The following is a 42,958-nucleotide window of genomic DNA, read 5'->3' on the forward strand; positions in this document are numbered from 1 at the left end:
GAGCCGATGCCAAAGACATAGCTGTCCGAGCCATCGCCACCCATGAGCGAATCGTTACCCGCTCCACCGTCGAGCAGGTCGTTGCCCTGGTCACCATACAGGCTGTCATGGCCTGCGCCGCCGAGCAGTGTATCGGCATTGTCGCCGGCCGAGATCTGGTCGTTGCCCTGACCGCCTTGCATCGAATCGGTCGCGATCGTGCCATTCAGTCCGTCATTGCCCGGCGTGCCATCGACATGGATGACCTGAGCCGAGATCTCGGCAGCACCCCACAGCGTGCCGTCGGCGAACTGCAATTGGACACGGGTGTAGCCGTAATAGGCGTTGTCGTAGTAGTAGTACCCCTGCACGGTCAGACTGTCGCTGCCACCGGACGGGCTCAGTACCAGATCACCCCCGACACGCGACAGCTTGAGGTCAGCCGGCGCTATGCCGGCACCGATGCGGACCGTGTCGACCGGCGCCACGCCCGCCTGGCCATACCAGCTGTCCGAGGCATCGACCGTGTCGCGGCCAGAGCCGATACCGAAGACATAGCTGTCCGCCCCGTCACCGCCCATGAGCGAATCGTTGCCCGCTCCGCCGTCAAGCAGGTCGTTGCCCTGCTCGCCAAACAGGCTGTCATGGCCTTCGCCGCCCAGCAAGGTATCAGCCTTGTCACCGGCCCAGATCCAGTCGTTGCCCTGGCCACCTTGCATCGAGTCGGTAGCCACCGTGCCATACAGGCCGTCATTGCCTGGCGATCCATCGACATGGATGAGCTGAGCCGCGATGTCCGCTGCGCCCCAGAGCGTGCCGTTGGCAAACTGGAGCTGGACCCGGCTCTGGCCATAATAAGCGGAATCGTAGGTGTAATATCCCTGCACGGTCAGGCTGTCGCCGCCGCCGGCCAGGCTCAGCACCAAGTCGCTGCCGACACGGGCCAACTCGAGGTCGGCCGGCGCGATGCCCGCACCGAACTGCACCGTATCGATAGGCGCCGGGTTTTCCTGGCTCGTCAGGTACCAGTAGTCATAAGCACTGACGGTGTCATGGCCCGATCCGATGCCGAAGACATAGGTGTCCGCACCATCGTCACCGGCGGAATAGTCGTTGCCTTCCCCACCGTCGAGCCGATCGTCTCCGGCCCCCCCGTACAGACTGTCGTGGCCTTCGCCGCCCGCGAGCGTGTCGTTGCCCGCGAGACCGTCCAGCAGGTCGTTGCCCTCGCCGCCCTGCACCGAGTCGGTTGCGACCGTGCCATACAGGCCATCATTGCCCGGCGATCCATCGACATGGATGACCTGAGCCGCGATGTCGTTGGCATCCCAGACCGTGCCATCAGCGAACTGCAGCTGCACGCGACTGTAGCCGTACTCGACCGGGTAGGAAGAATAGTAGCGGTACAGCGTCAGGCTGTCGTCGCTGCCGGCCAGGCTGAGCACCAGATCATCACCGACACGGGCCAGCTTGAGATCAGCCGGCAGGATGCCCTGGCCCAGTTGCACCGTATCGACTGCCGGCGCATCGACCTGGCTACCCCATTGCCAGCCGTCGCTCGCATCAACGGTGTCTTGACCAGAGCCGATGCCGAAGAGATAGATGTCCGTGCCATCACTACCCGCAAGCCAATCGTTACCCTCGCCCCCATCGAGTTGATCATTGCCGGCCTCGCCATACAGGGTATCGGCGCCGACGCCTCCGGTGAGGTCATCGTCACCCGCAGTGCCATAGATGTACTGTCCTGCCGGCGGCTCAACACGCTGCAGACCTCCTGCCATGGCCCAGAGCTCACCCTGGTCCCAGAGCGTGCCATTGGCGAACTGCAACTGGACGCGGGTGTAGCCGTAGAAGTCGCCAAGATAGGAGTAATAGCCCTGCACGGTGAAGCTGTCGTCGCCACCAGGGAGACTCAGCACCAGATCGTCGCCAGAGCGGGCCAAGGCGAAGTCAGCGGGGGCAATGCCGGCACCGAGCTGAACCGTGTCGACCGGTGCCACGCCGACTGGGTTCGAGTACCAATCGTCCGAGACATCAATCCTGTCATGGCCCGAACCGATGCCGAAGACATAGGTGTCGGCGCCGTTACCGCCTATGAGGCTGTCGTTGCCTGTACCGCCGTCGAGCAGATCATTGCCGTCGCCACCCAGCAGGCTGTCATGGCCGTCGCCGCCGCGCAAGGTGTCGGCATTGTCGGCGCCGACCATCCAGTCATTGCCCTGGCCACCTTGCATCGAATCGGTCGCGGTCGTGCCATACAAGTCCTCGTTACCCGGCGAGCCCTCGACATGGATGATCTGCGCTGCGATCTGCGCATTGCCCCAGACCGTGCCGCTGGCGAACTGCAACTGGATGCGGCTGTTGCCGTCATAGTTGGCGTTGTAGGAGTAGTAGCCTTGCACCGTCAGGCTGTCGTTGCCTCCCGCCAGGCTCAGCACCAGATCGCTGCCTGCGCGCGTCAGCGTGAGATCGGCGGGCGCTATGCCGGTGCCGAGCCGCACCGTGTCGATCGGTGCTATCGGCGTCTGGCCATACCAGCCGTCCGAGGCGTAGACCGTGTCGTGGCCCGAGCCGATGCCGAAGACATAGGCATCCGCGCCGTCGCCCCCCCAAAGACTGTCGTTGCCCGAGCCGCCGTCGAGCAGGTCGTTGCCCTGCTCGCCGAACAGGCTGTCGTGGCCTTCGCCACCAAGCAAGGTGTCGGCATTGTCACCCGCCCAGATCTGGTCATTGCCCTGGCCGCCCTGGATCGAATCGGTCGCGACCGTGCCATACAGCCCGTCGTTGCCCGGCGTGCCGTCGACATGGATGATCTGCGCCGCGATCTCGGCAGCGCTCCAGAGCGTGCCGTTGGCGAACTGCAATTGGATACGGGCGTAACCGTAGTAGTTATTGCTGTAGGAGTAATAATCCTGCACGGTCAGGCTGTCATTGCCTCCCGCCAGGCGCAGCACAAGATGGTTGCCGACACGAGCCAGGGTGAGATCGGCTGGCGCAATGCCGGCACCGATCCTCAGCGTATCGACCGGCGCTACGCCCTGCTGGTCATACCAGCTGTCCGACGCATCGACCGTGTCGTGGCCCGAACCGATACCGAAGACATAGCTGTCCGCCCCATCACCTCCCGCGAGCCAATCGTTGCCCGCTCCGCCGTCAAGAAGATCGTCGCCCTGCTCGCCGTACAGGCTGTCATGGCCTGCACCACCGAGCAGGGTATCGGCATTGTCGCCCGCATAAATCCAGTCGTTGCCCTGGCCGCCCTGCATCGAGTCGGTCGCGACCGTGCCATACAGGCCATCATTGCCAGGCGATCCATCGACATGGATGAGCTGGGCCGCGATTTCGGCTATCCCCCAGAGCGTGCCGTCGGCGAACTGCAATTGGACACGGGTGTAACCGTAATAGTCGTTGCCGTAGTTGTAGTAGTACCCCTGCACGGTCAGGCTGTCATTGCTGCCAGCCAGGCTCAGCACCAGATCACCGCCGACGCGGGACAGCTTGACGTCGGCGGGCGCGATGCCGGCACCAAGCCGCACCGTGTCGACCGGCGCCACGCCTGGCTGGTCATACCAGCTGTCCGAAGCGTTGATGGTGTCGCGGCCCGAGCCGGTGCCGAAGAGATAGGTATCGGCACCATCACCACCGGCGAGCGAGTCATTGCCAGAGCCACCGTCGAGCAGGTCGTTGCCCTGCTCGCCGAACAGGCTGTCATGGCCTTCGCCGCCGAGCAAGGTATCGGCATTGTCGCCCGCATAAATCCAGTCATTGCCCTGCCCGCCCTGCATCGAGTCGGTCGCGATGGTGCCGTACAGGTAATCATCGCCCAAGGAGCCATCGACATGGACCAGTTGCGCTGCGATCTCGGCTTCGCCCCAGAGCGTGCCGTTGGCGAACTGCAACTGGACGCGACTGTAGCCGTAGTAATTGCCGGAGTCGTAATAACTCTGCAGGGTCAGGCTGTCATTGCCACCCGGCAGACGCAGCACCAAGTCGCTGCCCACGCGCGCCAGCGTGAAGTCGGCTGGCGCTATGCCGGCACCGAGCTGCACCTTGTCGACCGGCGCCACGCCCGGCTGGTCGTACCAGCCATCGCCCGCGTTGATCGTGTCGTGGCCAGAGCCCATGCCAAAGACATAGGTATCTACGCCATCACCGCCAACCAGCAGATCGTTGCCGGCTCCGCCGTCGAGCGTGTCATTGCCATCAAAGCCGTACAGGGTGTCATCGAGCGGCCCGGTCACAAGGTTGTCGTTGCCGCTGCTGCCGTTTGCCGTGGTGCCAGTCGTGTTGATGTCCATGATGCCTGCCGTTTGCGGTAGATGTTGTCGGAAAGCCCTGCTGCGCCAACAGATGGCACTGCAGGGCGAATCACTTGCAAGCCAGATCGGTACCGATCCTCCTAGCAGGGATTTGCATCTGGAGATTTGACTGGACTTGCTTTTCTTTTAATCTATCATCAATATTTATCAAATAAAGTCAAGTTGCAGCTTCCCACTAGAAGTCGTCCGAATAGCTCGCCAGGCTCTCGAAGCGGGTCAGCATGTTCATGAAGGCGAGCTTGACGGTGCCGGTCGGGCCGTTACGCTGCTTGGCGATGATGATCTCGGCCACGCCGGGCTCCTTGCAGGCCTCTTTCGTGTAGTACTCGTCGCGGTAAATGAACATGATGATGTCGGCGTCCTGCTCGATCGCGCCCGATTCGCGCAGATCGGACATCATGGGCCGCTTGTCGGCGCGCTGCTCGACCGAGCGGTTGAGCTGGGACAGCGCGATCACCGGGCATTGCAGCTCCTTGGCCAGCATCTTGAGGCCGCGCGAGATCTCGCCGAGCTCGGTGGCGCGGTTGTCGGTGTCGGAGCTGCTGCCGCTCATGAGCTGCAGGTAGTCGACCACGATCAGACCGAGCTTGCCGCACTGGCGCGCCAGGCGCCGGGCGTTGGCACGCAGCTCGCTGGGCTTCAAGCCCGGCGTCTCGTCGATGTGCAGCGAGACGGTGCGCAGGCGCTCGATCGCCTCGGTCAGGCGCGGCCATTCGTCGTCGGTCAGCTTGCCGGTGCGCAGATGGCCCTGGTTGATGCGGCCGATCGAACCGACGATACGCACCGCAAGCTGGGCGGCGCCCATTTCCATCGAGAAGATCGCGACCGGAAGACCTTCATTGAGTGCAACATGTTCTGCAATATTAACAGCGAATGCCGTTTTCCCCATGCTCGGCCTTGCCGCCAGCACCACCATGTCGCCCGCCTGCAGGCCCGAGGTCATGCGGTCGAGGTCGACGAAGCCGGTCGGCACACCGGTGACGTCGTTCGGGTTGTCGGCCATTTCGGTCACGCGGTCGAGCAGGTCGACCACCAGCGTGTCCATCGACTGGAAGCCCTGCTTCATGCGGGTGCCCTCCTCGCCGATGTTGAACACCTTCTGCTCGGCTTCGTCGAGGATCTCGGCGACCTTGGCGCCCTTGGGGTTGAAGGCGCGGGTGGCGATGTCGTCGCTGACCTTGATCAGCTTGCGCAGGATGGCGCGCTCGCGCACGATCTCGGCATAGCGGCGGATATTGGCCGCGCTCGGCACATACTGGGCCAGCTGGTTCAGGTAGCCCAGGCCACCAACCTTGTCGGCCTGGCCCTCGCTCTCGAGCTGCTCGAACACCGTGATGACGTCGGCCGGCTTGTTGGCGTTGATCAGCTTGGCGATCGCGCCGTGGATCAGCTGGTGCTCGAAGCGGTAGTAGTCAGAGTTCTGCAGCAGGTCGCCGACGCGGTCCCAGGCGCCGTTGTCGAGCAGCAGGCCGCCGAGCACGCTGGACTCGGCTTCGATCGAGTGCGGCGGCACGCGCAGCTGGGCGACCTGCCTGTCTTCGGCAGGCGGAGGCAGGAAGGCATCATCGGGCGGAAAAACTTCTGACACGGGGGGTCCTTTCGAGCCTGAATCTTAAGACCTGCGCCAGGTACAGGCTGGCGGCAGAAACAAAAACAGCCGGCATCGGCCGGCTGCTCTTGTTGCGCGGAGGCAGGTATCAGGCAGTTTCGCCCAGCACCGACACGTTCACTTCGACCACCACATCGGTGTGCAGGCCGACGTTGACGGTGTAGTCACCGACGTTCTTCAGCAGGCCGTTGGGCATGCGGACCTGGGCCTTGGCGACAGCGAAGCCTTCCTTGTTCAGGGCGTCAGCGATGTCGTGGTTGGTCACGGAGCCGAACAGGCGACCGTCGACGCCAGCCTTCTGGGACAGCTTGACGGTGAAGCCAGCCAGCTTCTCGCCGACGGCTTGCGCCTCGGCCAGCTTGGCTGCAGCAGCCTGTTCGAGTTCGGCGCGGCGCGCTTCGAATTCGGCGATCGCGGTCTTGGTGGCGCGACGGGCGCGGCCAGACGGGATCAGGAAGTTACGGGCGTAGCCGTCCTTGACCTTGACGATATCGCCCAGGCCACCGAGGTTGACAACTTTGTCGAGCAGAATGATTTGCATGGTGTTCGGCTCCTATCAGACGCGGTGCTGGTCGCTGTAGGGCAGCATGGCCAGGAAGCGGGCGCGCTTGATGGCGGTGGTGACCTGACGCTGGTAGATCGCACGGGTGCCGGTCAGGCGAGCCGGGATGATCTTGCCGTTCTCGGAGATGAAGTCACGCAGGACATCGACGTCCTTGTAGTCGACTTCCTCGACGCCTGCCACGGTGAAGCGGCAGAACTTCTTGCGCTTGAACAGCAGCGATTGGGTGTTGCGCTTGGGGCGCTTGTCTTTGTTGAAACGCTTGGGTGCAGCCATGATGGTGCTTCCTTAACTGAGAGGTGTGAAATCCTGGATCTGGAACACGACGCCTTTGCCGTTGCGCGAATTGACGAGGAACCCGGAGAACTCGAAGCCCTTGCCCAGCGGTTGCCGAGCCAGCGACTCGGCCTGGTGACCGAAGGCGGTGGCCCTCAGCTCCAGCCTGACTTGGCGGGCTTGCCCCAGCTGCTCGGCTTGCGACTGGTGTTCGAGCACCATGTCCAAGGCGGGCAGTCCGACCGGCGTGTGACGCAGGGGATAGACCTGCGCGATGACGGCGGACAGTACGAGGCGGTTCACTTCATCCTACGCGCGCAGCCAATCAGGCAGCGTTTTCCTGCTGCTGGGACTTGCGAGCTTCTTCGCGCTCGACAGCCTTCATCATCGAAGACGGGCCGGTCTCGGCCTTCTTCTTCTGGATGGTCAGGTGACGCAGGACGGCGTCGTTGAACTTGAAGGCGTGCTCCAGCTCGGACATCACAGCCTGATCGGCTTCGATGTTCACGCACAGGTAATGTGCCTTGGACAGCTTGTTGATCTGGTAAGCCAGCTGACGGCGACCCCAGTCTTCCACGCGATGGATCTGGCCACCGCCGGTGGTGATCATGCCCTTGTAGCGCTCCAGCATGGCCGGAACTTGTTCGCTTTGATCCGGGTGGATCAGCAGAACGATTTCGTAGTGACGCATGGTCTCTCCTTTTGGTTGAAACAGCCGCCCCCAGCGTCAACAGGGGTACGGCAAGGCAAGCCAATGATTATAAGCCGAAACCGGGACGGTGCCAAGGCCCGGGGCTCAGCCCGGGCTGCGCAGGCGCTCGACCAGGGCCTGCGCCTCGGGCGACGGCGGCGGGGTCAGCCAGCTGACCAGCAGGATGACGGCAAAGCCCAGCGGCACGCCGAAGACGCCGGCCGAGATCGGATCGACGCCCCACCAGAGCTGGACCGGCCCGCTCAGGCCGAACAGCGAGCGCAGCCAGGGCTGGGTGGTCGCCACGTAGTAGATGGTCAGGCCCAGGCCGGCGAGCATGCCGGCAGCGGCGGCCGGACCGGTGGCGCGCTTCCAGAAGATGCCCAGCACCAGCGCCGGGAAGAAGGCCGAGGCCGCCAGCGAGAAGGCGGCCGAGACCAGGAACAGGATGTCGGCCGGCTTGAGCGCGGCGATGTAGGCGGCGATCAGCGCCATCATCAGCAGCACGACCTTGGTCAGCGTGACGCGGCGCGCGGTCGAGGCGCTCGGGTCGACCATCTTGAAGTAGAGGTCGTGGCTCAGCGCATTGGCCATGGTCAGCAGCAGCCCGTCGGCGGTCGAGAGCGCCGCGGCCAGCGCGCCGGCCGCCACCAGCCCCGAGATCACGAAGGGCAGGCCCGCGATCTCGGCCGAGGCCAGCATGATCACGTCGCTGCCCAGGCTGAGCTCGTTGAACTGCAGCCGGCCGTCGGCATTGATGTCCTTGAAATGGATCAGGGAGGCATCGACCCGACTCCAGGCCGAGACCCAGGCCGGCAGCTGATCGATCCGGGTGCCGACCAGCTGGTACAGGATCTCGTGCTTGACCAGCACGGCCAGCGCCGGCGCGGTGAAGTAGACCAGCGCGATGAAGAACAGCGTCCAGGCGACCGAGTTGCGCGCAGCCTTGACATCGGGCACGGTGTAGTAGCGCGCCAGCACATGGGGCAGGCTGGCCGTGCCGACCATCAGGCAGAACACCAGTGCCAGGAAGTTCAGCCGCGAGGACTCGAACTCCAGCCGCTGGGCGGCGTTGCCATCCGGGTCGCCCGCGTAGGGGCGCGCGTGCGGCGGCATGCCGCCCAGCGGCAGCATCTTGGACTCGGCCTCCTCGAGCTCGCGGCGCCAGAGTCGGCGTGCGCCAGCCTCGTCGCGCGGCAGCTGGTACAGCGCGCGCTCGGCGGTCGCGATGTCCTCGGGCGCCGCCGGCAGCTGGCGCAGGTCGTCGAGCCAGAGCTGGGCCAGCGCCCGGTCCTGGGCCAGCGCCGCGGACGGGTTCTCGAGCTTGGAGCGCAGCAGGTCGGCCTGGTGGCGATACAGGCTCATGACCTCGAGTTCGCGCGGGTCGCGCGCGAGTTCGCGCTCGCGCGCGCTGACACGCTCGAGCTGCTGGCCGTAGACCAGCTGCGGCAGCGGCGAGCCAGTCTGCTTGACCGAGAGCCAGGCCACCGGCAGCAGGAAGGCGACCAGCATCACCAGGTACTGCGCGACCTGGGTCCAGGTGACCGCGCGCATGCCGCCCAGGAAGGAGCAGATCAGCATGCCGCCCAGTCCGAGGAAGACGCCGAGCTCGAAGGCCAGCCCGGTCAGGCGCGAGGCGATCAGGCCGACGCCGTAGAGCTGTGCCACCACATAGGTGAAGGAGCACAGGACCGAGGCGAACACGCCCATCATGCGCGGCCAGTGACCGCCGTAGCGCTCGCCCAGGAAGTCGGGAATGGTGAAGCCGCCGAAGCGGCGCAGATAGGGCGCGAGCAACAGGCTGACCAGGCAATAGCCGCCGGTCCAGCCGAGCACGAAGGCCAGCCCGTTGTAGCCCTGCAGGTAGAGCGTGCCGGCCAGGCCGATGAAGGAGGCCGCCGACATCCAGTCGGCCGCGGTGGCCATGCCGTTGTAGACCGCCGGGATGCGGCGGCCGGCGACGTAATACTCGACCGGATCGGTGGTGCGGCTGATGATGCCGATGCCGGCATAGAGCGCCACGGTCGAGAGCAGGAAGATCAGGCCGATGGCCTCGCGCGACAGGCCCAGGCTCTCGAGCCAGGACAGGGTCAGGATGAAGACGATGAAGCCGGCCACATAGGCGCGATAGACGCGGTTGAGCTGGCGGCCATAGGACTGGCCGGCGCCAGCCTCGCTCATGCCGGGGGCCGCCCTTGGGAATCGAGCTGGCTGGCGTCGAGCCGGTTCATGATCCAGGCATAGCCGATCACGATCAGCAGATAGATCAGCAGCGCACCCTGGGCGGCAAGCCAGAAGTTGAAGCCCCAGCCAAGGAAGATGAAGTCGAGCTCGCGCGCGTACCAGCCCAGGCCGAAAGTCACGACGAAGCCCAGCAGCAGGCCGGCAGCGATCAGCCGGCGGTTCAGGCGCCAGTAGCGTTCGGGGCTCAGGGGTGATGGCATCGGAGGGCGAATATAGCAGCAAGCCCGATGACAGCGGGCCCGCCTGTCACGCTATTGTCGTCTGCGTTTCCCTACGCGATCCTGACGACCGCTGGTGCTCCCCGGCAGGAGAGCAGGCGCCTGGCTGGCCAGGCCAGCGCTGTCCGAAGCCGGCAGGCACCGGCTGGCATCAGCTGCAGCGGCCGCAGGTGCCGCAGCTCGAGCAGGCCTTGGCGCCACCGCTACCGGCGACAGTCGGCTTGCGCCGGCGCCACTGGCGGCGCAGCAGGAACAGGCCGGCGACGGCAACGAGAGCCAGCGTGAGGATCAGGTCCAGGGTTTCGTTCATGTCAACTCCAGTGCAGGGCCAGCCGGTAGGTCAGCCAGGATGCGGCATAGGCCAGCGAGAACAGCAGCGCGACCATGGTCGCCGGCATGGCCCAGCCGCCGGTCTCGCGGCGCACCACCGCGAGCGTCGCGATGCATTGCGGCGCGTAGACGAACCAGACCAGCAGCGACAGGCCGGTGGCCAGCGACCAGTCGGCCGCGATCAGCGGCGCCAGCGCGCTGCCGACCGCGTCGCCGCTTTGCGACAGCGCATAGACGGTGCCGAGCGCGCCGACCACGACCTCGCGCGCGGCCATGCCGGGCACCAGCGCGACGGCGATCTGCCAGTTGAAGCCGATCGGTTCGAACAGCAGCGCCAGCCACTGGCCCAGGCGGCCGGCCAGGCTATATTCGATCGCGCTGCCAGCGTAGCCGGCCGGAGCCTGCGGGAAGGTGGACAGGAACCAGAGCAGGATGGTCAGCGCCAGGATCACGCCACCGACGTTGCGCAGGAAAATCTGCGCGCGCTGCCAGAGCCCGATCAGCAGGTCCTTCGGGCGCGGCCAGTGGTAGTCGGGCAGTTCCATCATGAGCTGGGCCGGCTCGCCGGAGCGGCCGACCCATTTGAGCGCAAAGGCCAGCGCCACCGCGGAGACCATGCCGAGCAGGTAGAGGCCGAACAGCACCAGGCCCTGCAACTGCAGGCCCCAGACCTCGCGTGCCGGGATGAAGGCGCCGATCAGCAAGGCGTAGACCGGCAAGCGGGCCGAGCAGGTCATCAGCGGTGCGATCAGGATCGTGACCCAGCGCGCGCGCCGGTCGGCGATGGTGCGCGCGGCCATGATGCCGGGAATGGCACAGGCAAAGCTCGACAGCAGCGGGATGAAGGAGCGGCCCGACAGGCCGAGCCCGCCCATCAGCCGGTCAAGCAACAGGGCAGCGCGCGGCAGATAGCCCGACTCCTCGAGCAGCAGGATGAAGAAGAACAGGATCAGGATCTGGGGCAGGAAGACCAGCACCCCGCCCGCGCCAGCGACCACGCCATCGACCAGCAGGCTGCGCAGCAGGCCCTCGGGCACCAGGGCCGAGACGCCTTGGCCGACGGCCTCGGTCGCGGACTCAATCAGGCCCATCGGCCAGGCGGCCCAACTGAACACGGCCTGGAACACGAGAAAGAGCAGCACCAGCAGCACCAGGCTGCCCAGCAGCGGCTGCAGCAGCCAGGCGTCGAGCCGGTGCGACCAGGCGTGCGGCGGCAGGGCCAGGTCCAGCCCGGACTCGGCCAGCCAGGCCTGGGCCTGCGCATCGTCTTGGGCCGCCTGTGCGGCATCGACGGGCGCAACGGGTTCGGGCGCGCCGGCCTGTGGCTGGTCCGCTGCGGCGGCAGTCGCCGGAAAGGTAGCCTTGCCCTGCTCCACGGCAGGCCAGATGCCGGGTCGGTCGAGCAAGGCGCGCAGACCATCGGTGCCCTGGGCCGTGATGCCGGTGGCCTCGACCACCGGGGCGCCGATGGCGCGCTCGAGCGCTGCCAGGTCGAGCTCGCGACCCTGCGCGCGCACCCGGTCCATCATGTTGACGATCACCAGCAGCGGCAGTTGCAGCCGCTTGAGCGCGGCGACCAGCCGCAGGCCGCGGCGCAAGCGGGTGGCGTCTACGACCACGGCGGTCAGGTCGGGCGCGCGCTCCTGCAGGCTGCGCCCGAGCACGACCGAGCAGGCCACGGCCTCGTCCTCGCTGCTGGCGTTCAGGCTGTAGCTGCCCGGCAGGTCGATCACCGAGACGCTGCGGCCGGCAGCGGTCTTCATCAGGCCGCGCTTGAGCTCGACCGTGACGCCGGCGTAGTTGCCGACCTTCTGCTGGCTGCCGGTCAGGCGGTTGAACAGCGCGGTCTTGCCACAGTTGGGGTTGCCGAGCAGAGCCAGGCGTTTTTGCGCCAGTCCGCCGAGGTCGATGGCCTGAGCCTGGCTCATGCGGCCTCCAGCAGGATCTGGCTGGCTTCGGACGGACGCAGGCCGAACACCGCCGGACCGACCTGGACCACGATTGCGCCTTGCCTGAACCAGCTGCGCCGCAGCACCCTGACCTGCTCGTGCGGCAGGAAGCCGAGTTCAAGCAGGCGCGCATTGTTGCTGCCGCCCGCTGCGATGCGCTGCCACTGCCCGACCGGGGCCTGGCTCAAATTGGATGGATGCAAGGGAACCTCACAACATGAATGAGAATCGATCTCATTCTAGCACCAATGACTGGATGTGGCGAGACGGCACGAGGTCTGGCAGTCCGGAACCAGCGGCGGATTGGCCACAATAGGCCCATGAGTTCGAACACACCTACCCGACCGGACTGGAAGCTGCTGCTGCGCATGACCCGTCCCGGCTTCCTGGCCATCACCGCAGTGGCCTGCCTGCTGGGCCTGGCAACGGCGGCCACTGGCGAGCGCCCGATCGACTGGCTGCTGGCGCTGCTGACGCTGGTGCTCGCACTGGCGGCTCATGCCGGCGCGAATGTGCTGAACGACTACCACGATGCGCTCAACGGTGCCGATGCGGCAAACCGGGACGGGCTGTTTCCGTTCACGGGCGGCTCCAGGCTGATCCAGCAGGGCCGGGTCACGCCGGAGCAGACCCGTGCGCTGGCAAATTGGCTGCTGGCGGGCGTGGTGCTGGGCGGGCTGCTGCTGGCCTGGGCCACGGGCGGCGGACTGCTGCTGGTCGGACTGGCCGGGCTGGCGCTGGGCTGGGCCTATTCGGCGCCGCCGCTCAAGCTGATGTCGCGCGGCCTGGGCGAGTTGGCCGTGGCGCTGGCCTGGGGGCTGATCGTGGTCGGTGCCGACCATGTGCAGCGGCAGCAGTTCCTGCCGCTGCCGGCGCTGGCCGCGCTCAGCTATGCGCTGCTGATGGCCAATATCCTGCTCGTCAACGGCCTGCCCGATGCCGCCTCGGATGCCCGGGTCGGCAAGCGCACGCTGGCCGTCAGGCTGGGCGCAAGAGGCAGCGCCCTGCTCTACCTGCTGATCGCGCTGCTGGCGCATGGCTGGCTGGCCTTCGCGGCGCTGCAGCAGTTGCAGCCGCTGGCAACGCTCTGGGGCCTGCTGGCGCTGCCGCTGTCGCTCGCGGCCGCCTGGTGGCTCTGGCGCCAGGCCGAGCAGCCAGCCGGACTGCGCCCGGCCATCGTGCTGACGATAGGCGCCGGGCTGGTGCACGGTCTGTGCATGGCCGCCGGACTGGCCGGCCTGGGCTGACAGTAAGGCCCGCCCGCGCGAACTTCGCGGAGCGGCTTCAGCGGCCGCTGGCCCAGACGATGCGGGCCGGCAGCAGGTAGCGGCGCAGCGCCGCATTGGCCTCGTCGGCCGTCACGCGGGCCATGCGGACCTCGAAATCGGCCAGCCAGGCCGGATCGCGGCCATGCAGCAGCCCCTGCGCGAGCAGGCCGGCGTAGCCGGCCTCGGACCTGAGCAGGGTCTTGCGCGACTCGAGCCAGGTGCGGCGCGCGCGCTCGATCTCGTCGGGCGTCAGGCCGTCGCGCAGCGCGCGCGAAAGTTCATCCTGCAGCGCGGCCAGCGCATCGGCGGCGCGCGCAGTCGCAGCGCTGGCGTACAGCGTCAGCGTGCTGCGCGGATCGGGACCGTCGTTGTCGAGGCTGGCGCCAGCGCCATAGGCCAGCCCTTCTTGCTCGCGCAGCCGGCGCCAGATCCGGCTGTCGGAGTTGCCGCCGAGCGCCTCGACCGCCAGCCGCAGCGCGGGGTAGTCGGGCGACTCCATCGAGAGCGGCAGCAGCGCCAGGCCGCTGAGGCTGGCATTGGCCTGGCCGGGCATGGCGATGTCGATCGGGCTGGCATCGAGCGGCTGCGGCGCCGCGGGGTCGGCAATGCGTGCATAGGGCTGGCGCGCCGGCGGCAGGCGCGCGATGCGGGTCCAGAGCCCGCGCAGGGCATCCTGGTCGAAGTCGCCGACCAGCGCCAGCCGCGCCTGCGCCAGGCCAGAAAAATCACTGACGCAGGACTTGACCTCGGCCAGGGTGAGCGCGCGCAGCTCCTGCAGTTGCTGCTGCAGCTGGCGCGGCTGGCGCGGGTGACCGGCGGGATAGTTGTCGAAGCGCAACCGGCTCTCGACCGCGGCCAGCCTTGCCGGTTGCTGCAGCGCGGCCTCGAGCCTGGCCACGCTGGCGGCGCGCAGGCGCGAGAACTCGGCCTCGGGCAGCAGCGGATCGGCCCAGACCGACAGCAGCAGCTCGAGAGCAGGCGCGAGCTGGTCCTTCGGCGCCTCGAGGAAGATGCCGTCCAGGCCCAGGCTCCAGCGCGCATGCAGCGCCTCGAGCCGGGCGTTGAGGGCGTCGCGGTCCAGGCCGGCACCGCCATAGGCCAGCAGGCGGTCGGCCATGTCGCAGGCGGTGCGACGCCCTGCCAGCGCGACGGGATTGCCCCAGTCATGGCCCAGCGCCAGCCAGGCCAAGTCGCCGCCCGTGCGGCGCCGCAGCTGCAACGCCTGCACCCGGCTGTCGCCCAGATCGACCCGGCGCAGCGCAGCGGCCAGCTCGGCCATGGACTGTGGCGGCGGATCGGCCGCCAGCGCGAGCGCGGGCCAGTCCTTGCCCGCGACCAGGGACAAGGCGGCGGCGGGCAGCGGCTCCCCGGGGGAGCTGATGGCATCGGCGTGGCGCAGCAGCACGTCGCTGCGCTGGCCGGCGACGGTCCAGCGGCGCAGCGCGGCATTGGCTTCTTCCAGCTTGATCTCGCGCAGCAGGTCGAGCTGCCAGAACAGCAGCCGCCAGTCGCCGGCGACCTCGGCCTGGGACAGCAGCGCGGCCACCGCCTCGTGGTCGCCGCGCAGGCGCTCGAAGGCGTTGAGCTGCTCGCGCCGGGCGCGCTCGAGCTGTTCGGCGCTGATGCCGCGCGCGGCCGCCTGCTCGAGATGGCGCCCGAGGGCCGAGGACAGCACTACCGCGTCGCCATCGCGCCCCTGCGAGGCGGTCGCGATCCATTCGCCGTAGTCGGCCTGCAGGCGCACGCCGCAATAGGCGCTGGCGGCGAGCTGTTGCTCGAGCACCAGTTGGCGCCGCAAGCTGCCCCAGTCGGGGTCGCAGACTGCCGCCGATGCCAGGTCCAGCGCGTGGGCCTCGCGCTGGCGCAGGCCGGGTAGGCGCCAGGCGCTGGCCGCCAGGGTGGTGCCGGCCGGCAGCCAGAGCTCGCTGCGCCGGGTCGCGGCTTCGGACGGCTCGCGCGTCCAGTGGCTCACGCGCGGCTGATCCGGATTGCTGGCCTGGGCAAACTGGCTGGCGGCCAGCGCCAGCACCTGCTGCGGATCGAACTGGCCGGAGACGATCAGCGCCGCGTTGTCGGGCCGGTAGTGGCGACGGTGAAAGGCCTGCAGCGCCTCGAAGGGGGCGCCCTCGATGTCGCTGCGCGCGCCTATCGTGGGGCGGCCGTAGCCATGCCAGGCATAGCTCAGACGCTGCAGCGCGCGCATCACGACCGGCATCGGTTCGCGCTCCTGGCGCTCGAACTCGTTGCGCACCACCGTCATCTCGCTGGAGAGGTCCTCGCGCGTGAAGCGCGGGCGGATGAAGCGGTCGGCCTCGATGCGGATCGCTTCTGCGATCTTGTTGGGCTCTGCCGCGACGGTCTCGAAGTAGTTGGTGCGGTCGGCGGTCGTGGTGCCGTTCCAGCGCGCACCCAGGGCGGTGAGGTCGCGCTTGAGGTCGGCGCGCTCGCCCGCGCCCTTGAACAGCAGGTGCTCGAGCAAGTGCGCCATGCCGGTCTCGCCATAGCCTTCGAGCTTGCTGCCGCTCTTGACGAGCAGCTCGACGCGCGCGCTGCCTGCAGTAGGGAAAGGCGCGAGGATGATCTTGAAGCCGTTGGCCAGCGTCCAGGAGGCGATGCCGCCGGCCTGGGCGTCGAGCCTGGCCTGCGGGGCGGTGGGCAGGGTTGCCGGCCAGGCCGGGTCGGCAGCATCAGCGGTAGCAGCCTGGGCTGACAAGCCGAGGGGAATGAGCAGCAGGGAAAGCAAGCGCGGCAGATCCATGGCGAGATAGTCTAGTCCTGGGATGGGGAAGCCGGAATTCCCTGCCACAAGGAGCGGTTTTTTGGTTATCTTGTTGAAAAGCTACAAGCCAGGGAGGCCAAATGAAACATCGACTCAAGATCGCCGCTGCGGTGCTGGCACTGCTGACCTCGGCCGTACAAGCGCAGGACCTGTTCAGCCGCAACAAGCCGATCGACTTCGAGTTCCTGCAGGAAATTCCGGCCAGCGCGACCATAGGCCAGCACCCCATCATCCCGACCGGGAAGCCGCACAGATTGCTGTTCCTGGAGGCCCATCAATCAAGCGGCCTGGGATCCGGGCTGCCGCTGGGATCGGCCTGGCTGGCCGACCTCGAAGGGGACAAGGCCGTCGCGCTGATTTACCTATTTAGCAACCTGGCACAGAACATCCACATCGGCGAGCCGAATGAGGAGCTCTGCCAAGGCGACGACTTGATCTGGAAACGTTCCAGCAAGGGCCGGTTCTCGGACGTCAACTGCGCCACACTTCGACATTACGTCTATCCGTTCCTGCGCAATGAAGGCGATTTGGGAGACATTGTCAGCAAGCTCAAGTCAAGGGAAATCGAGCTACCCAGCGAGGTGATCGAGATCGGACTCAGCCGCCACATGGAACAGGGCCGTGTGCTGCTGTTCCGGATTTACTTGAATCCAAGGGCGCTGGGACAGGACTTCAGGTCGGACATGAGATGGTCACCCAACTACCTGTCCGAGGGCCTGCATGACGACCCGGGCAAGCAGGCGATCATCGAGCGGCTGAAGTCCTGGGCCACACAGGCCCAGGATCGCATGAGCCAGGCGCTGTTCCTCAAGGCTGATGCGTTCAAGGGCCTGCCCGACCTGATCCCGGCCGTGCAATCAACCAAACCCGAATGAAGGTCGCGCGAGACGCTGGATCGCTCACACGGGATCGCAATAATGCGGTCCTGACATGAGAATCCTCCACACCTCCGACTGGCACCTGGGGCAGACGCTGCACCAGTACGAGCGCGGCTACGAGCACGCGCGCTTCCTCGACTGGCTGCTCGATCAGCTGGAAGCCGAACGGGTCGACGCGCTGCTGATCGCGGGCGACATCTTCGACAACACCAACCCCTCGGCCGCCTCGCAGCAGCAGCTGTATCGCTTCCTGCAGCAGGCAAGAGCGCGGGTGCCGCATCTGGCGATCGTCATGACGGCGGGCAACCACGACTCGCCGGGTCGCATCGAGGCGCCGGGTCCGCTGCTGTCGCTGCTCGACGCGAGCGCGATCGGCGCAGTCGGCCGTCCCCTGGAGCACAGCGCCGATGCCAGCGCCGAAGAGGCGGCGGACCGGCTGGAGCGGCTCGACCGCCTGATCGTGCCGCTCAGGGACCGCGCCGGGCAGATAGCGGCCTGGTGCATCGCGATGCCCTTCCTGCGCCCGGCCGACCTGCCGCGGATCGAAGGCGAAGGCGAGGGTCAGGCCGATCCCTATCTGGCCGGCATGGCCTTGCTCTATCGCCAGGCCTGGCAGCGGGTGCAGAGCAAGCGATCCCCGGGCCAGGCCGTGGTCGCGATGGGACATTGCCACATGACGGGCGGCCAGGTTTCGGAGGAGTCCGAGCGCCGGCTCGTGATCGGCGGCGCCGAGGCACTGCCAGCCAGCCTGTTCGACCCCGGCATCGCCTATGTCGCGCTGGGCCACCTGCACCTGGCGCAGCGCGTCGGCGGCAACGAGACGCGACGCTACTGCGGCAGTCCGTTGCCGCTGTCCTTCTCCGAGGTCGACTACCCGCATCAGGTGCTGCTGGTCGAGCTGGCAGGCGAGGCAGTCGCGTCGGTGCGCGAGCTGCGCATCCCGCGCGCGGTCGAGCTGCTGCGGGTGCCGAAGCGAGCAGCCGCGCTGGAACAGGTGCTGGCGCAACTCGAGGCGCTGGATCTGCCCGAGCGGCCCGAGGCCGAGCAGCCCTATCTGCAGGTGCGCGTGCAACTCAGCCAGCCCGAGCCGGGACTGCGCGCCCGCATCGAGGCCGCGCTGGCCGACAAGCCGGTGCGGCTGGTGCGCATCGAGACCAGCAGCGCGCGCAGCGTCGCGGCAGACGCCGTGGATGCGGCACCGACCGCCTCGGTCGAGGAACTGGCCGCGCTGGCGCCGGCCGACTTCTTCGGCCGGCTCTACCGGCACCGCTTCGGCGCCGAGCCGGCACAGGAGCTGCTGCAGGCCTTCGACGAACTGCTGGCCCAGGCGCAGGAGGAAGCCAAATGAGGATACTGGCGATCCGGGGCCGCAACCTGGCCTCGCTCTCGAACGGGTTCGAGGTCGACTTCACGGCCGAGCCGCTGGCCTCGGCCGGCCTGTTCGCGATCACCGGCCCGACCGGCGCGGGCAAGAGCACCTTGCTCGACGCGCTCTGCCTGGCGCTGTACGAGCGCACGCCCCGGCTGTCGCGCGCGAACTCGCGCAGCGAGAGCGTGCCCGACGTGGGCGAACATGCCATCGGCAGCTCCGACCCGCGCAACCTGCTGCGCCGCGGCGCCGGCGAGGGCTGGGCCGAGGTCGACTTCGTCGGCAGCGATGGTCAGGGATACCGCTCGCGCTGGACCGTGCGGCGCGCGCGCGGCAAGCAGGACGGCAAGCTGCAGGCCAGCGAGATCAGCCTGTCACGCCTTGCCGACGGCCAGCTGCTGGGCGACCACCGCAAGACCGAGACGCTGCGCCAGATCGAGGCCGTGATCGGCCTGAACTTCGAGCAGTTCACGCGCGCGGTGCTGCTGGCGCAGAACGACTTCGCGACTTTCCTGAAGGCCGGCGACGACGAGCGCGCCGAGCTGCTGCAGACGCTGACCGGCACCGAGACCTTCTCGCGCCTGTCGGTGCTGGCCTTCGAGCGCATGAAGGATGAGCGCAAGGCGCTCGATCAGCTGTACCAGCAGCTGCAGGACTGCCAGCCGCTGGCGCCCGAAGAGCGCGCGCAGGCCGAGGCAGGCTTGATCGATGCCAATCGGCAGCTGCAGGCGCTCGAGCGCGAGCGCGGCGCGCTGACCGAGCGGCAGAACTGGCATCGGCAGCGCGAGCAGCTGCTGGGCCAGCAAGCCGAGGCCGAGACCCGGCTGGCCGTCGCGCAGACGATGCACGCTGCGGCGCAGGACCGGCGCGCTTGCCTGCAACAGCTCGAGCGGGTGCAGCCCGCGCGGCCGATCGCGACCGAGATCGAACGGGCCCAGGCCGCGCTGGCCGCCGAGCAATCCGCCATCGAGCAGCTGCAGGCCCAGGCCAGCCAGGCCGGCCACGAGCTCGAGCGGCTGGGGGCGGCGCAGCAACAGGCCCTGCTGCAACAGCAGGCGGCCAGGCAGGCGCTAGCCGAGGCCCGGCCGCTGATCGAGCAGGCCAGGACGCTGGACGGGCTGATCGCGGCGAGCGTGCCGCGCGAGCAGCAGGCCGTCCAGTCGCACGCCGATGCAGCCAGGACACTTGCACAGGCACAAGTGCAGCAGCAGCAGACTGCCGCGCGCCAGCAGCAGGACAGCCAGGAGCTGCAGGCGGTGCAGCAATGGCTGGAGCAGCACGAGGGCCGGCGCGAGCTCGCGCAGGGCTGGCCGCGCTGGCAGGCCCTGTTCGAGCGCGCCAATGCGCTGCAATCACGACGGGCGGCGGAGCAGGAGCAGGCCGAATCGCTGCAGCAGCAGGTGCAGCAACAGACCGACCAGCTCGCGCAAGGCCAGGCCGGACTCGCAGGCGCCGATGCCAGCTGCGCGCAGGCCCAGCACCGGCTGGAACAGGCCACGGCCGCCTGCGCCGGCAGCGATGCGGCAGCGCTGGCGGCCGACAAGTCGGCGCTGCAGGCCAGGCGCGAGTCGCTGCGGGAATTCGCGCAGCTCGGACAGCAGCTGCAGCAGCTCGACTTGCGCCACGCCCAGCTGCTGGACAAGCAGAAGACCCCGTCCGATGCGCTGGCCGACGCCGACCGGCAGCTCGCAGTGCTGGCGCAGCAGCTGCCGGCCGATCAGGCCGCGCTGGAATCGGTGCAGCAGGCACTGCAAGCGGCCCGGCTGGCGGCCAGCGCCAGTGCCGAGGCCCTGCGCGCCAGCCTGCAGCCGGGACTGCCCTGCCCGGTCTGCGGCTCGACCGAGCATCCGCAGGCGCAGGCCACGGCCGCGGTCGATGCGCTGCTGGAAGTGCTGGAATCGCAGGCGAAAGCCAGCCGGCGAACGCTGGACGAGCAGCTGCGGCAGCAGGCCGGCGCCGAGGCGCAGCGGCAGTTCGCGGCCCAGGCGCTGAGCGAACTCGAGGCCGAACTCGCGGCGCTCGCCGGCGAGCGCGAGGCTACCCGGTCAGCCTGGCAGGCGCACGAGCGGCAGGCCGACTGCTCCGCACTGGCCTCCGACCAGCACGAGCCCTGGCTGGCGCAACAGCTGGCAGCAGTGCAGGTCGCGCTGCAGCAGATCGAACAGCGCGAGGCACAGCTGCGCGCGCAGCTGCGCGAGCGCGAACAGGCCCAGCTCGCGCTCGATCAGGCGCGCAGCGGGCGCGACGACTGGCGACTGCGCGTGCAGGCGCTGCAGCAGCAGGCCGCATTGACCGCACAGCAGCTCCAGGCCGCGCTGCAGCAGCGGGCCCGGATCGAGCAGGACACTGAGGCGCTGCTGGAGCAGCTCGATGCCGCCTTCGCGCGCGCCGCCTGGCGCGAACAATGGCTGGCCGACCCGCAGGCCTACTGCGCCCGCCTGCGCGAGCAGGTGCAGGAATGGACCAGCGCCAGCGAGCGCTGCGCGGCCCTGCAGGCCGGACTGCAGCTGCTGGCGCAACAGGCCGACAGCCGCCAGCAGGCCTGCGAACAGGCGGGCCGGCTGGAACAGACCCAGGCGCAGGCGCTGCAGCAGATCGAGGCCGAACTGGCGCAATACCGGCAGCAGCGCGCCGCGCTGTTCGGCGGCGATCCGGCGGATCAGGTCACAGCCAGGCTGCAGTCCGAGGTCGAACAGGCCGATCAGCGGCAGGCCAGCGCGCTCGAGGCGCTGCAACAGGCACGCGAGCAACAGACGCGCCTGCAAGAGGCGCAACACCAGACCGGCTTGCGGCTGGCGCAGCAACAGCGCGAGCTGCAGCAGGCCAGGCTCGCGCTGCAGCGCTGGCTGGACGACTTCAACGCCGCGCAAGGCGAAGCGGCAGCGGCGCTGGGCTCAGCCGAGCTGACGACCCTGCTGGCCACCCCGGCCGATGCGATCGCCCGCGAGCGCGAGGCGCTGCAACAACTCGATGCCGAAATGCAGCAGGCGCAGGCCGTGCTGCAGGACCGCGCGCAGATGCTGCGCCAGCATGAAGCCGGGCGCAGCCAGATCGACGATACGGCCGAACTCGAACGGCTGGCGCAGGAGCTCGCGCAGCGGCTGCAGGCGGCGACCGATGCGCTGGCGGGCTTGCGACTGGAACTGGCGCAGGACGACGAGCGGCTGCAGCGCTCGGCCGGCATCCGCGAACGACTCGAGGTCCAGGCCGCGCGGACCCGGACCTGGGAGCAGCTCGGCGAGCTGATCGGATCGGCCGACGGCAAGAAGTTCCGCAACTTCGCGCAGCAGCTCACGCTCGACATCCTGCTGGACTATGCCAACGCGCACCTGCAGGGCCTCACGCGCCGCTACCGTATCCTGCGCCTGCGCGACAGCCTCGGGCTGCTGGTGGTGGACCAGGACATGGGCGACGAGCAGCGCTCGGTGCATTCGCTCTCGGGCGGCGAGTCCTTCCTGGTCTCGCTGGCGCTGGCGCTCGGCCTGGCCTCGCTGTCCTCGCACCGGGTCAAGGTCGAGTCGCTATTCATCGACGAGGGCTTCGGCAGCCTGGACGCCGAATCGCTCAACATCGCGATCGACGCGCTCGACCGCCTGCAGGCCATGGGGCGCAAGGTCGGCGTGATCTCGCATGTGCAGGAGATGACCGAGCGCATCGGCACCCGGGTCCGGGTCAGCCGGCTCAGCGGCGGCGCCAGTCGCATCGTCGTCGAGGGGCGCTGAGACAGCAGCGGCCCGTCAGGCATTGCCAGGCTGAGACGTAGTCCACGGCCCGGCCAACGGATCAGCCTGCAAGCAGCCGCAGCCCGGGCGGCAAGGATTCGCCGTAGCTCAGGCGCTGCTCGGCCGCCTCGAGCTCGACCCGCTCGCGCAGCATCCGGCGCCAGGGCTCGGGCGCCTTGATCTCGGCCAGGCGCTGCAGCACCTGCTCGCGCCATTGCGGCGCCAGGTCGCGCGCGCGGTCGCCGCTGACGCGCGCGATCTGCACCGCCGCGAAGGCCGCCGGCTCGACCCGGCGCCAGTCGAGCGCCAGCAGCGCCTGCAGCCAGGCGGTCGCGGTCTCGGGCGAAACCACGTTCTGCGCCTGGCCATGGAGCGAGACCCGCGCGCCCAGCCGGCCGACCACCCACCAGGCGCTGGCCGGCTCGGTCGGCCTGGGCGCAGCCGCCTTGCTGGCCTTGTCCGCGCGGGCTGCGGCCCTGGCGCCGCTGGCCGGGGCAGCCTTCTGCAACCGCCCGACCAGCCAGTCGCCCAACTCGGCGCGATAGGCCTGCGGCACCCGCTCGAGCGCCGCCACCAGCCGCAGCATGTCGTCGTAGCTGCCCTTGAGCGGATGGGAAGCCGATCGGCTGGTGACGATCTGCTCCAGCGTCGCGCCGACGGTCTGCAGCAGCTCGAGTTGCTGCGCCTCGCCCAGGCCGCCGGCCGCGCGACGCCAGAGCGTCCACCATTCGGACCAGTTATTGCTCTCGGCACCGAACTGCAGGCCCTGCGGATAGAGTTCCCACAGCCGGGCCACCCGCCAGTCGTCGAGCGGTGCACCGTCCCCCGGGCGCAGGCAGTAGCCGGCCAGGTTGAGCCAGGCGCGCTCATGCTCGGCCGAGCGGCGCCGGCGCCGGGCGCGCGCCAGCAGCGCATCGAACAGCGCGCGCAGCAACGCCAGCTCCCAGCCCTCGCGCGGCCCCAGCAATCGCTCGAGACCAGCGCGCAACTGGCGCACCTCCCTGGCCTCGACCCGCTGCGAGCCCTCGCCAAAGACGCGATCGAGCAGCGCGATCGCCTCGGCCAGCCGTGGATGTGCGGTCGGCAAGGCTTCGGTCCCATCAGCCCCTGCGGCTTCGGCCGCGCCGCGCAGCTGGAAGGCCAGCTGCCAGCGCCGGGCCGGGTCGTCGCAGGCCACGCAATGCACCTCGAGCGTGCCGACCTCGGTCATGCGGGTCAGCAGCTCGACCGTGACCTCGGCGCGGCGATTGCCTGGCTGCTGCTGCCCTCCCATGCCCGGCAGCGGCGCCAGCACCGCTTCGAGCGCAGGCAGGCGGACGAAGCGCTCGGCATCGAGCTCGACCAGCTCGCCGGCCTGCCAGCAGCCGTCGCCCGAAGCCGATGCGAGGTGAAAGCGCACCGCCTGGCCCAGGCGCAGCGCGAAGCGCCGGCCCGGCAAGGCCAGCTCTGTGCCCTCGGGCGTGCCGCGCGGCAGCAGGCACAGGCCCTGGGTGCGCCCTTGTTGCTCGAGCAGCAGGAAATAGCTGCGCGCCGCGCCGCCGCCGATGCCTGGCCCAAGGCCCGACAGGCGGCCCGCGCGCAGCAGCGCCTGCGCCACCGCGCCGCGCGCCACCGCGAGGTCGGGGTCGGCGTTGTGCAGCAGGCGCAGCGGCTGGCCGCGCCAGGATTCGAGCAGCTCGGTCAGTCGGCGCACCAGTGCCGGGGCACGGAACACGCCGCCGTTGAGCAGCAGCGTGTCGGGCAGCGGAAAACCGCCCGCGCCCTCAGTCACGCCAGACCCCAGCGCCTCGCGCGCGGCCGCCGCATGGCGCTGCAGGAATTCGGCCAGGTGGTGGGTGATGGCGGGATCGGCCGGATAGGGCAGGCCGAACTCGACCAGGCCGGCGCGCCGCTTGCGCGGCCGCTCGCTCGCGGGCTCGAGCGGCAGGAAGCCATCGACCACCAGGCGCTCGACCTCGGCGCGCGAGAGCTCGACCGAACGCGCGCCGCCGACCAGACGCGAACCGCCACCCAGCAGCGTGACCGATACCGATTCGGGCGCCTGCTCAGCCAGCAGCAGCTCCTTGGCCGCGCGGCAGCGCTGGACCAGCTGCGACAGACCGGCTGCCGGCAGCGGCGCACTGCCCGCCAGGCGGCGCTCGAGCTGATGCGCCAGCGCCAGGTCCATGTTGTCGCCGCCGAGCATCAGGTGGTCGCCGACGCCGATGCGGGTCAGCTGCGGCGGGCCGCCAACGGCATCGGGCTCGACACGCACCAGCGTCAGGTCGGTGGTGCCGCCGCCGACATCGACCACCAGCACCAGCCGGGAATCCGCCAGTTCAGCCGCCAGCCGCTCGCGATGGCGCAGCAGCCAGTCGTGGAAGGCCGCCTGCGGCTCCTCGAGCAGGCGCAGCGACCCAAGCCCGGCCAGCCGGGCGGCCTCGAGCGTGAGCGCGCGCGCACCCTCGTCGAACGAGGCCGGCACCGTCAGCGTGATCGCCTGCTGCTCGAGCGGATGGTCGGGAAAGCGCGCCAGCCAGGCCGCGCGCACATGGGCCAGGTAGCTCGCGCTGGCCGCGACCGGCGAGACCTTGGCGACCTCGTCGCCAGCGCCCCAGGGCAGGATGGCCGCGCTGCGGTCCACGCCCGGGTGCGACAGCCAGCTCTTGGCACTCGCCACCAACCGGCCCGGCTGCTGCGCGCCGAGCTGCCGGGCCCAGCGTCCGATCACCGCTGGCGGCAAGCGGACAGCAGCGTCGCTACCGCCACCAGAACCAGAACCAGAACCATCGTCGTGCCCGATCAAGGCCGAAGCCGAAGCCGAAGCCGAAGCCGAGGCCAGGACGGGATCAGGCCATGGCAGCTGCAGGTCTGCCTCGGCCAGCTCGCCCGGCGCCGGGTGGTAGCGCAGCGAAGGCAGCAGCGCCAGCGCCGCGACCTGGCCCGGCGCGACCAGCTGCTCGATCTCGAGCAGCCGGACCTCGGGCTGCTCGGCCGCCAGGTCGGCCCAGGCCACGACCACATGGCTGGTGCCCAGGTCGATGCCGACCGCGTAGCGCGCGCTCAAGTCGGGACCTGCCAATTCAGGCCGGGAGCTGGGCCGAAGCCTCGGCGCGCACGTCGAGCTCGACCTTCCAGCGCTCGGCTCCGCCGACCGGCAGCGCCTCGAGCTCGATGGTGCCGGCCTCGGTCACGCGCGCCTGCAGCCGCACCGCGACCACCTCGCCCGGCGCGCGGCCCTGCGCCGGCAGGTTGACCTCGATCTCCTGCAACTCCTGCAGCTCGTCCGGGCCCCAGAAGTCGAGCAGGGCGCCGACCGGGTCCTGGCGCCGCACGCTCGAGCCGAAGAAACGGAAGCGCACCGGCTCGCCGACCACCAGGCCGAACTGCTGCTCGGGCAGCGGTGCCTCGGTCCCCTCCTCCATGCCGAACGGCGCCAGGCACAGCGCCTGCAGCGGCGGCTCGAAGCCGGGAATCGCCGGCATCGACGACTCGACACCGACGTAGTAGGACTGGGCCGTGCCGCCGCGGATGCGCACGCCGCGGCCGCGCCGCACATAGCCGTAATAGGCCGCGCCGCGCGCGACCGCCAGGTCGAGGTCGGCACCCGGCAGCAGGCGCGCCGGCGGCGCATCGTCGGCCGCCAGCCAGCTGTTGAGCGTCTCGAGCAGGCGCTCGGCAATCAGCCCCGACTTGAGCACGCCGCCGTTGAACAGCACCGCGGTCGGATGCAGGAAGGTCGCCGCATAGGGCTGCGGCACGCCGAAGCCCTCGAGCGACTCGGTCGCGCCGAGCTGGCGGCTCAGGAAGGCCGCCAGGTGGCGCGTGACCGCCGCATCCTGCGCATAGGGCAGGCCGAGCTGGGTCAGGCCGGCTCGGGCGCGGCTGATCGGCTGGTCGCTGGCCTGGGCCGGCGGGAAGAAGCCCTCCAGCAGCAACTTGCTGAGCTCGGCGCGCGTGACCTCGGTGCGGATACTGCCGCCGATCAGCTTGGAGCCGCGACTGGGCACCACCACCGGCACCGATTCCAGCGTCGCGTCGCCCAGCAGCGCCTCCTTGGCGCCACGGCAGGCATGGGCCAGCGCGCGGGTCTGCCAGGCGTCGAGCCGACTGCCCTGCTGCGCCAGCTTGGCGGTGACGCCATAGGCCAGCGCCAGGTCCATGTTGTCGCCGCCGAGCAGGATATGCTCGCCGACCGCGACCCGGTGCAGCTCGAGCTCGCCGTCGCGCTCGAGCACCGCGATCAGCGACAGGTCGGTGGTGCCACCGCCGACGTCGACCACCAGGATCAGGTCGCCGCGCCGCACCGACTGGCGCCAGCCGCCCGCGCTCTGCTGGATCCAGCTGTAGAGCGCGGCCTGCGGCTCCTCGAGCAGGGTCAGGTTCTGGAAGCCCGCCAGCTGCGCCGCCTCGGCGGTCAGCTCGCGCGCGACCGGGTCGAACGAGGCCGGAATCGTGACCGTGACCTGCTGCTGCTCGAACGGCGCTTCCGGATGCGTCTGGTTCCAGGCCGCCTTCAGGTGCGACAGGTAGCGCACCGAGGCCTGCAGCGGCGAAACCCGCTCGACCTCGGCCGGCGCCTCGGCCGGCAGGATGGGCCCGCGCCTATCCACGCCCGGGTGGCACAGCCAGCTCTTGGCGCTCGCGACCAGGCGGATCGGCGTCGCCGCGCCGCGCGTGCGGGCGAACTCGCCGACCGCGTAGGACTGGCCAGCGGCCCAGGGCAGGCCGAGGTCGCCCGGTGCCAGCTCGCTCTCGTGCGGCAGATAGAGGAAGGACGGCAGCAGCGGCTTGGCCTCGACCGAGCCGGGGCCGGTCAGCTGCGGGATCTGCAGCACGCCCTGTGCCACCTTTTCTCCGTCGCTGGCCTCGGCATCGACCCAGGACAGGGCGCAGTGCGTGGTGCCGAGGTCGATGCCCAGGCTGTAGCGCGCCGTGACGGCTGGCGAATCGACGGCCGCAGGCTGATTCAAGGTCGGGTTCACAGCTCGACCTCCGCCTGCGCCAGCACGCTCGCGTCATGGCCCTGGCCCAGCTTGGGCAGGCGGGTCTCGCTCGCGCGCCAGCCGCGATGGCCCAGCGTGCCGGTGAAGGGCGGCTGGCCGACCACGTTGCCGGTGACACGCACGGCCGCGGCATCGAAGCCGGGCTGCAGCGTCAGACGGCTGCCCTCGGCCTCGGCGCGCACCGGCTCCAGGGTGAAATGCTCGCGCAGCACCTTGCGGCAGCCCTCGTGCACGACGCGGGCGGCGGCGCCGATCTCGGCATCGCCATAGGCCTGGACCTCTTCCTGCACGAAATCGATGAAGCGGGCCTCGCGCTGCAGCAGGCCCAGCAGTTGCAGCGCGGCGGTCTCGGGCGCGAGCTGGGGGGCGGGCGCGGGCGGCGGGGTCACCGGCGCGACAGGTGCAACAAGTGCCACGGGGGCGACCGGCGCTGCCGGAGCCGCCGCGACCGGGGCCACCGGCGCGGGCCAGCCCTCGCGGCGCAGGCGCTCGACGTCGGCCGCGAAGCCGGGACGCGACAGGATGGAGAAGAAGCTGGCCAAGGCCAGCGAAAGGCGGCTCAGCAGATTGGGACTGTGGGTGCTCATGAGAGGATGAATCTGGTTCGAGGAAGCGGAGCCTGTCCGCCAGGACGGCTCCTGGGCCGTGACCTGTCTGGTGCAGGTCCTCTGGCGCTGGATGGCTGCGATATTACTAAATGGTGACTGGCACGCCGCCCGGCCGCGGCGCGGCGGGCCACAGCGATGGCGGAAACGGATCAAATCAGGCCCGAAGCACGGCCCACTCATTGATTAACGCCGGAACGTGAAACATTTTTGACCCAGGCCTGGGCAGCAGATCCGATCTCAGGCATAATAGCTCTTCTGACGCGCGGTGGAGCAGCCTGGTAGCTCGTTGGGCTCATAACCCAAAGGTCGCAAGTTCAAATCTTGCCCGCGCAACCAAATACCTGAACGCCCAGCAGTTTCGACTGCTGGGCGTTTTTGCTTTTTGTCGCCCCGGCCGGCTATAGTCGGCCCATGTCCCCCGATCCCCGCCCAGGGCAGTTCCAGTTCACCCCGATGGCGGGCGCAGCCTGCCTGCGGCTGAGCGGCGACTGGACCCTGGCCCACCATGGCGCGCTGGCGCGGCAATTGCAGTCCCTGCAGGCACCGCTGCCCGGCGATTGCCGGCTCGACTGCAGCGCGCTGGGCGCGCTCGACACCGCGGGTGCCAGCCTGCTGCACCAGCTGCTCGGCAGCGAACGGCTGCAGCAACTGGCCGATGACTCCAGCGCGCTCGCGCCCGAGCGGCGCGCCCTGCTCGCCGCGGTCGTGCACGCCATGCAGCAGGCTCAAGCCCCGGCAGCGGCGGCTCCCACCGGCAGCGCGCTCGGCGACCTGCTCGAGCAGGCCGGTCGCGCGATGCAGGGCCTGTGGCGCCATGGCGTGGGCCTGTCGGGCTTCATCGGCCTCACGCTCGAGACCGGCTTGCGCCTGCTGCCGCGCCCGCGGCGCTGGCGCCTGACCGCCTTCGCGGCCCAGCTCGAGAGCACCGGGCTCGACGCGGTGCCGATCGTGGCGCTGCTGACCTTCCTGGTCGGCGCGGTGGTCGCCTTCCTGGGCGCCACCGTGCTGTCGACCTTCGGCGCCAGCCTCTACACGGTGCACCTGGTCGCGTTTTCCTTCCTGCGCGAGCTCGGCGTGCTGCTGGCCGCGATCCTGGTCGCGGGCCGCACCGCCAGCGCCTTCGCGGCCCAGATCGGCTCGATGCGCGCCGACGAGGAAATCGACGCGCTGCGCGTGATGGGGCTCGACCCGGTCGAGCTGCTGGTGCTGCCGCGCGTGCTCGCGCTGCTGGTCGCGCTGCCCATCCTGGGGCTGGTCGCGGTCGTCTCGGGCATCACCGGCGGCATGCTGGTCTGCGCGCTGCAGCTCGACATCTCGCCAGCGATGTTCCTGTCGGTGCTGGAGCACCAGATCGGCCTGCGCCACTTCGTCATCGGCCTGAGCAAGGCGCCGCTGTTCGCCTTCCTGATCGCCGTCATCGGCTGCCTCGAGGGCTTCAAGGTCGCGGGCAGCGCGCAATCGGTCGGCGAGCACACCACCTCGGCCGTGGTGCAGTCGATCTTCGTCGTGATCCTGGTCGATGCGGTCGCCGCGCTGTTCTTCATGGAGATGGGCTGGTGAGCGCCGTGATCGAGGTGCGCGGCCTGCGCAACCAGTTCGGCCGCCAGGTCGTGCACGAGGCACTGGAGCTCAATCTGCTGCAGGGCGAGATCCTGGGCGTGGTCGGCGGCTCCGGGACCGGCAAGTCGGTGCTGCTGCGCACCCTGGTCGGGCTGAACCGGCCCCAGGCCGGCAGCGTGCGCCTGTTCGGCCAGGACCTGCTGGCGCTGCCGAGCGGGCCGCGCCAGGCACTGGCGCGGCGCCTGGGCGTGCTGTTCCAGCAAGGCGCGCTGTTCTCCTCGCTGACCGTGAGCGAGAACATCGAGCTGCCCCTGATCGAGCATGCCGGCCTGTCGCGCCCGGATGCGCGCCGGCTGGCAGCGCTCAAGATCGCGCTCGCCGGCCTGCCGGCCGCTGCCGGCGCCAAGTACCCGTCCCAGCTCTCGGGCGGCATGGTCAAGCGCGCGGCCTTGGCGCGTGCGCTCGCGCTCGACCCCGCCATCCTGCTGCTCGACGAGCCCACCGCCGGGCTCGATCCGATCAGCGCGGCGGCCTTCGACCAGCTGCTGCTGACGCTGCGCGACGCGCTCGGGCTCACCGTCTTCATGGTCACGCACGACCTCGACACCCTGCACGCGATCAGCGACCGGATCGCGGTGCTGGCCGGCGGGCGCGTGCTGGTCAGCGGCCAGCTGGCCGAGGTCGTCGCGACCGACGACCCCTGGATACGCGACTACTTCCAAGGCCCGCGCGGCCGCGCGGCCGCCGGCGCCCAACCCTCCACGCGGACCCCACAGCCCTGAATGCCATGGAAACCCGAGCCCACCATATCCTGATCGGCCTGTTCACGCTGCTGGCCGCCGCCGCCCTGCTGGCGATCGCGCTCTGGCTCGGCAAGTCCGGCAGCGAGAACGCGAGCGACCGCTACGACATCGTGTTCGAGGAGGCGGTCTCCGGCCTGTCGCGCGGCAGCAAGGTCGAGTTCAACGGCATCCGCATCGGCGAGGTCTCCGAGCTGCGGCTCGACCCGCAGGACCCGCAGCGCGTCTATGCCCGCGTCAGCGTCGAGCACAGCGCCCCGATCCGCAGCGACACCCGCGCCCGGCTGGTGCTCGCCGGCGTGACCGGTACCTCCTTCATCCGCCTGAGCAGCGGCAGCGATCCGGCCAGCCGGCCGCTGCAGCCGCAGGGCGCCCAGGTGCCCGTCATCGTCGCCACGCCGTCGCCGATCAGCAAGCTGCTGGACCAGGGCGAGGACGCCGCGCTCAACGTCAACGAGCTGCTGGTGCAGGCCCGCGCCATCGTCTCGGCGGAGAACGCCGAGAGCCTGCGGCTGACCTTGAAGCATGTCGAGCAGGCCAGCGCCACCGTGGCCGAGCAGCGCGAGGAGCTGGCACGCGCCATGCGCGCCCTGGCCCAGGCCAGCGAGCGCGCCAATGCCGCGCTCGAGCAGGCGACCCGGCTGCTGGCGACCAGCAACCGGCTGCTCGACGAGCAAGGCAGCCAGACCCTGCAGGGCGCGCAGCGCTCGCTGGCGGCGGTCGAGCAGACCATGACGACGGTCAGGCAGCTGGTCGCCGACAACCGCGGCGCACTGGAGAGCGGCGCGCGCGGACTCGGCGAGATCGGCCCGGCGCTGGCCGAACTGCGCGCCACCCTGGCCTCGCTGCGCCAGGTCAGCCGCCAACTCGAAGACAGGCCGGCCGATTTCCTGCTGGGCCTGGAGCCGATCAAGGAGTTCCAGCCGTGATGCCGAACCGAATCCCCCCCGTGAATGCCAGCCAGGGCCCGTCGCGCGCGTCAAGGCGCAAGCTCCTGCGCTGGGGCCTGATGGCGCCGCTGCTGGCCGGACTGCTGGTGGGCTGCTCGGTGCTGCCGAAGTCGGCACCGGTCGAGCTCTACCAGCTGCCTTCGGCCCTGCCGCAGCCGGCGGTCGGCACGGGCGGCAGCGCGCAGCGGCCGGAATCGCTGCGCGTGACCCGGCCGGCCGCCGGCACCCTGCTGGCCGGCCAGCGCATCATCGTGCTGCCCGCCGGCGACCAGGTCAGCCACTACAAGGGCGCGCAGTGGAGCGAGCCGGCCCCGCTGCTGCTGCGCAACCGCCTGCTCGACGCGCTGCGCAGCGACGGGCGCATCGCGCAGCTCAGCAGCGACGACCGCATGCTGCAAGCCGACTTCGAGCTCGACGGTGAACTACGCGCCTTCCAGAGCGTCTACCGGGACGGCTCGCCCCAGGTGCTGCTGCGACTCGACCTCAGGCTGGTGCGCCCGGCCACGCAGCGCATCGTCGCCAGCCGCCGCTTCGAGCAGCTGCAGCCGGCCGCGGACAGTGCGCTGCCGGCTGTGGTCAGCGCCTTCGGCCAGGCCAGCGACCGGCTCGCGCTGCAGGTGGCCGACTGGAGCGTCGAGCAGATCGCCCAGGCGGCGCGCTGAAGCCCCCGGCCCTTGGCGGCCCCGGCCGGCGGGCAGAAAATAAATCGCCAGCGATGCAGAAAACGCGTGCCAAAACCGGGCAGTCCCCTTAGAATCGCGTCATGTTGCAGTGCAACATAAATAATCCTACCGCCCTTCTACTACCGCTACCAAAGGCCAGAGCCATGCTGAACACCGAACAATTCTTCACCACCTGCAAGACCAACATCGAGCAGCTGCTCGCCAGCAACCCGGCCGCTCCCGAGAGCGTCAAGAAGCTGGTCGAACTCAACCTGCAGACCGCCGAGGCCGCCGTCGAGGACGCCAGCAAGCTGGCACAGGCCCTGAGCGGTGCCAAGAACCCGCAGGAACTGATGGAGCTGCAGACCTCGATGCTGAAGTCGGTCACCGAGCGCACCGTGTCCTACAGCCAGAAGCTGGTCGAGATCGTCTCGAGCACCGCTGCCGACGCCAACCTCGGCAAGTTCGCCCAGGGCTTCGGCGCTGCCGGCCAGCAGCCCTTCATGGCTGCCTTCGAGAACATGACCAAGTCGGCACCGGCCGGCACCGAGCCGATGGTCGCCGCCATGAAGAACGCCATGTCCGCCGCCAGCAGCGCGATGGAGAGCATGCAGAAGGCCGTGACCCAGGCCAGCTCGCAAGCCCAGGCCAGCTTCAACGCCATGACCGGCGCCGCCAAGGGCAACAAGAACGCCTGATCGGCCAGCGCAGCCGACCTGCCCGCCGATGGCAGGCAGGTCCCGCGCGCCAGACACCCCGCCCAGCAGGCCTGGCGCGGGGTTTTTTATTGGCTGACGGGCCGGGAGGCCAGCCTTTCAGCCAGCAGCACCCTTGTTACCGGGCTGTGACGGGGGCAGAATAGACTGGATCTATCACAGCATGCCTCGGGCAAGGAGCAGGATGAACAAGCAGACAGGGAGATGGCGCTGGCGCGCCGCGGCATTGACGGGAGCCGTGAGCGCGGCGCTGCTGCTGGGCGGCTGTGCCGTTGAATTCGGCAACTCCAAGCCCGCGCGCGCGGTCGCCCGCTGGTTGCAGCCGACCGGATCGGTCTACAGCGGCTGGCGGGTCTACCAGAGCCGCTGCGCGAGCTGCCATGGCTCGGCCGCCACCGGCACCGCGCAGGGCCCGGACCTCATGCCGTTGATGCGCAGCATGGGGCCGCGCCGCTTCGTCGGGCTGGTGCTGCAGCGCTACGACTGGACCCGCCCTGCCGACCAGAGCCGCGAGAGCTGGATCGACCAGGCGGTGCAACGCCGCGAGCCCCCGGTCGCGATGCCGGCCTGGCAGGAGGAGCCGGCCGTCAATGCCCACATCATGGACCTCTACGCCTATCTGTCGGCGCGCGCCGACGGCAGGCAGGGCGGCGACCGGCCGACGCCCTGAAACTTCTCCCTGCCTGGCCGGAATTCAAGCCGGCTCGGGGCAGAGGCTGGAAGCCCACTGGAACACCGAGCTGACGCCGCGCGGCAGCATGGGACGCGCCAGCGGCTTGAGCTTGAACGGCCCCTCGGCGGCAAGCGGGCGCGGCACCGACAGCTCCAGCCCGGCCGCGATATCAAGCAGGTTGATGGCCTCGCAGGCGCGGCGGAAGCTGTCCTGCAGCGCCTGCTCGACCGCCAGGAAGACATCGGGCGCTTGCGACACCGGCTCGGCCTCTTCCTGGTCCTGGTAGATGCGGACGACATCCCACAGGCTGACGCCGGACGGATCGCGCAAGCGGCTGGCATTGAACTGGTAGCCGCCGCCAGGGCCACGGTGGGCCAGCAGCAGGCCATGCTCGCGCAGGTCGCGCACCAGCACCTCCAGATAGCCGACCGACATGCCGAGCCGGTCGGACATTTCCTTGACCGTGACCGGCCTGCCGGGGGTTCGGGCCGCCACGAGGACTGCGGCCTCGACGGCCTTGATAACTTTCCTGGAAATCATGACTCAAGCCTTCTCTCGTTGCTGGGTTGGATGGGTATTTTCCCTCATAAATCCCAGTTTGTCTAAGACAAATAAGGATTTTGTCTAGCCTCGACCGGCAAGACAGCCCTGTTTCCGCCAGACCTGGGACGCCGCCCCCGGTACCGGGCCACCTGGCTTGGGCCCGGAAGGCCGACAGCGAGCGGCCAGCGCCGCCGGCCTGTCACGCGAATGACCCATTGGGCGGCTAGCCTTGGACAGATCCTTCACCCCATCCAGGAAACCAGGCATGAACCAGACGGCAGAAACCCGCCAGCCACCCAGCTTCGACGAACCGCTCGCGAACGGACTGACCCCGTCGGAGATCTTCGACGCCGTGGTCGAGGAATTCGAGACCGGCCACACCGCGCACAGCAGCTTCATCGCCGAGGCCGAGGAACTGGTGGTCTGGCAGCATGAGGTCCGCCTGGCGCGCACCGGCTCGACCTGCCGCATCGCGGCGCTCGAATACCACATGCCCGACGACGAGGAAGCCGAGGCCAGCGCCGGAGCAGAGGTCGAATGGGACGAATTCGACGAGGACGAGGAAGATGACGATGGCGCCCATGTGATCGAGTACCTGGTCGAGCTCGAGATCGGCGGCGTCTTCGTCTGCGCGCGCTGGGAGGCCTGGAGCAGCAACTTCGCCGAAGCGCGCCACATCAAGGCCGCCGCGCACAAGACCTATATCCGCATGGCCGCGCTGATCGGCGTCAAGGTCGGCTACGAGCTGACGACCCAGCCCAGCCGCTACTGAACTGGGAGCGGCGGACCGCGCCCGGATCAGCCGACCCAGGCTGTAGCGCAACGCGGTCTATGATGGCGCCATGAAGCCAAGCTGCCAGACTGTCGCCCGGCAAGACCCGCCACTGGATGCGCCACTGAATCCGAGCCAACTGATCGAGGCGCTGATCGGCGTGGTGCAGCAGGCCGGCGAGCTGATCCTGCAGGTCTATGCGCGCGACTTCAGCGTCACGGCCAAGGCCGATGCCTCGCCGGTCACAGAGGCCGACCAACTGGCCGAAGCGCTGCTCACGCCCGCGCTGCAGGCCCTGCTGCCGGGCGTGCCGGTGGTGGCCGAGGAAGCCGCCGCGGCCGGACAGGCGCCTGCCACGGCCGAACTCGGCGCGCGCTTCTGGCTGGTCGATCCGCTCGACGGCACGCGGGAGTTCGTGCAGCGCAACGGCGAGTTCACCGTCAACGTGGCCCTGGTCGAACAGGGCCAGCCTGTGCTTGGCGTGGTGCTGGCGCCCGCGCTGGGCCAGCTCTATGCCGGCGCCGTCGGCAGCGGCGCCTTCGCGCAAGTCGGGAATGATGCCGGCACGCGGCGCCCGATAGAAGCCAGGCGGCCGCCGGCCGAGGGCCTGACCGTGCTGGCCAGCCGCTCGCACGGCGACCCGGCGGCGCTCGAGGCCTACCTGGCGGGCCGGCGCGTGGCGCAGCTCAGGAATGCCGGTTCATCGCTCAAGCTCTGCCTGCTGGCCGCCGGCGAGGCCGATTGCTACCCGCGCTTCGGCCGCACGATGGAATGGGACATCGCGGCCGGCCAGGCGGTGCTGGCAGCCGCCGGCGGACGGGTCGAGGACCTGCAGGGCCAGCCGCTGCGCTATGGCAAGCCGGGCTTCGAGAACCCCGACTTCGTGGCCTGGGGCCAGGCTGCCGGCCACGAGGCCGGCGCCGGCTGAGCCCGGGCACCTTGCCGCTCGCCCAGCGTACTCAGCCCCCAGCCCCTGACGGCCGGCCGATCAGCCGAGCTGGGCCCAGACCTTGTCGAGCCGCTTGATGCTGACGGGCTGGGGCGTGCGCAGCTCCTGGGCGAAGAAGCTCACGCGCAACTCTTCCAGCAGCCAGCGCAGCTCGTTCATGCGCTCGTCCTGCACCCCCTTGCGCTCGGCGACCAGGCGCCAATAGCGCTGCTCCTGCGCGCGGACCTCGGCCATGCGCGACGCATCGCGCGCGGGGTCGGCGCGGTACTTGTCGAGCCGCAGCACGATGGCCTTCAGGTAGCGCGGCAGATGCTGCAGCTGGGCCCAGGGCGCCTCACTCAGGAAGCGCTTCGGAACCAGGCGCTGCAGCTGCTGGCTCGCGTCGGCCACCGCCTCGGGCGCGTACTTGCAGTCCTTGAGCTTGCGCACCGCCGCCGCATACTCGAGCAGCACGGTGCCGCCCAGGCGCGCGACCTCGTTGGCGATCAGCGTGAGACGGCCACGCCCCTCGTCGAGGCGGCGCTTGAAGTCGGCCGCGTTGGCCGGCAGCGGATCGAGCAGGAAGGCGCGCTCGATCGCGACATTGATGATCTGCTCGCGCAATTCCTCCTGCGTGCCCAGCGCCATGTAGGCCACCGCCATCTTCTGCAGCTCGGGGATGTTCTTCTCGAGGTACTTGAGCGCGTCGCGGATCTGCAGCGCGAACAGGCGGCGCAGGCCGGCGCGGTGCTTCCTGGCCGCGACCTCGGGCTCGTCGAAGACCTCGATCGTCACCGCGTCGCCGGCGTCGATCAGCGCCGGGAAGCCGATCAGGGTCTGGCCGCCCTTGCGGATCTCCATGATCTCGGGCCAGTCGCCAAAGGTCCAGGCCGTATGGCGCTGGGCGGCGTCGGCGGCTGGCTGGTCCGCCGCGCCGGCCTGGCCAGCGGCCTTGGGCGGCGTGGCGGCACCGGCAGCCCGCGCGCCGCCTGCGCCCGGCCCTGGCTGGCTGGCTGCAGCGCGCGACCCGGCAGCCCCGGCAGCCCCGGCCGGTCCGGCCGGCTGAGCCGCCGAGGCGACGGCTGGCGCGGCGTTGGCAGTGTTCCCAGCCGCCTCGCCCGCGCCCAGGTCGGCCACCTTGAGCTTGGCCAGCGCCTGGAAGGCGCCGCGCGCCTTGGCGCCGAGCTCGGCCTTCAAGGCCGGCAGGTTGCGGCTCTGGCCGAGCTGGCGGCCATGCTCGTCGACCACGCGCAGGTTCATGAACTGGTGCGGCTGCAGCATGTCGAGCTTAAAGTCGCCTCGCTTGACATCGAGGCTGGTGATCTGCCTGACCTCCTTCAAGAGCGCATCGGTCAGCGAGCCCTGCGCCCAGCGCTCCGGCGCGCTCAGGGTCGCGGCCAGCTTCTCGGCGCTGTCGGGCAGCGGCACCAGGCGCGCGCGGGGTTTTTGCGGCAGGCTTTTCAGCAGGGCCTGGATCTTGTCCTTGAGCATGCCGGGCACCAGCCACTCGCAGCGCTCCTCGCTGACCTGGTTCAGCACGAACAGCGGCAGGCTGACGGTGATGCCGTCCTTCGGGTCGCCGGGCTGGTGCAGGTAGCTCGCCGAGCAATCGACGCCACCGATCTTGACCACCTTGGGAAAGGCCTGGGTCGTGATGCCGGCGGCCTCGTGCCGCATCAGCTCGTCGCGCGTCAGGTGCAGCAGCTTCGGATGGGTCTTGGACGCCTCGCGGTACCAGAGCTCGAGCTCGCGCCCGCTGCAGACCTCGGGCGGCAGCTGCGCGTCGTAGAAGGCGAAGATCAGCGGGTCGTCGACCAGCACGTCCTGCCGGCGCGACTTGTGCTCGAGCTCCTCGACCTGGGCGATCAGCTTGCGGTTGGCCGCCAGGAAGGGCAGCCGGGTCTCCCACTCCTGGGCGACCAGGCCCTCGCGGATGAAGATCTCGCGCGCGCCGACCGGATCGACCCGGCCGTAGTTGAGGCGGCGCTGGCTGTAGACCACCAGGCCGTAGAGGGTGGCGCGCTCGTAGGCAACGACCTCGGCCGCCTTCTTCTCCCAGTGCGGGTCGAGCAGCTGTTTCTTCAGCAGATGGGCGCCGACCTGTTCCAGCCATTGCGGCTCGATCGCGGCGATGCCGCGGCCGAACAGGCGCGCGGTCTCGACCAGCTCGGCGCAGACGATCCAGCGTCCGGGCCGCTTGGAGAGATGCGCGCCCGGATGGCGATGGAACTTGATGCCGCGTGCGCCCAGGTAGACATCCTCGGTCTCGTGCTTGCAGCCGATGTTGCCCAGCAGACCCGACAACATGGCCAGGTGCAGCTGCTCGTAGCTGGCAGGCACGCTGTTGAGCTTCCAGCCATGCTCGGCCACCACGGTGTGCAGCTGGCTGTGGATGTCGCGCCATTCGCGCACGCGGCGTACGCTGACGAAGTTCTGCCGCAGCAGCGCCTCGTACTGGCGGTTCGACAGCTTGTGCGTCGGCGCCGGTTGATTCGGGGTCAGAGGCCGATTCTTGCTGCCAGCCAGATCCGACAATTGGAGTCTGACCCCATTTTGTGCGCCCCCGTTGGGAGCACTGGGCAGTGCGGCAGCGCCATGGGGCTTGCCGCCGCGCGCTTCTTCCAGCCAATGCCAGAGCTTGAGGTAGCTGGTGAACTCGCTCTTCTCGTCGTCGAACTTGGCATGGGCCTGGTCGGCCTGGGCCTGGGCTTCGAGCGGGCGCTCGCGCACGTCCTGCACGCTCAAGGCGGAAGCGATGATCAGCACCTCGTCGAGCGCGTTGCGGCTCCTGGCCTCGAGGATCATGCGTCCCACGCGCGGGTCGAGCGGCAGCTTGGCGAGCTCGGCGCCGAGCGCGGTCAGTTCGTTGGCATCGTCGACCGCGCCGAGCTCGTTCAGCAGCTGGTAGCCGTCGGTGATCGCGCGCCGGGTCGGCGCCTCCAGGAAGGGGAAATCCTCGACCTGGCCCAGATGCAGCGACTTCATGCGCAGGATCACCGAGGCCAGCGAGGAGCGCAGGATCTCGGGGTCGGTGAAGCGCGGCCGCGCGTTGAAGTCGGCCTCGTCGTAGAGCCGGATGCAGATGCCGTTGGCGACCCGGCCGCAGCGGCCGGCGCGCTGGTTGGCTGCCGCCTGGCTGATCGGCTCGACCAGCAGCTGCTCGACCTTGCTGCGCAGGCTGTAGCGCTTGACGCGCGCGGTGCCGGCATCGATCACGTAGCGGATGCCCGGCACGGTCAGCGAGGTCTCGGCGACGTTGGTTGCCAGCACGATGCGGCGCTGGCCATGCGGCTTGAAGATCTGGTCCTGCTCGGCCGCGCTCAGGCGCGCGAACAGCGGCAGCACCTCGGCGCTGCGCAGCACCGGCTGGTGGCTCAGGTGCTTGCGCAGGTGGTCGGCCGCCTCGCGGATCTCGCGCTCGCCGGGCAGGAACACCAAGATGTCGCCGGCGTGCGCCCCGCCGCGCCAGAGCTCGTCGACCGCATCGGCGATCGCGTCGTTCAGGCCATAGTCGCGGCTGTCCTCGAAGGGCCGGTAGCGCTGCTCGACCGGAAAGGTGCGGCCCGAGACCATGATCACCGGCGCCGGCCCCTTGGCCGACTCGAAATGGCGCGCGAAGCGGTCGGCATCGATCGTCGCCGAGGTCACGATCACCTTCAGGTCGGGACGCCGCGGCAGGATCTGCTTGATGTAGCCGAGCAGGAAGTCGATGTTGAGGCTGCGCTCGTGCGCCTCGTCGATGATCAGCGTGTCGTAGGCCTGCAGCAGCGGGTCGGTCTGGGTCTCGGCCAGCAGGATGCCATCGGTCATCAGCTTGACCGAGGCGTTCTTGCCGAGCCGGTCGTGGAAGCGCACCTTGTAGCCGACCACCTCGCCCATTTGCGTCTTGAGTTCCTCGGCGATGCGGGCCGCGACCGAGCTCGCCGCGATCCGGCGCGGCTGGGTATGGCCGATCAGCTGCGGGCGCCGGGAGCGCTCGCCACGGGCTGGCCGGCGCTCGCCGGCGCGCGCGGCCGGGTCAGCCGCGGTCGCATTGGCCGCCGCCGCCCTGCCCTCGGCGCTGGCTTGTGCCTGGCGCTGCGCCTGCCCGCCGCGCCCCATGGCCAGCGCGATCTTGGGCAGCTGGGTGGTCTTGCCCGATCCGGTCTCGCCGCAGACGATGACAACCTGATGACCGACAATGGCGGCCTCGATCTCGTGGCGGCGAGCCGACACTGGCAGGGATTCGGGGAACTCGATGGTGAAAGAGGCGGACTGCAAGTGGCGGGTTTCCGTGGAATGCGAAACCCTCGATTATCCTAAAGGGTTGCCACCCGCGCCATGGCGCTCCACATTCACCGCATGTCCACCGTATTCAACTTCACCTTCGTGCCCTGGTTCCGCTCGGTGGCACCCTATATCCACAAGTTCCGCAACCAGACCTTCGTGGTCGGGATACCGGGCGAGGCGATAGCAGCCGGCAAGCTGCCCAACCTGGCGCAGGATCTGGCGCTGATCCAGAGCATGGGCGTGCGCCTGGTGCTGGTGCATGGCTTTAGGCCCCAGGTCAACGAGCAGCTCGCGATCAAGGGCCAGAGTCCCAAGTACCACAACGGCATCCGCATCACCGACAGCGTGGCGCTCGACTGCGCCCAGGAGGCCGCCGGCCAGCTGCGCTACGAGATCGAGGCCGCCTTCAGCCAGGGCCTGCCCAACACGCCGATGGCCGGCGCCACGGTGCGGGTGATCTCGGGCAACTTCATCACCGCGCGCCCGGTCGGCATCATCGACGGCATCGACCACCAGCACTCGGGGCTGGTGCGCAAGGTCGACGTGCCGGGCATCATGCGCACGCTCGACATGGGCGCGCTGGTGCTGCTGTCGCCGTTCGGCTTCTCGCCGACCGGAGAGGCCTTCAACCTGACGATGGAGGAAGTCGCGACCAGCGTCGCGATCGCGCTCAAGGCCGACAAGCTGCTGTTCATGACCGAAGTGCCCGGCATCCGGATGCGGCCGCAGGAGCCCGCCAGCGAGGACAATCCGGTCGACACCGAGCTGCCGCTGGCACAAGCCGTGCAGATCCTGGCGGACGCGCCGCCCGGGCTGGAGCCGACCGACACGGCCTTCTATCTGCAGCATTGCGTCAAGGCCTGCAAGGGCGGGGTCGAACGCAGCCACATCATCCCGTTCGCGGTCGACGGCGCGCTGCTGCTCGAGGTCTATGTGCACGACGGCATCGGCACCATGGTGGTCGACGAGAAGCTGGAGGAACTGCGCGAGGCGACGGCCGACGATGTCGGCGGCATCCTGCAGCTGATCGAGCCGTTCGAGAAGGACGGCACCCTGGTCAAGCGCAACCGCACCGAGATCGAGCGCGACATCGGCCACTACACCATCGTCGAGCACGACGGCGTGATCTTCGCCTGCGCCGCGCTCTACCCCTACCCGGAAGCCGGCACCGGCGAGATGGCCGCCGTCACGGTCTCGCCCCAGGTCCAGGGCCAGGGCGACGGCGAGAAGCTGCTCAAGCGCATCGAGCAGCGCGCCCGCATCATGGGCCTCCAGAGCATCTTCGTGCTGACCACGCGCACCATGCACTGGTTCCTCAAGCGCGGCTTCGTCCAGGTCGACCCCGACTGGCTGCCCGAGGCGCGCAAGAAGAAGTACAACTGGGACCGCAAGTCGATGGTGCTGGTCAAGAAGCTCTAAATTCTTTCAGGCCAAGCTGCTAAAAAGTAAGCCTCAGCGGGGACGGCTGCTGGATAGTTATTCCGAGTCAGCCTCCAGACAAGCCTTCGCATCAGCCAGATGCACCCCAGTGAAATAGAGCGTGGTGCGTTGACTTCCGAGGTCTATTTCAATCTCGGTCGTCGATGCCGTTGAAATAAGCTCGGCCATCGAACCTTTCTGTCCGTTGGCATACTGGTAGGCAGCGGCGTGATTCGGACACAGTGCCAAGTAGGTTGATCGATAGCGTTTCGTCGAATTTACAATCAACTCAACGGCTTCGAAATAGTATGAGCCAGATGGAAGTTTGAACGGAAGTTCATCTTTGCACACTTGGCAAATCATCTGCCCATTCGCATTCGTGTACTGGTCTTGCAGATAGACTTTTGCCTCAATCTTTGCTTCCGAAACGCCGAGCTGAACGGAGCGAGTTTTCATCGCAACAGATTTATCCGGAGTTGCTCGCACATCCGAGCCGACACGATTTGCACGCATTTCAGGGTTGCGTACTTCCCGCACCGGAAGTTCGACTGGACCTGTTCGTCGTTGTCGTTTTTTAGCAAGGATAGCTTCCTGCTCTTCGGGCGATAACAGTTTATTGAACTCCAACGCTCGCTGCAGATCAGCGTCGGATTTGAAGCCAAGTTTTTCGCGATGCTCTCGGCGCTCAGCAGATTCGACGAATTTCTTCTTTTCATCGAACCCAAACTGAACAGCCTCAAGCCATTTAAAGCCTGCGTCTACCGGGAACCCCTTGGGCAAGCGACTTGCAATAGCCTGACTTGGCTTGACGAACAACCCTCCAGTCTGCGGCACCCATTCCAAGTCACGAAGCGCGCATACCAGCTGCGAGGGAGAGGTTTTTGGACCACCTCTATCAGTGATTTGATAGACTGCCTCAAAAATATTTTCTCTATTATATTCTACGCGACACAAAATATCTGTGCGACACAAAACCTTCCAAAACAGTTGTATCGCCGCAATATCTTTAGACATAAGCAAATCCATGGACTCTGGCGAAAGAGAGAAATCTCTATTGATAACATTTCCTTCTCGTTCGCCCGGAGCCTTGGAGAGAACTGCACTCCAGTTGGGATTCTGCCTGCAGTTTGCATCAACAGAAATTCTGTCAAATTCTTTCTGACAACCTAACGCCACAGCAAAATTTATTATCCGATCAATCTCGATTCCGCAATTTTTATACCAGTCATCGAGAGGCCAGCGCTTCAGATTTTGATCTTTGCTTAGTTTATGCAAGTGACTAAGGCCAGTATGCATGAACGGCTCATCCAAATACACCTTATTTGCAGAAGCCCATGTCATTGAAAGAGATGCAACCTTGAAGACCTTAGCCGCGTCAAATATGCGACGCAAATTAGGGGCATTCTCCAGCAGGGAAATCATTCTCTCAAGGTCGGACAAATATTCAATGTCTGCGGGTGGATTGACACCCTCCCTGTATCTTAATCGAAGTAAAAGCTTTATTTCGTCAGTCTCATCAGGTTCGCGAACACCTAGCAACTCCAAGAACCGTCGAGCATCTTCCTGTTGTGCCTTCTTCGAACCTTCAGTCAGAACTCGATGGTCAACTCGATGATATGGACCAGACTCACTGCACGGACCAGTACAAAAATATGAATGTGAAGCGACACCCCACTTTCCTGAAACCAGCCGGATAAAGTGAACATCAGAGAGATGACCGAAATCATCTATCTCCTCACAGTGCTTTAACAATAAAGCATACAGTGACTGCAGCCACTCAAATGATTTTGACGCAATCCATCCTAGTGTCTTCTGACGAGTGATTTCAAGGTGTCTTTACTGCCTTTTTGGCCAGCAGCTTGGCCAGCGACACATGGGGC

At 68.3% G+C, this 42,958-nt stretch carries 31 protein-coding genes and 1 tRNA gene; 14 read left to right on the forward strand and 18 right to left on the reverse strand.

The window, feature by feature from the left end:
* The 11 genes from C6P64_RS18670 to C6P64_RS00300 all read right to left on the reverse strand — a co-directional run.
* The coding region (locus tag C6P64_RS18670; protein WP_146115832.1) for a calcium-binding protein at positions 1–4,277 on the reverse strand (4,277 nt) is incomplete at its 3' end.
* Positions 4,278–4,473: 196 nt separating this feature from the next.
* On the reverse strand, positions 4,474–5,886 hold the full coding sequence (gene dnaB / locus C6P64_RS00260) for a replicative DNA helicase (protein WP_105746596.1): 1,413 nt from the start codon (positions 5,884–5,886) through the stop codon (positions 4,474–4,476).
* Between the two features lie 109 nt (positions 5,887–5,995).
* Positions 5,996–6,448 carry a 50S ribosomal protein L9 gene (gene rplI / locus C6P64_RS00265; RefSeq protein ID WP_105746597.1) on the reverse strand — a complete coding sequence of 151 codons (453 nt, stop codon included), beginning with the start codon at positions 6,446–6,448 and terminating at the stop codon, positions 5,996–5,998.
* Positions 6,449–6,463: 15 nt separating this feature from the next.
* Entirely contained in the window at positions 6,464–6,745 is a 282-nt protein-coding gene (gene rpsR, locus C6P64_RS00270) for a 30S ribosomal protein S18 (RefSeq protein WP_105746598.1), read from the reverse strand.
* Between the two features lie 12 nt (positions 6,746–6,757).
* Positions 6,758–7,048 (reverse strand): primosomal replication protein N, encoded by a 291-nt coding sequence (gene priB, locus C6P64_RS00275; protein ID WP_105746599.1) that lies wholly within the window; start codon positions 7,046–7,048, stop codon positions 6,758–6,760.
* Between the two features lie 22 nt (positions 7,049–7,070).
* Positions 7,071–7,436, reverse strand: a complete 366-nt coding sequence (gene rpsF, locus C6P64_RS00280) for a 30S ribosomal protein S6 (RefSeq protein ID WP_105728936.1) — start codon at positions 7,434–7,436, stop codon at positions 7,071–7,073.
* Between the two features lie 105 nt (positions 7,437–7,541).
* Complete coding sequence (locus C6P64_RS00285) at positions 7,542–9,617, reverse strand: sodium:solute symporter family protein (RefSeq protein ID WP_105746600.1); 2,076 nt, start codon at positions 9,615–9,617, stop codon at positions 7,542–7,544.
* Entirely contained in the window at positions 9,614–9,880 is a 267-nt protein-coding gene (locus tag C6P64_RS00290) for a DUF4212 domain-containing protein (RefSeq protein ID WP_105746601.1), read from the reverse strand. The genes C6P64_RS00285 and C6P64_RS00290 overlap by 4 nt, the downstream gene beginning before the upstream one ends.
* A gap of 169 nt (positions 9,881–10,049) precedes the next feature.
* Complete coding sequence (locus C6P64_RS18130) at positions 10,050–10,208, reverse strand: FeoB-associated Cys-rich membrane protein (protein ID WP_170073008.1); 159 nt, start codon at positions 10,206–10,208, stop codon at positions 10,050–10,052.
* A 1-nt stretch (position 10,209) separates the two neighbouring features.
* Positions 10,210–12,156: a ferrous iron transport protein B gene (feoB, locus tag C6P64_RS00295; RefSeq protein WP_105746602.1), complete on the reverse strand. Its 1,947-nt coding sequence runs from the start codon at positions 12,154–12,156 to the stop codon at positions 10,210–10,212.
* The gene (locus tag C6P64_RS00300; RefSeq protein WP_245911580.1) at positions 12,153–12,365 is read right to left on the reverse strand and encodes a FeoA family protein; all 213 of its coding nucleotides are present in this window, start codon (positions 12,363–12,365) and stop codon (positions 12,153–12,155) included. Before C6P64_RS00300 ends, feoB begins: the two co-directional genes overlap by 4 nt.
* A gap of 132 nt (positions 12,366–12,497) precedes the next feature.
* Between C6P64_RS00300 and C6P64_RS00305 the strand changes: the two genes are divergently transcribed.
* Positions 12,498–13,424, forward strand: coding sequence for a prenyltransferase (locus tag C6P64_RS00305; protein WP_211296767.1), 927 nt, complete (start codon positions 12,498–12,500; stop codon positions 13,422–13,424).
* A 37-nt stretch (positions 13,425–13,461) separates the two neighbouring features.
* Here the strand turns inward: C6P64_RS00305 and C6P64_RS00310 are convergent, their stop codons facing one another.
* Positions 13,462–16,203, reverse strand: coding sequence for a M16 family metallopeptidase (locus C6P64_RS00310; protein WP_105746604.1), 2,742 nt, complete (start codon positions 16,201–16,203; stop codon positions 13,462–13,464).
* Between the two features lie 101 nt (positions 16,204–16,304).
* On the opposite strand from C6P64_RS00310, the gene C6P64_RS00315 reads away from it, so the two are divergent.
* Genes C6P64_RS00315 through C6P64_RS00325 form a run of 3 tightly spaced genes read left to right on the forward strand, consistent with a single transcriptional unit; the run spans position 16,305 to position 22,193 of the window.
* A complete protein-coding gene (locus C6P64_RS00315) occupies positions 16,305–17,099 on the forward strand; it encodes a hypothetical protein (RefSeq protein ID WP_105746605.1) in 795 nt (264 codons plus the stop codon).
* A gap of 55 nt (positions 17,100–17,154) precedes the next feature.
* The gene (locus C6P64_RS00320; RefSeq protein WP_105746606.1) at positions 17,155–18,450 is read left to right on the forward strand and encodes an exonuclease SbcCD subunit D; all 1,296 of its coding nucleotides are present in this window, start codon (positions 17,155–17,157) and stop codon (positions 18,448–18,450) included.
* On the forward strand, positions 18,447–22,193 hold the full coding sequence (locus C6P64_RS00325) for an AAA family ATPase (RefSeq protein WP_105746607.1): 3,747 nt from the start codon (positions 18,447–18,449) through the stop codon (positions 22,191–22,193). The genes C6P64_RS00320 and C6P64_RS00325 overlap by 4 nt, the downstream gene beginning before the upstream one ends.
* A 61-nt stretch (positions 22,194–22,254) precedes the next feature.
* Here C6P64_RS00325 and C6P64_RS00330 read toward each other — a convergent pair whose 3' ends face one another.
* Genes C6P64_RS00330 through C6P64_RS00340 form a run of 3 tightly spaced genes read right to left on the reverse strand, consistent with a single transcriptional unit; the run spans position 22,255 to position 27,765 of the window.
* Complete coding sequence (locus C6P64_RS00330) at positions 22,255–25,239, reverse strand: Hsp70 family protein (protein WP_105746621.1); 2,985 nt, start codon at positions 25,237–25,239, stop codon at positions 22,255–22,257.
* A 16-nt stretch (positions 25,240–25,255) separates the two neighbouring features.
* Positions 25,256–27,157, reverse strand: a complete 1,902-nt coding sequence (locus C6P64_RS00335; protein ID WP_245911581.1) for an Hsp70 family protein — start codon at positions 27,155–27,157, stop codon at positions 25,256–25,258.
* Positions 27,154–27,765: a DUF2760 domain-containing protein gene (locus tag C6P64_RS00340; RefSeq protein WP_105746608.1), complete on the reverse strand. Its 612-nt coding sequence runs from the start codon at positions 27,763–27,765 to the stop codon at positions 27,154–27,156. The genes C6P64_RS00335 and C6P64_RS00340 overlap by 4 nt, the downstream gene beginning before the upstream one ends.
* Positions 27,766–28,045: 280 nt before the next feature.
* On the opposite strand from C6P64_RS00340, the gene C6P64_RS00345 reads away from it, so the two are divergent.
* The 7 genes from C6P64_RS00345 to C6P64_RS00375 all read left to right on the forward strand — a co-directional run bounded on the left by C6P64_RS00345 (position 28,046) and on the right by C6P64_RS00375 (position 33,144).
* A tRNA-Met gene (locus C6P64_RS00345) sits at positions 28,046–28,122 on the forward strand.
* A gap of 75 nt (positions 28,123–28,197) precedes the next feature.
* The gene (locus tag C6P64_RS00350) at positions 28,198–29,346 is read left to right on the forward strand and encodes an ABC transporter permease (protein WP_105746609.1); all 1,149 of its coding nucleotides are present in this window, start codon (positions 28,198–28,200) and stop codon (positions 29,344–29,346) included.
* The gene (locus tag C6P64_RS00355; protein WP_105746610.1) at positions 29,343–30,128 is read left to right on the forward strand and encodes an ABC transporter ATP-binding protein; all 786 of its coding nucleotides are present in this window, start codon (positions 29,343–29,345) and stop codon (positions 30,126–30,128) included. Before C6P64_RS00350 ends, C6P64_RS00355 begins: the two co-directional genes overlap by 4 nt.
* A gap of 5 nt (positions 30,129–30,133) precedes the next feature.
* A complete protein-coding gene (locus C6P64_RS00360) occupies positions 30,134–31,075 on the forward strand; it encodes an MlaD family protein (protein WP_105746611.1) in 942 nt (313 codons plus the stop codon).
* Between the two features lie 20 nt (positions 31,076–31,095).
* On the forward strand, positions 31,096–31,758 hold the full coding sequence (locus C6P64_RS00365) for an ABC-type transport auxiliary lipoprotein family protein (RefSeq protein WP_211296768.1): 663 nt from the start codon (positions 31,096–31,098) through the stop codon (positions 31,756–31,758).
* Between the two features lie 164 nt (positions 31,759–31,922).
* Complete coding sequence (locus tag C6P64_RS00370; RefSeq protein WP_170073009.1) at positions 31,923–32,456, forward strand: phasin family protein; 534 nt, start codon at positions 31,923–31,925, stop codon at positions 32,454–32,456.
* Between the two features lie 202 nt (positions 32,457–32,658).
* The gene (locus C6P64_RS00375) at positions 32,659–33,144 is read left to right on the forward strand and encodes a c-type cytochrome (protein ID WP_170073010.1); all 486 of its coding nucleotides are present in this window, start codon (positions 32,659–32,661) and stop codon (positions 33,142–33,144) included.
* Between the two features lie 24 nt (positions 33,145–33,168).
* Here the strand turns inward: C6P64_RS00375 and C6P64_RS00380 are convergent, their stop codons facing one another.
* A complete protein-coding gene (locus C6P64_RS00380) occupies positions 33,169–33,687 on the reverse strand; it encodes an RrF2 family transcriptional regulator (RefSeq protein ID WP_105746614.1) in 519 nt (172 codons plus the stop codon).
* Positions 33,688–33,955: 268 nt separating this feature from the next.
* On the opposite strand from C6P64_RS00380, the gene C6P64_RS00385 reads away from it, so the two are divergent.
* A complete protein-coding gene (locus C6P64_RS00385; protein ID WP_105746615.1) occupies positions 33,956–34,462 on the forward strand; it encodes a hypothetical protein in 507 nt (168 codons plus the stop codon).
* A 70-nt stretch (positions 34,463–34,532) separates the two neighbouring features.
* Positions 34,533–35,390, forward strand: a complete 858-nt coding sequence (cysQ, locus tag C6P64_RS00390; protein WP_105746616.1) for a 3'(2'),5'-bisphosphate nucleotidase CysQ — start codon at positions 34,533–34,535, stop codon at positions 35,388–35,390.
* Between the two features lie 60 nt (positions 35,391–35,450).
* On the opposite strand, the gene hrpA is transcribed toward cysQ, so the two are convergent.
* Positions 35,451–39,650: an ATP-dependent RNA helicase HrpA gene (gene hrpA / locus C6P64_RS00395; protein WP_105746617.1), complete on the reverse strand. Its 4,200-nt coding sequence runs from the start codon at positions 39,648–39,650 to the stop codon at positions 35,451–35,453.
* An 81-nt stretch (positions 39,651–39,731) separates the two neighbouring features.
* Between hrpA and argA the strand changes: the two genes are divergently transcribed.
* A complete protein-coding gene (argA, locus tag C6P64_RS00400; protein ID WP_105746618.1) occupies positions 39,732–41,078 on the forward strand; it encodes an amino-acid N-acetyltransferase in 1,347 nt (448 codons plus the stop codon).
* A gap of 57 nt (positions 41,079–41,135) precedes the next feature.
* Here the strand turns inward: argA and C6P64_RS17825 are convergent, their stop codons facing one another.
* A complete protein-coding gene (locus C6P64_RS17825; RefSeq protein ID WP_146115833.1) occupies positions 41,136–42,500 on the reverse strand; it encodes a hypothetical protein in 1,365 nt (454 codons plus the stop codon).
* Positions 42,501–42,958 lie beyond the last annotated feature (458 nt).

The sequence above is a fragment of the Malikia granosa genome (genome assembly GCF_002980595.1).
In the GTDB taxonomy this organism is placed as follows: domain Bacteria; phylum Pseudomonadota; class Gammaproteobacteria; order Burkholderiales; family Burkholderiaceae_C; genus Malikia; species Malikia granosa.

Bases quoted from the DNA above. Each gene is read 5' to 3' on its own strand.
- rpsR (WP_105746598.1), bottom strand. From the start codon at position 6,745: ATGGCTGCACCCAAGCGTTTCAACAAAGACAAGCGCCCCAAGCGCAAC.
- C6P64_RS00350 (WP_105746609.1), top strand. From the start codon at position 28,198: ATGTCCCCCGATCCCCGCCCAGGGCAGTTCCAGTTCACCCCGATGGCG.
- C6P64_RS00285 (WP_105746600.1), bottom strand. From the start codon at position 9,617: ATGAGCGAGGCTGGCGCCGGCCAGTCCTATGGCCGCCAGCTCAACCGC.
- C6P64_RS00370 (WP_170073009.1), top strand. From the start codon at position 31,923: ATGCTGAACACCGAACAATTCTTCACCACCTGCAAGACCAACATCGAG.
- feoB (WP_105746602.1), bottom strand. From the start codon at position 12,156: ATGAGCCAGGCTCAGGCCATCGACCTCGGCGGACTGGCGCAAAAACGC.
- C6P64_RS00385 (WP_105746615.1), top strand. From the start codon at position 33,956: ATGAACCAGACGGCAGAAACCCGCCAGCCACCCAGCTTCGACGAACCG.
- rpsF (WP_105728936.1), bottom strand. From the start codon at position 7,436: ATGCGTCACTACGAAATCGTTCTGCTGATCCACCCGGATCAAAGCGAA.
- C6P64_RS00290 (WP_105746601.1), bottom strand. From the start codon at position 9,880: ATGCCATCACCCCTGAGCCCCGAACGCTACTGGCGCCTGAACCGCCGG.
- C6P64_RS00325 (WP_105746607.1), top strand. From the start codon at position 18,447: ATGAGGATACTGGCGATCCGGGGCCGCAACCTGGCCTCGCTCTCGAAC.
- rplI (WP_105746597.1), bottom strand. From the start codon at position 6,448: ATGCAAATCATTCTGCTCGACAAAGTTGTCAACCTCGGTGGCCTGGGC.
- C6P64_RS00305 (WP_211296767.1), top strand. From the start codon at position 12,498: ATGAGTTCGAACACACCTACCCGACCGGACTGGAAGCTGCTGCTGCGC.
- cysQ (WP_105746616.1), top strand. From the start codon at position 34,533: ATGAAGCCAAGCTGCCAGACTGTCGCCCGGCAAGACCCGCCACTGGAT.
- argA (WP_105746618.1), top strand. From the start codon at position 39,732: ATGTCCACCGTATTCAACTTCACCTTCGTGCCCTGGTTCCGCTCGGTG.
- C6P64_RS18130 (WP_170073008.1), bottom strand. From the start codon at position 10,208: ATGAACGAAACCCTGGACCTGATCCTCACGCTGGCTCTCGTTGCCGTC.
- C6P64_RS00320 (WP_105746606.1), top strand. From the start codon at position 17,155: ATGAGAATCCTCCACACCTCCGACTGGCACCTGGGGCAGACGCTGCAC.
- C6P64_RS00375 (WP_170073010.1), top strand. From the start codon at position 32,659: ATGAACAAGCAGACAGGGAGATGGCGCTGGCGCGCCGCGGCATTGACG.
- C6P64_RS00380 (WP_105746614.1), bottom strand. From the start codon at position 33,687: ATGATTTCCAGGAAAGTTATCAAGGCCGTCGAGGCCGCAGTCCTCGTG.
- C6P64_RS00340 (WP_105746608.1), bottom strand. From the start codon at position 27,765: ATGAGCACCCACAGTCCCAATCTGCTGAGCCGCCTTTCGCTGGCCTTG.
- C6P64_RS00315 (WP_105746605.1), top strand. From the start codon at position 16,305: ATGAAACATCGACTCAAGATCGCCGCTGCGGTGCTGGCACTGCTGACC.
- C6P64_RS00310 (WP_105746604.1), bottom strand. From the start codon at position 16,203: ATGGATCTGCCGCGCTTGCTTTCCCTGCTGCTCATTCCCCTCGGCTTG.
- C6P64_RS17825 (WP_146115833.1), bottom strand. From the start codon at position 42,500: ATGATTTCCCTGCTGGAGAATGCCCCTAATTTGCGTCGCATATTTGAC.
- C6P64_RS00360 (WP_105746611.1), top strand. From the start codon at position 30,134: ATGGAAACCCGAGCCCACCATATCCTGATCGGCCTGTTCACGCTGCTG.